This is a genomic window from Roseburia sp. AM16-25, assembly GCF_003473825.1.
Taxonomy (GTDB): domain Bacteria; phylum Bacillota; class Clostridia; order Lachnospirales; family Lachnospiraceae; genus Pararoseburia; species Pararoseburia lenta.
In genome coordinates this window covers 597149-654819 of the sequence record NZ_QUCW01000001.1, presented here as the reverse complement: position 1 = coordinate 654819, position 57671 = coordinate 597149, and the positions used below count along the sequence as shown (strand labels likewise).

The following is a 57671-nucleotide window of genomic DNA, read 5'->3' as shown; positions in this document are numbered from 1 at the left end:
GCCAGCCTGGCAGGAAGTGCACGGGCTGATCTGTAGGTTCTTAGAGCCTATCTGGGAAAAACTGATGGAAGATCAGATCTTTTTTGGCGATTGGATGCCGCAACTGGGCAGATTTTTGGACTAATGGTGGATGCTGCTGATGTCCTGTAACTGGTGGAAAAGGGCATAGTAATAGGAATCGCGGTCGCTCAGACGATAAAATTGGTCTTCAAAAGGCATGGTCGAGCAGAGCGCAACATCCGAAATCGGCACATAGTTGATATAGCACTTGGCTTGGATCTGGCTGTTGGTGCGGTTGTTCAAAAGGATGGACTTGCCAAAGGCAGGAATACACGCCTTGGAATACACGCAGGCGATGGTGTCGACATAGTGATCGCGCAGAGCCAGCGAACAGGCATCGTAGTTTTCGGATGCCGCAAGCAGGTGCTTGCAGAGTGACGGCTGGATAAAAGGGGTATCAATGGTTACAAAAAAAGCACGGTTTTCAACGATCATGGTAAGGCTGCTCAAGATCGCCCCTATGGGACCGGCATTGAGATAGATGTCAGGTATCTCCGTGACATCCAGATCCAGATGTCCGTAGTCACCACGCTGGTTGACAGACAGGTAGATGCGGTCAAAGTGGGGCGCAAACTTGTGCACCATATATTCTAATAAGCATTCATCACCGAATGGCAGCAGTGCCTTATCGGTTCCCATGCGGGAACTGTCACCACCACATAAAATGACCAAAGCCTGACTCATTGTAACCTCCAACAAACACGCGAAAAGCCATCCGCGTTTTTTCATGTAGATACTATTATAAGATGATAGAGGGAAAAAGAAAAGAAAAATGTTAGATCATAAATTAAGAGAACTGGCAGATTCGGACTTTTATCCGTTTCATATGCCGGGACATAAGAGACAGCAGACCGGGCTGGAAGACCCATATGCCATTGATATTACGGAGATCCCAGGATTTGACAATCTGCATGATCCACAGGGGCTTATCTTAGAAGCCATGGAACGTATGGCAGGGCTTTATCATGCAAAAAAGTCCTATCTTCTGGTCGGAGGATCGACTTGTGGCAACCTGACAGCAGTCTTTTCCGCTCTGCCGCAAAAGGGATGCATCCTCATGGGACGGGGCAGCCACAAAAGTATTTATCATGCTGCTTGGCTGCGGCAGTGCCGGATCGTCTATACCTATCCCAAGGTAGGGCAGATCGGCATGATCGAGGGAACGTCGATCGCAGAATATGAGCAGGCTTTGCAAGTCAACCCGGATATCGGAGCCATCGTGGTGACATCGCCGACCTATGAAGGGATGATCGAACCTCTGGATGAGATCGTGGCACTGGCACATGCAAGGGGGATCCCGGTCATTGTGGATGCGGCACACGGCGCGCATCTGGGCTTTGATCCCTATTTCCCAAAGTCTCCGCTGGAAAGCGGGGCAGACCTTGTCATCATGAGCCTGCACAAGACTCTGCCTGCGCTGACCCAGACGGCGGTGCTTCACGTCAATGAAAATTCACTTGTTTCGGAAAGGCAGATCGAGACCTATCTGGATGTATTTGAGACCAGTTCGCCGTCTTACGTCCTGATGGCTTCCATATGTCAGTGCATCCGCTTTCTGGAAGAAGAAAAAGCGGCATTTGGGGTATATGCCTCTCGTTTGCAGGACTTTTATAAAAAGTGTAAAAGTCTGGAAAAGATCCGTGTCTCTTCTTTCCCGGGGCAGGATCCGGGCAAGATCGTGATCGACGTATCAAAGACCTGGCTTTCCGGGCATGCGCTGGAAGAGATCCTCTTGCAAAAATATCATCTGGTTCTGGAAATGTCTTCTTTTTCCTATGGACTTGCCATGACAAGTGTCATGGATAGTGAAGAAGGATTTGTCCGTCTTTTTGAGGCACTAAAAGAGATCGATCGGGAAGCCAGTGCAAGAGATACAGACGATCCCTGCCGGACGGGGCAGGTCTTATACGGGCGCGGGCAAAAGGTCATGGAATATCATGAGGCAATGGAAAAAGCGAAAGAACGCTGTGCTCTTGATCAGGCAGAGGGCAGGATCGCAGCGTCATCGGTCGCCATCTATCCGCCGGGTGTACCATTGATCGTACCGGGTGAGCGGATCGATCAGGAGCGGATCGACCTCTTAAATCTAGCCCAAAAGCAAGGGCTGACCATCACCGGGCTTGTGGATCATGGGCTTTTCGTTGTCATTTGAGGTGGACTATATTATACTAGATGGTAAGCGCATTCTATAGACAGGCAGAGTAAGGAACATGGGAAAGATTTTTTGTATCATAGGAAAAAGTTCAACAGGAAAAGATACCTTATATCAGCGCATTTTGGGACGGCATGATCTTGCCCTGCGCCAGATCGTGTCTTATACGACCAGACCCATCCGCGCAGGTGAAGTGGATGGGATCGAATACCATTTTTGCACACATGAGGAAAAAGACAGGCTGCTGGCATCCGGCAAGGTCGTGGAGATCCGCAGTTATAATACCTGTCACGGCATCTGGGACTATTTTACCGTTGACGATGGCAACATTGATCTGAGCAGATATGACTATCTGGTGATCGGAACGATCGAGTCCTTTGTCAAGTTGCGGGATTACTTTAGTCAGGATGCGGTTCTTCCGATATATATAGAAGTAGAGGACGGCGTGCGCCTGCAAAGAGCACTGGATCGTGAGCGGTGCCAGAAGCATCCAAAGTATGAGGAAATGTGCCGACGATTTTTGGCAGATGCCGCAGATTTTTCCAAGGAGAAATTGCAGGAGGCAGGCATCCACAGGATTTTCTATAACGAGGACTTGGAGTGCACGGAAGAGGACATCGTATGCTTTATGCGCGAAGTCATGATGAGTGAGGAAGGCTAGCCTATGGATTTAAAGGTAAATGATGTGTCGGGCGTGACGCAGACACAGGAAGTGAATCAGACAAAGCCTACGGATGACGGATTTAAGTTCACCCTGGCGAGTGCCATCGATGATGCGGAATTAAAGGAAAAACTGTCGGGGCTGATGGATGAGATCACGGAGCAGGGAAAGAAGATCTCGGAGCACATGGATATCCGGGATATGAAAAAATACCGCGGTCTGGTCAAGGATTTCATGAATGAAGTCGTCAATCGTTCCCACAAGTTTTCCAGAGAGAACTTTTTGGATCGCCGGGGACGTCACCGCGTCTATGGTTTGGTAAAATTAGTGGATAAAAATCTGGATGATCTGGCTGGAGAACTGGTCAAGGAAGAAAAAGACCATCTTGCCATTCTTGGAAAAGTCGATGAGATCCGGGGATTGCTTCTGGATATTTCCACCTAAAACGGAGTAGTTTAAAATGAAGTTTGCAGACATAAAAGGACAAGAGGATATCAAAGAGCATTTGCAGAACGCGATCGCTTTAGGCAAAACGTCCCACGCTTATATTATCAGCGGGGAGAAGGATGCCGGCAAGATGATGTTGGCGGAGGCATTTGCCCAGACTCTTTTGTGTCAGGACCGGGGCAAGGATGCCTGCGGAAATTGTCATTCCTGCAAGCAGTGCCAGAGCCACAACCACCCGGATATCCGCTATGTTTCGCATGAAAAGCCAAATACCATTTCGGTGGAGGACATCCGACAGCAGATCAATAACGACATTGTCATCAAGCCTTATGCGAGCGAATACAAGATCTATATTATGGATGAGGCGGAAAAGATGAACAAGGCGGCGCAGAATGCCCTGTTAAAGACCATCGAGGAACCACCGCATTATGCTATTATCTTTTTGCTGACGACCAATGCAGCAGGATTTTTGCCGACTATTTTATCCCGTTGTGTGACCTTGGAATTAAAGCCGATCTCTGCGGATATCATCCGAAAAGAGTTGATGGAGCATCACAACATGCCGGATTATCAGGCAGATGTCTGTGCCCAGTTTGCCCAGGGGAATCTGGGAAAAGCCATCAAATTGGCATCTTCCGAGGAATTTAACGAAATGAAATCCCATATGACCTCTCTGATGCGTCGTATGGAAAAGATGGATGTCTTTGGTATTTCCCAAGCCGTCAAGGAATTGGAGGAATACAAGCCTAAGATCGGTGATTATTTGGATTTGATGAACATCTGGTTTCGAGATGTGTTATTATATAAGGCGACAGGTGATGAGAGAAAGATTACTTTTCAGGATGAAAAGATGATCATAAAAAGGCAGGCAAGTGAGTGTTCTTATCACGGGCTGAATACCATCATTCAGGCAGAGAATACCGCAAGGCGGCGGATCGCCTGCAATGGCAATTACAATTTGGCAGTGGAACTCATGTTGCTTTCAATAAAGGAGAATATTGCATGATAAAGATTGTTGGTGTGCGTTTTCGCACCGCAGGTAAAGTATATTATTTTGGACCCAAGAACTTAGACTTAAAGATCGGTGACCGCGTGATTGTTGAGACTGCGCGTGGTGTCGAGATGGGAACAGTTGCCGTAGCACCAAAGGAAGTGCCGGATGATGAGGTTGTCCAGCCGCTAAAGACTGTCCAGCGTATCGCGACCGAGGAAGACTTTAAACGGGCAGAGAAGAACAAGGAAAAAGAAAAAGAGGCTTTCAAGATCTGTCAGGAAAAGATCAAAAAGCACAAACTGGAAATGAAACTGGTGGACGCAGAGTACACCTTTGACAACAATAAACTGCTCTTTTACTTCACGGCAGACGGCAGGATCGATTTCCGTGAACTGGTAAAGGATCTGGCATCGGTATTCCGTACTAGGATCGAGTTGCGCCAGATCGGTGTGCGTGACGAGACCAAGATCATGGGCGGGATCGGCATCTGCGGCAGACCACTCTGCTGTAGTTCTTATCTGACAGACTTTGTTCCGGTTTCCATCAAGATGGCAAAAGAGCAAAATCTTTCCCTGAACCCGACTAAGATCTCCGGGGTCTGCGGCAGACTTATGTGCTGTCTGAAAAATGAGCAGGAGACTTACGAGTATCTGAACAGCCAGTTGCCGAATATCGGGGACTATGTGACGACACCGGAAGGGATCCGCGGACAGGTTAAGGCGGTCAGCGTCCTTCGTCAGCGCGTCAAGGTATTGATCGAGCAGAATGATACCAAGGAAGAGCGCGACTATGCAGTAGGAGACCTCAAATTCAAGGCAAAGCGCAAGAATGTCAAGGTCACAAAAGAAGAATTAAAAGAGTTGGCAAAACTCGAGGATAATAAATAATGGCAGGATCATTTTTACATGAGGGTGAGCGGCTGGATGAACTGCAACGCAACGGTTACAAGATCATCCAGGATCCCAAGCGTTTTTGTTTTGGTATGGATGCCGTGCTTTTGTCCGGCTTTGCCAAGGTAAAGCGCGGAGAGGAAGTGCTGGATCTTGGCACGGGAACCGGGATCATACCCATCCTTTTAGAAGCCAAAACAGAGGGGCAGCATTTTACCGGTCTGGAGATCCAGCCGGAGAGTGCTGACATGGCGGCAAGGAGTGTGGCTTACAATCACTTGGAGGACCGCGTTTCCATTGTCACAGGAGATATCAAAGATGCAACAAATATTTTTGGGGCATCTTCTTTTGATGTTGTGACCTGCAATCCGCCCTATATGACTGACCAGCATGGCATCAAGAATGACGGCGATGCCAAGACCATCGCCAGACATGAAGTGCTCTGTAATCTGGAGGATGTGGTATCACAGACGGCAAAACTCCTTCGTCCGGGCGGCAGATGTTACTTTGTGCACAGACCTTTCCGCTTGGTGGAGATCTTATCCACAATGAGCCGTTACAAGGTTGAGCCAAAGCGGATGCAGCTGGTCTATCCCTATGTGGATAAGGAACCCAATATGGTTCTGATCGAGGGGATGCGGGACGGAAAGTCCAGGATCACGGTAGAAAAACCTCTGATCGTATATCAGAGTCCGGGCGTTTATATGCCGGAGATCTACGATATTTACGGTTATTAAATGCTTGCGGGATAAAAGTAGAGCAAAGATAACGGAAAGGAGTGCCGGAGTATGGCAGGTATCTTATATTTGTGTGCGACACCGATCGGAAATCTGGAGGATATGACCTATCGCTGTGTCCGCATTTTGAAAGAAGTGGATCTGATCGCTGCTGAGGATACGCGAAATTCCATAAAACTTTTGAACCACTTTGAGATCGACACGCCCATGACAAGTTATCATGAGTTTAATAAGATCGAAAAGGCGCATACATTACTGGCAGCCTTAAAAGATGGCAAAAATATTGCCGTTATCACAGATGCCGGGACACCGGGCATTTCCGATCCGGGCGAGGAACTGGTGGCAATGTGTTATGAGGAAGACATCGAGGTCAATGCCGTTCCGGGTGCGGCTGCCTGTATCACTGCGGTGACGAGTTCCGGACAGGCGTGTCGGCGTTTTAGTTTTGAGGCATTTTTGCCAAAAGACAAAAAGGAGCGCGCGCGTGTATTGGCAGAGATGCAGCAGGAGACACGCACCATGATCGTTTATGAGGCACCGCATCATCTGCGTGCGACCTTGCAGGAACTTTATCAGGCACTCGGCGACCGCAGCATCACGCTCTGCCGGGAACTGACCAAGCGTTATGAGGAAAAGAAGAAAATGACGCTGGCGCAGGCTGTGGATTATTACAGGGAAAATGACCCGCGCGGTGAATATGTCCTTGTCATTTCCGGTAAGTCCAAAGAAGAGGTCATGCAGGAGGAGCAGAGCCGCTGGGAAGATTTGAGCATTGAGGAGCATATGCAGATCTATCTGGATCAGGACTACAGCAAAAAGGACGCCATGAAAGCCGTAGCCAAAGACCGTGGCGTCAGCAAGCGCGATATTTATCAGGCGCTTTTATGATGTTCCAAGCAGGGCATCCCGCAGGATATCAAAAGGCGCAGGTCCGGTCTGTAATATCTTTTTATGAAATTCCATATAAGAAAAATCATCTTTTTTTGCATCCTTATAGTCTTTCTGTAGGGATGCAAAATTCATATAGCCTACATAATAATGCAGGTAATTTGCAGGATCTTCCACGATCAACTGGTAGATCTGATCGACGACATCTTGATCTTTGATCCCATAATTTTCTAAAAATTCCAAAAGACTGGCACGATCCCAGCCATAATAATGGATGCCAATGTCGGCAGAGGCATAGAGACTTAGGACAATGCTCTCATTGAGGGCTAGGACGGACGCAAGTTGATCCGGCAGTCCGGCGTATTGATAAGACATATATTCCACATAGGTAGCCCAGCCCTCGGTATATGCCGGAAAGGATAAAAGGGCGCGCACCGGTTCCAATCCGTACTGATAGGACATGGCGGTCTGGTAAAGATGACCGGGAAAACCCTCATGTGCCATGGTGGTAAAGAGGGAAGTCGTGTCGGCATTGCTGTCTGGATTGTAAAAAATATTGTGATAGCCACCAGAATCCAAAGGCGCGATCAGATAGTAGGCGGGCGCACTGGTCTGCCGCAATTGTGGCGCAATTTCATGGATGGTGACGGTAACATTTTCACAAGTAGGAAAGTCATTTTGTATAGAATCCTGTAAATGCTCGATCATGTCATCGGCTGTTTTTAGGGGGCAGGTATAAGAGCCCAGCATGGACGCTAAGGCAGGATTGTGGGCAAAGAGGTCAGCCATTTGGAACAGGTCTTCCTGACGTTTGGCAGCGATTTCTTGGAAAACCGTATAGGGACTTTCCTTTGTGCCGGTGTTTTTTCTGACCAGAAGGGCGTAGTATGTACGTCCTTTTTCTTTGACAGAAAGACTTCCATTATCGTCTGTTTTGTCAATAATCGACGATAATTGATTAGAAAGCGACAAATAAGACGGTAAAACGACATCATAAATGATCGACTGATTCCGGGAGATATAGGACGCTTTTTCTGCTTCATCTAAAAAGGCAGCGTTTTTTATGCGGTCGTCAAAAGAAGTCAGAAGCAGGTGGTCCGCCTGCACCTGTGAAAAAGAGGCACAAAAATCAATGGTCTGTTGCAACGAGTCTGTGTTTTCCATAAGCCCCAATTTGGTCTGTTCCGTAGCAAAGGCATAGATCTGTCCGAAGTAGATATCCATTTCTTCTAAGAGGGACAGGTAACATTCAATATCCTCGGTATCGTGAAAGGAAAAAGAGGACAAAAGAACCGGCAGGGAAGAAGGAATACCGGCGGTCGGCGAGAGCAGATTTTGATAGTAGTAGTAGTCGCCCAGTTTTTCCTCCAGACCATAGTAATCCTTCATAAGGTCATAGACCAGCCTTTGCCGGGCAGTCAGATTATTGCGGTCAATGTCCTTTAAACGGTCAAGCAGATTTTTGATCTCATCCATTTCCTTGATATGTTCTTCCATGGTCAGTGTGCAGAGCGTCTGGTCCGAAAAAGTGATATGATAGGCATCCGGGTTTTCTAAAGTAAAGTGGCAGGACATAGGATCGGCTTCCATCTGCCTGCAAAACCAATCGTCTGTCAGATCCTCAAAAGTATCTGCATCGCTGGTCTGACCCGCATCAAAAAGCCTTGCATTTCCCAGATCCTCTTTGCTGCAGCCTACCGCCGAAAAGGCGATCAGGATAGCAAGGATCAGACAAAGAAATCGTTTTCCCATAATGCCTCCCAAAGAAATACCATAGTTACAGTGTATGTACAATGAAAAAAAATATGATTTCCGGCATAGATTTTCCTTAAAATTCATACATATGAAAAAAAGTCTTGGAGTGCCTATGAATTATCTTTGGGCAGGCATGCTTTTACTTGGCATCGTCTATGGAGGCTTTCGGGGAGAGATGGCGGCAATCACGGAAGCGGCACTTTCCTCTGCAAAGGAAGCCGTTTCTCTTTGTATCACATTGCTTGGTGTCATGTGTTTTTGGGTAGGTATGATGAACATTGCGCAAAAGAGCGGACTATTGCGTACTCTGGCAGAAAAACTGGATCCCCTGCTGAACTTTTTATTTCCTACATTAAAAAAGGAGACCAAGGCAAAAGAATATATCGCGACCAATGTCATCGCCAATATCTTTGGACTTGGCTGGGCGGCAACACCGGCAGGACTTTCTGCCATGCAGGAATTAAAGAAGGTCAGCCGGCAGAAAGAGGGCGTGGCAAGCCGGGAAATGTGTACTTTTCTGGTACTCAATATTTCTTCCCTGCAACTGATCCCGGTCAATATGATCGCCTATCGCAGTCAGTACGGATCGGCAAATCCATCCATGATCACGGGTCCTGCCATTCTTGCGACCGCGATCAGCACTTTGGTTGCCGTGATCTTTTGTAAACTGGCATGTATGGGGCGGGAGGATCGGCTATGAAATTGCTTCTATATATATCCGATGCCATCATCCCCATTCTCTTGTTTATCATCCTTTTTCACGCCCTGCTTGGCAAGGGAAGGGTCTATGAGGATTTTCTGGAGGGGGCGAAAGACGGCTTTCACACCGTGATCGGCATTATGCCGACGCTGATCGGGCTTATGTGTGCGGTCGGTGTCCTGCGTGCTTCCGGCTTTCTGACGGATCTGGCAGTCTGGTTGGGAAAGATCATACCCGAGGAAGTCTTTCCCTCCGTGCTTCTTCCAGCGGCTATCGTAAAAATGTTTTCCTCCTCGGCGGCGACCGGGCTGGTCTTAGATATTTTTAAAGAATATGGACCGGACAGCAGCAATGGGCTGATTGTATCTTTGATGGGATCTTGCACGGAGACCATCTTTTATACCATGTCGGTCTATTTTATGAGTGTTGGCATCCGAAAGACCAGATGGACGCTGGCGGGCGCGCTGGTAGCGACTTTGGCGGGGCTGATCGCCAGTGTGATCCTGGGGCGGATGCTATAGGAACTGTACAAATTTTCAAATTCGTAGTAATATAGGGAAACTTGGTGACATATATTATAGAAGATAAGGAAGAAAACAAATGAACATGCTCATGGATCTCATCACAAACCGTATATTTGTGGCAACGGCGGCTGCCTGGCTGGTGGCGCAAGTCTTAAAGGTTATCATTGACGCGGCAAAAAATGGTTTTTCCGCGGAACGTCTCACGGGAAGCGGCGGTATGCCAAGTTCACATTCAGCCACAGTTACGGGTCTGGTCGTTTCGACTGCTATCGTGGAGGGACTGGGAGGATTTCCTTTTGTTATGGCTTTGTTTTTTGCTATTATCGTGATCTACGATGCAGCAGGCGTGCGCATGGAGACAGGGCGCGAGGCGCAGTTGCTCAACCGTCTTTTGGAGCGGGATAAAGCCGAGGGCAGAGAGCCTTTGTACGAAGGAAACTTAAGAGAAAAGATGGGGCATACCATACCGGAGATCATCGTCGGTATGATCTTAGGCGCGGTCGTGGCAGTCATTGTCTGTAGTATCATGCAGGGGCTGATCGCATACTGATGTCAGATCTTGTCGATGACAAAAATTTGACAATCCGGGATAAGAAGCCTATAATAAATAACGTTGACGCGGGATGGAGCAGTCTGGAAGCTCGCCGGGCTCATAACCCGGAGGTCATAGGTTCAAATCCTATTCCCGCAATTTTTTAGGAGATGTCCGATAGGATGTCTCTTTTTTACATCACAAACCAAAGGAAAAGCGTATGGAGAACAAGTGGGATTTTCAGGTAAATGATATTGTAACCATGAAAAAGAAGCACCCTTGTGGGAGCGACCAGTTTCGCATCCTGCGTGTGGGAGCCGATTTTCGTCTGGCATGTCTGGGATGTGGGCATCAGATGATGCTGCCGCGTACAAAAGTGACCAAGGCATGCAAAAATGTTTTGCACGAAAATGTAAAAAAGGCTTGAAAAAGCGGGAAAATCATGGTATCATATCAACTCGTGGTATATTAAAATATCCTTGCTTTGCCGTATATTGGCAAGGCCAAAAGACCAAAAGGAGGTAAAATCGCATGAACAAGTATGAATTAGCACTCGTTGTTAATGCTAAGATCGAAGATGATGCGAGAGCAGCAGTCGTTGAGAAGGCACAGGGTTACATTACCCGTTTCGGCGGCGTTGTCAGTGAAGTAGAAGATTGGGGTAAGAAGAAGTTAGCTTACGACATCCAGAAGATGAGCGAAGGTTATTACTACTTCATCCAGTTCGAAGCAGAAGCTGATGCGCCTGCTCAGATCGAAGAAAACGTTCGTATTATGGATAATGTTCTTCGTTTCTTATGCGTCAGAAAAGACGAGGCATAGATAGTAGATAAGGAGTAGGAATGAATAGACTGATTATGATGGGTCGCTTGGTAGCAGATCCGGAAGTAAGATATGGGGCAGCCAATGGTTCTGCTGTAGCAAATTTTAGAATTGCCGTAGATAGAAGATTCAAGAGAGATGGAGATCCGGATGCAGATTTCTTCCGTATCACTGCTTTTGGACGTCAGGCAGAGTTCGCTGAGAAATATCTTAGAAAAGGTACCAAGATCTTATTGGAAGGTGAAATCAGAAACAACAATTACACCGGAAAAGATGGGAACATGGTATATTCCGATCAGATCATTGCGAATTCCATTGAGTTTGCAGAGAGCAAGAATGCTCAGTCAAACAATGGATTTGGCGGCGACATGGGAACTCCGGCACCGAATACAAACGCTGGAGACGGTTTTATGAACATTCCGGATGGTATTGAAGAAGAATTGCCATTCAATTAGCATTGATTAGGAGGTAGCGTCATGGCTTACAATAAGACAGCAGATGGTTCAAGAAGAAGACCAATGCACAGAAGAAAGAAAGTCTGTGTATTCTGTGGTAAGGACAACGTGATTGATTACAAGGATACAGCAAAGTTAAAGAGATACATCTCAGAGAGAGGTAAGATCCTTCCTCGTCGTATCACCGGTAACTGTGCAAAGCATCAGAGAGCTTTAACTGTAGCAATCAAGAGAGCTCGTCACGTAGCACTTATGCCATATGTTTGCGAATAAGATTCGTAGATAAGATATAGTATTCCAAAAGGAGCATTTCCGTAGAGATATGGGAATGCTCCTTTTTTGTATATAAGAAAATAGGTGGTTTATTCCCGTAAAAAGGACTCCTTGTAGGCGGTGCCCCATTCTGCCATTGCCGTGATGATGGGGCGCATGGATTCGCCCAGATCGCTGAGGGCATATTCTACACGGGGCGGAACCTCTGCATAGACGGTGCGGGTGATGATACCGTCTTCCTCCATGGATCTGAGGGAATCAGTCAGGACTTTCTGGCTGATGCCCTCCAGATCCCTTTTTAATTCATTGAAACGCCAAGGGCGTGACATGAGGTTTCGGATGATCAGTATCTTCCATTTACTTCCGATCAGTTGCAGTGTTGTTGCGACCGGGCAAGCCGGTAATTCTTCTTTGGTCAGCATAAAATCTCCCTTTCTCCTTACAGGATCACAACAGTTCAAATTAGAATGCTACATTAGAAATAAATCTTATATCAAATTATAGTATGCCCTTAGGATCTGCGCAATAGTTACCTTTTGGTAACTAAGTAATAGATTTGTGCGTACTTTTTTTCTGCCTTTTTCCATCATAAAATCATAAGCAGGAACAGGAAATGTTCAAAAAAAGAAAAATGGAGGAAGATTTCATGGAAAAAGTAGTAGAATTTTTACAGGAAAATCCTGTACAGTATTTAGCAACCGTAGGTCGTGATGGAAAGGCAAAGTGCCGTCCTTTTATGTTTGCGGGTCAGATGGATGGCAAACTTTGGTTCTGCACCAACAACACAAAGGATGTCTACAAGGATCTGCAGGAAAATCCGCAGATTGAGATCTCCGTATCCAGCCCAACTTATGTATGGATCCGTCTGCATGGAAAAGCAGTTTTTGAGGACAACATGCAGGCAAAAGAAATGTGCATCGCCAATCCTATTGTCAAGAGCCAGTATAAGACCGCGGATAACCCAATTTTTGAAGTATTTTATTTGGAAGATGCGCATGGTGTGATCGCGGACTTTTCAGGAAATCCACCATATGAATTTTAAAACAGTGATGAGATAAACAGGAGGAGCAGCCATATGAACCAGAGTGAGCGACGTATGTATTTGATCAAAGAATTGTTAAAAGAACAGCCGGGCTATAGAGATATGGAGATCCCGGCAAATGCTGATGCACAAAGACGTTTGCTGCGTTCGCTTATGAATGTGCGTATGGCGGCGCCTGTGGATGATGGATTTTTGCAGATCCAGGATGCATATCTCCAGGAGGAGAACCGGAAAAAGGGTTTTGTGACTCTGGCGGATATGGAAGAATTGCAGGAAGATCTCTATCTTTGGCGGGGAGACATCACAAGACTTGCCGTGGGTGCAATCGTCAATGCGGCAAACAGCGGCATGACAGGCTGTTACCAACCCTGCCATAACTGCATTGATAATTGTATCCACACCTATGCGGGGATGCAGCTACGATCCTTTTGTAGTGAAATGATGGAAGAACAAGGCTATGCTGAACCGACCGGGCAGGCGAAGATCACACCTGCGTATAATCTGCCCTGCCAATACGTGATCCATACAGTTGGACCGATCGTGCAGGGAAAACTGACGCAGAAAGACCAGGATCTCTTGCGCTCCTGCTACCAGTCCTGTCTGGATCTGGCAGAGGAAAAGGGAATTGAAAGTATCGCCTTTTGTTGTATTTCGACCGGTGTTTTTTGTTTTCCGAATGCGCGTGCGGCAGAGATCGCTGTTGAGACTGTGAAAGAGCATAAGGCGCAGACCGGATCGGATATTAAGGTGGTTTTTAACGTCTTTAAAGAGGAAGACGAAGGGATCTATCGGAGATTATTAGGTTAGGATGAGCAAAATCGCGGATAGGGCATGAGAACAGCAAGCAGAAAAAGAAGTATGGAGCACAGAAGATGAGAGAGCAAGCGGACAAAATAGAACTTATCAGACAAAAAATTGAGGATGCAGATGCCATTGTGATCGGTGCCGGTGCGGGACTTTCCACGGCGGCAGGCTTTACTTACAGTGGCGATCGCTTTGAAAAGTATTTTTCAGATTTTGGGAGCGCGTATGGCTTTTCCGACATGTATTCCGGTGGCTTTTATGATTATGCCACGCTTGAGGAGTATTGGGCGTATTGGAGCCGCTATATTTATATCAACCGTTATCAGGATGTGGAGAATGGCACATATCGGAATTTGTATGCGCTGGTAAAGGATAAGGACTACTTCGTGCTGACGACCAATGTGGATCATCAGTTCCAAAAGGCGGGATTTGCAAAGGAAAGACTCTTTTATACCCAGGGCGACTATGGACTTTTTCAGTGCGGCAGACCCTGTCATGCTAAGACATATGATAATGAAAAAACTGTGCGGGATATGGTTCTGGCGCAGGGGTATGCCATTGCGGAGGATGGGGCTTTGTATCTGCCGGAGGGCGTAATGCCTAAGATGAGCGTTCCCGCTGAACTTGTTCCGCGCTGTCCTAAGTGCGGCAGACCTATGAGCATGAACCTGCGCGCAGACAATACCTTTGTGGAAGATGCGGGCTGGAAAGCGGCGTCCGCATCTTATGTGCGCTTTATGGAAGAGCATATGCGAAAAAAGATCGTCTTTTTGGAACTCGGCGTAGGTTATAATACGCCAGGTATCATCAAGTATAATTTCTGGCAATATGCGGCAAACTGGCAGAATGCCTTTTATATCTGTATCAATCAGGGGCAGGCATACCTGCCGGAAGATATCGAGGACAAAGGGCTGGCGGTCAATGCGGATATTATGCAAATACTTGAGGGGCTATTATGATGCTACAATCATAGTCCCATTTTTTTCTGGAAAAGATCGCCGATGATCTGGGCAGTTTCTGCCACACCAAAATCGTCGGATTTGATACAAAGATCGTAATTCTTTACATTGCCCCAATCTGTCTTGGTAAAGTGTCTGCAGTGGATGGTACGCTCATGGTTGACCTTTTTCACCTTTGCAGCGGCAGATTGCGGAGAAATATTGTCACGTGCTGAGACTCTGGCAGCCTCGGCATCCAGATCTGCACTGATGAAAACATGGTAGGCTGTCGGCATATCTTTTAATATGTAGTTTGCTAAACGACCTACGATGATGCAGGAACCCTTCTGGGAAAGTTCGTGGATCAGAGCAGATTCTTTTGCAAAAAGTTGGTCGACCATTGGCAGGTCAGTCTGCTCTAAAGGTCCGGCATACCAGGCAAAGAAATCATGCAGAAGCGGGTTTTTCAAAGTCTGTTCATTCTGCTCTATATATTCCGGTGAGAAACCACTTTTTTCTGCGGCAAGGCGGATCAGTTCGGAATCATAGTAATGAAAACCGAAACGCTCAGCCAGAAGTTTTCCGATCTCACGTCCGCCACTACCAAATTCACGGGAAATGGTGATGACATAACTGGAGGAAGTTTCTTCTGAGACAGCAGTCTCATCCTCTTTTCCAAGTAACTTATCGCGCTGCTTGCCAAATGCCCGGTTGAGGATACCGACCAGCGTGCCGACTAAGACAGCGGCAATAATGGTACCGGCACCAACACTTCCCAGTGTGTGCAATAAACTAAGACAGGTGACGGCTGAGATCAGGACCATGGTACAGTCAAAGCCGATCTTAACCTTGGAAAATTCAACATGGGTTACAGAGGATACCGCCTGCATACAGCCTTCTCCGGCGAGTGGGATCAGGTTTGCCGGCAGGTATAAAAAGATACCCAGTGCGACAAACACCGTGCTGGCAAGTACCATGACGATACGGATGCCCAGATTTTCCGGCGTTGGCAGGAAGGATACCAGATAGTTACAAAACGTCGTGAAGTAACCGAATACGACACCGATCAGAACCTGTAACCACTGAACGGGTTTGAAATTTTTTCGCAATAAGAGGATCTGGATCAGAACCAGTACGATATGGAAAAGGATGGTTGCCTTGCCCATCTCAATGCCCCAGACGCAGGTCATGGTGTAAGGGATGGAACTGACGGGTGATACACCCAGATTTGATTTTACGGAAAGCGCAATGCCGATGGTCATTACGAAAAGTCCGATAAAATACATAGGGATTCTAGTTTTTAAATGTTTCATTTATTTGTGCCTTCTTTCTTATAAGTAGTTACCATGTTGTCATATACGCGACTGAGCAAGTCCTGTAATTGTTGCTTTTCTGCCGGGGTAAAGCCCTCTAAAGCCTGGGATTCGATCCGGGCAAATTCCAGATTGAGACGGTCAGCATACTTTTTTCCGCTTTCCGTGAGATAGACATGGAGAGAGCGGCGATTGCTGTCGGCAGTCTTTCGTTTGATATAACCTTTGTTTTCCATGCCATTTAAGATGGCGGTCAAAGACGCCGGCTCAATGTGGCAGAATATGGCGATTTCTTTTTGGATTGCCCCATCATGGCGGAGCAGATAATCGAGAACTTTTGGTTGTCCTGAGGTCAATCCGGTATCTTTGACACTGGAGATCAGGGCTTTTTGTATCATCAGATGATCAGACATCAAAAGATAATGGAATGTTTCCTGCATGATTGCCTCCTTAGTTAGATTTCTAATTGTTAGAAACCTAACTAAATATATACGAAGGAAGGGAGATTGTCAAATGAAATGGAAAAAACATTGGAAATATAGTAATATGGGGAAAAGAAATTTTCCAAAAGTGTAAGGGGTAAAAATGCTGGAGACAGAAAGATTATTATTGCGAAAATGGACAGAGGCAGACGCGGACAGTTTATATACATATGCAAAAGATCCGGAGGTGGGTCCGGTTGCGGGATGGCCGCCACATAAAAACGTGGAGGAAAGCAAAGAGGTGATCCGAAATGTCTTTAACGGACCGGAGTGCTACGCGATCTGTGAAAAGGAAAACAACATTGCGATCGGGGCTGTCGAACTGAAACTGAAGGGACATACAGACATGACAGACCGGGACGATGAATGTGAACTGGGATACTGGCTGGGACAAAAATTCTGGGGCAGGGGTTATATGCCGGAAGCCGCAAGAGAACTTTTGCGCCATGGATTTGAAGATCTTGGAATGAAAAAGATCTGGTGTGGCTATTATGACGGCAACGATAAGTCCAAACGTGTGCAGGAAAAATTGGGCTTTGTTTATCATCATACCTGCGAGGATGTGCCGGTGCCTCTTTTACATGAGGTTCGCATTGGGCATACAAATCTAATGACAAAAGAGCATTGGGATGCTTTGTGATTTGGGGTTTAGAAATGAAGAAAGTCGTTATTTTTGGAGCAACAGGACATACCGCAAAATATATATGATTACTATGGTGGAAATGACATTTCGCATTACCCGTAAAAAATAGCGAAAAATGTATTTTAGGAAGGGTTGACCTATGATGGCGTACACGGATAAATATTGGAAATTATTGATCCCTCTTATGAAAAAGGAACTCAATAAGCGATATGGGAAGGAATATACGAAAGCGCTGATAGCAAAGGCGGATGGTGTATATCGGGATATGCTGGATCGTGTAGATGATGTGGGCGAGGACAATCCTATGGCATCCAATATCTATGAATGTCTGGTCGTTTTGGCGATCTGGAAGGCTGCCGATGGGAAAATATCCGTCAGTGATCTGCGGGAAATGTGTATGGCTATTCTGTCTATGCCTGTGCTGAAAATAGTAGGTTTATTTGTGAATGGAAATAAGGAAAGCGGTGTCAGAAAGTTCCGTAAGATGATAGAAAAAGATGCGGCATGGCTGGACGAGCACCCGGAATACAAGGATGTTTCCTGGGATTTCCATATTGATGATACAAAGCATCAAGAGGGATTTTACTATCATTTCACGCAATGTCCGCTCAATAATTTTGCTAGGAAAGAAGGCTATCTGGAGGTTTTGCCGGTCATGTGTGATGTGGATTTCCTCACAGCGAAACTCATGCACTTTACATTACATAGAGAGCATACGTTGGCAGGCGGAGGGGAAGTCTGCGATTACTGGTATGTGGGAGACGATTCAAGAAATACAAAGTCTTAAAGCAGAGAATAAAAGAAATGCAATGAGGGTGACTGGGGAAAGCAGTATGCTGTTTGTAAGTTGGTAGGATGTCGGTGTGGAAAGAAAGTACAACAAAAAGCACGGAGGTGGGATATGTATTTTGCATATGGAGAAAATGAAATTTCATATCTCAAAAGTAAGGATGAAAAACTTGCGGAAGTGATTGAGAAGATTGGTATGATCGAAAGAGAAACGGATACAGACCTGTTTTCTTCGGTCATTCATCATATTATCGGGCAGCAGATATCCACAAAAGCACAGGCAACCATCTGGCAGCGGATGCAGCAAGGTCTGGGAGAAGTAAATGCGGAAACGATTCTGGCGACGGATATTTCCAAATTGCAGTCTTATGGCATGACCTTCCGAAAAGCGGAGTATATCACGGATTTTGCAGAAAAAGTTCATAATGGGACTTGCAATCTGGATGCAGTCTGGCAAATGTCGGATGAGGAGGCTATCCGGGAATTGAGCGGTTTAAAAGGTATTGGCGTCTGGACCGCGGAGATGATCTTGCTCTTTTGTATGCAGCGTCCAGATATTTTTAGTTATGATGATCTTGCGATCCAGCGTGGATTGCGGATGGTCTACCATCATCGTAAGATTGACCGCAAATTATTTGAGAAATATCGTCGGCGTTTTAGTCCCTATTGCAGCGTTGCAAGCCTGTATTTGTGGGCGGTGTCAGGTGGGGCGATTCCAGAGATGAAGGATTATAAACCGAAAACAAGCAAAAAGTGAAAGTAATATTTGTAGGATAAGAAGTAAATCAGAGTTTGATGGTAAAATGATAGCACGCTCTGTGCACCAGTTTTCTGTTTGGTGTATTCTATGTCTTGATAACTTACCGACCTGGAACTTCGTATTTTCAATTCGGTACTCCCGACAAATACTATACCTGGCTTTGTGTTGTTCCGAGGGGCAAAGTAAGCGGAACGGTTACTGTTGAGGGCAAAACAAAAAGTATTACCGGAATGGGCTATCATGACCATCAGTGGGGCAGCATTAATTTTCATAAATATTGGAATCATCGGATATGGGCAAGACAAAGCTATGATGACTGCTCGCTTCTTTTGTTTGATTTCTTTACAAACGAGGAATACGGCACAAAAAGATTCCCGATTATTTTCATTCAGGATAATAACGGAAATTTCATTTTTGAAAGTCACAATAATGTTGAGTGTAAAGTTGAAAAACAATATACCGACAAGGCAAGTGGAAAGCAGTATCCGTCAATCCTTGATTACACGTTCAAACAGGATGATACTTTTGTGGATACTCGCTACCTGAAAATGAATATTTTTTAAAAAGTGGGAATAGGAGATGGCGCCATGCAACTTATCGTAAGAAAAAAGTATTTAGAAGAGTTGATCGAATTGTATGGAACACCAGACATAAAAGTTATCACGGGTATCAGACGAAGCGGTAAATCAGTCTTGCTGCAAGAGTTTGTTGCCTACTTGCAGTCATTAGAGGAGCCACTAAATGATGATCATTGCAAGAACACATCATGAAACTTATGACTATCAGGGGGTGCAAGTCGTTGATATTTGCAGATGGTTACGAGAGTAGTACGATTGTGGCGGGAGTTAGGGGTATAAATCGGAATTTGTCAAAGAAACTTGATGACAATTAAGTGATAGTATTGCAGAAATGACAATCTGAAATTGAGGAGATAAATAAGTATGAATACAAAACAGAAACAAATTTTAGCATGGGTTCTCCTTAGTTGTGGAGTTATTATCGCCGGTGTAATACTTGGTGGTATTACCGGAAAACTTGTTTTAGACCACATCATATAAGGAGAAATGTCATGTTCAGTACAAATAAAAATCGTAAAATAGGTATGTTGATATTTCTGTTTGTTGTATCCTTTATTGTGGGTATGCTCATCAACATTCAACGTCTTGGGTCTTTACCGATGAAGCTTATCCAAGTTGAATGGAATGATACAGTAGGATGTGTGTATGAAAATCTTGATTATGAAAATCCGAGCGACCACAAATATGATTTATATGTGCCGAAAAATCTTGATACGCCAGAGTCAAAATGCCTGATTCTTTATATACACGGAGGAAGTTTTAATTCCGGGAGCAAAGAAGATGGCGATGCGTGGTGCAAATATTATACGTCAAAAGGATACGTAACAGCAACGGTTGATTATACATTGCAATCAAAGAAGGGAAAAAGTGAAGAAGAATTACTCAACGCCAGTCTTGAGTTAATGAATGAAGAAATTCTAAGCTGTGTTGCCGCAATCAAGGAGCAGGCATCGCAGCTTGGAATTGATTTAACACAAATGGCTACCTGTGGGGTGTCAGCAGGTGGAACACTTGCGATGAACTATGCATATAAAAATGCTGACATTTCTGCAATCCCAGTAAAGTTTGTCTTTCAACTCGCAGGTCCTGCTTCATTTGAGCCATCCGATTGGAGTTTGCTGAAATCGATAGACCATATAACCACAGATGCGGATTTTGCAACCATGATGACAGGGGTTAGAATTACAGATGAAATGATGGCATCAAAAGAGTATCTTCCGTATATTTACTCTGTTTCGCCTACATATTTGGTGGATGCAAACTCGGTGCCGACCTTGATGGGGTATGGACTAATCGACCATTGTGTGCCGACTCAACTTAAATACCCTTTAATAGATGCATTGAAAGAGAATGGTGTGCCATACGATTATGTTGAATTTCCAAAATCGAACCATGGAATGTATAATGATATTGATAAATTGCAGGAGTTTATCAATCTATCACTTGAATACTGTGATAAGTATTTTGATAAATAAGATAAAGACAAATTCCAGTTTGTATATGAGATTTACAGATAGTGAAAAATAGTGTAAAAATAGTGAAATAATAATGGAAAAAAGTTTTTCTTTTGAATATAATAATATTGAAAAGGAGGACTTTTTTTCATGATTAAGGTAACTTTAACGAACGAAATATTAAAGTATATTACGGAAATCGAGCAAAACCGATATAAAGTATCTTCGATCAAGCTGTCCCAAACCGTTATGAATAAGCTGCGTAAGAACTCAAAGAAAAAAAGTACTTATGCTTCAAATAAGATAGAAGGCAATCCTTTATCAGAAAAACAGGTGGATGAGGTGATTGAGAATGATGAAAGAAAGCATTATTTGAAACCGGAGCAGGAAGTCCGGAATTACTTTCTCGCATTGAATTTTCTGGAACAAAAGATAACTAGAAAAGAGAAATTCTCTAAAAAACTTATTTTAGATGTACAGAAATTGGTAGAAAAAGGGGCATCCAAGGAAAAAATCGGTCTTAGAGGACCTATGCCGCCGGGAGTGTTATTTGCCGTATATGACTCTAAGACAGGACGGCCGGATTATATTCCCCCGGAATATTGTGATATTCCAGATCTGTTGGACGAATTGGTAACGTATGTAAATACGACAGACGATCATCCACTAATCGTAGCTGCAGTGGTACATTACCAATTAGTAACCATACATCCTTTTGAAGACGGCAATGGCAGAACCGCAAGATTGCTTTCCGGTTACATTATGGATTTAAACGGATACGGATTTAACGGAATCGGGTCGTTGGAAGAATATTTTGCCTATGATATCGATGAATATTACGAAGCCATCCAGATGGGACTTCCTGCATTATATTATTCCGGAAGAGATAATCCGCCCCATCCGGAAATCTGGATCAACTATTTTCTGAGGATGGTAAAGTTATACTCTGGAAAGGTTTGTGATCTGCAGATGGCTTCCAATGAGGAAGATGTTGCTGCAAGTTTATCGTTCCTAAAAGGAAAGGAAAAGGAACTTTTGAGGCTTTTGATCATGGATTATAAAGGGGAATTTACACCGATTGAAGTCAGCAGGAAACTGTCAGTCACGAACAAAACAATTATTAACAGATTAACTGTTTTGGTGAAAAATGGTTTTGTAGTTCCCATACTGGTCAACCAGAGGATCCGATCTTATGAATTAAGCAAATTTACCAGAGACAATGAAGAAGAAATCATGAAAGCTATTTTTTGCAACTGAAATAAATCGGAATTTGTGGAGAGATTTCCTGAACTTTCCTTCTGCCATTCATATGTTGTCGTGAACATAGGTGGAAAAATATTAGTTGTAAATGGGGCAAATGGAACGCTACATTGAATGCTGTGCAAAAGTCACCTCGAAAATCGTTCCCCCAGTCTTGCCTGATTTGATACAAATACTGCCATCATGTACTCTAACGATTTCACGGACAAAAGCAAGACCTAGCCCTACGCCACCCAGCTCCCGGCTTCTGGATTTATCCACACGGAAGAATGGTTCGAACACTCTCTCCATAAGCTCCTTTGGTATTCCGCTTCCCGTATCTTCTACAGACAGACAAACATGCTTGTTTCTCTGATATGCGGTTACTGTAACCTGTCCGAGCGGATGATTATATTTGATGGCATTCTCAACCAGATTGTATACAAGCCTGTAAATAAGGATATCACTGCCTATCATAGTGGCATCCTCACATTTTCCAATCAGTTTTATATTCTTTTCCACGGCAAGAGGCTCAAGGTCTGCCAAAACCTCTTCAACAATGGCATCCAATATAATTTTATCATCCCTTCCCACCGTCTGAAGCTCACTCATGTCAAGAAGAGTCTTTACCATCCTGTTTAATTTATCATTTTGTTCCGTAACCATTTTTATGGTCTGCAAAGTGTCTGCATCATTTCCCGGGTGAGAGGCAGAATTATATGAATCAAGCTGTACCTGCATTAACGCTAATGGAGTACGCAACTCATGTGCTGCATTTGCAGTAAACTGTCTCTGTATCTCAAATGCTTCCGATAGACGCTCAAGCATCTTATTATAAGAAATACCCAACTGGTTCAGTTCCTTAACATTGTTTTCCTCTATTCTTGAATCAGACAGATTCTGAGCCTGTACCTCTTCAATTTTATCTGAAAACTCCCTGATTGGTCTGAGTGCATGCCCGCTTATAAAATAAGTGACGACACCTCCCAAAAGCGCCAGCAAAACCGTGATTATCAGACTGTTTCTTTTATAGTCGGCCTTATTATTGTACACCTGAAACGAAAATTCATCCGCAAACTCATCCCACTTATCGTCCGGTATGCTGATAAATATTTCATCTGATTTGTTTCCTTTTTCATCCCCCTGTGACTCTACCACATCCTGCAGAGAATCAATGTAATGCACACCATTTTTATAGACAAACATAGTCAGGCAGCCACATATAATAGCGATACACAATGTAGTAATGCACGTAAGTCTCCACTGTAGCGACATTCTTTTCATCTGTCAGACTCCTCCCGTATTTTATAGCCTTCACCTACCTTGTTCTGAATGGGATCATATCCCAGCTTCGCCTTAAGCTTTTTTCTAAGTGAAGACATATGTACCCTGATTGCTCCGCTAAAGCTGTCTGCCGTGGCATCCCACACATGCTCTATCAGCTCCTCCTGACTCACCGGCCTGCCTATATTGATAAGTAAATATTCCAAAATACCATTCTCTTTTCTTGTCAGTGGAACCGGCTCTTCCTTTGCATATGCCTCGCGTTTAATCGTATCAAACTTTATTTCTCCGCATTTAAGACATATATCATTCTGTACAAATTTCCTTCTTGTCAGGCTTCTGATACGTGCCTCAAGCTCCTGCAGATGGAATGGTTTTTCCATGTAATCATTTGCTCCTGCATCCAGTCCCTCTACCTTATCAGCAATCTGACCTCTTGCAGATAATATCAAAACCTTAGTTTCATCATTGTATTTTCTAAGCTCCTTAAGAAGCTCCATGCCATCCATCCCCGGCAGATTCAAATCCAAAACTATCAGATCATAATTCTCCGACAGTATACATTCAAGAGCCTCTTTCCCATCATAACAGGTATCCACCTCATAACCGGCAGCATACAGACTCTTTGCAACCATATCACATATTTGTTTCTCATCCTCAACAATTAATAATCTCAAAATGTTCTCCTGCTTCTTAACAATAATTTTACAACCTATATTGTATAATACCAAAATCAGCTGGTCAACAATACGACAAAAAGGAGCAACATTATGTTGAAATACCAAAAAACATGTCAAATCATTCTGCTTATCCTTGGTGTATCCATGATAAGCTATGGTGCAGTCAGAGGTGAGGCGGCTACAGTGCTTGGTAAAGCAATAAAACTATGTCTGGAGTGTGTCGGAATTGGATAAGGAAAAGAAATTACTATCAAGAAAACTGGCAAAAATACGTGGCTGGATACAGGCCGTAGCAACGCTGCTGACCAATATTCATATTCCAAATTTATTTCAGGGTAAAATATATCAGGGCAATGCAAAAACCGTATGCGTACCCGGATTAAACTGCTACTCCTGCCCGGCCGCGACAGGAGCCTGTCCAATAGGGGCATTTCAGGCAGTTGTCGGATCATCCAAATTTAAGTTTTCATACTACATAACCGGATTTTTTATTTTACTCGGTGTAACTCTCGGCAGATTTATATGTGGTTTTTTGTGCCCATTTGGATGGTTTCAGGATTTACTTCATAAAATCCCCGGGAAGAAATTATCCACAGCCAAACTAAAGCCTCTTAGGTACCTAAAATATGTCATTCTTATTGTTTTCGTTATACTTCTTCCGATGCTTGTAACGAACTCTATAGGAATGGGAGACCCGTTCTTCTGCAAATATATCTGTCCTCAGGGTGTTTTAGAGGGTGCTATACCGTTATCTATTGGAAATGCTGCTATCCGTTCTGCGCTGGGAAAGCTTTTTTCTTTCAAGTGTATGATTTTAATTGCAGTGATTGTACTAAGTATCTTATTTTACAGGCCCTTCTGTAAATGGATTTGTCCGCTTGGAGCAATCTACTCATTATTTAATAAGGTCAGCCTGCTCAAAATCACCGTTGATAGCAGTAAATGTGTCGGATGCGGTCAATGCTCAAAGGCATGTAAGATGGATGTGGATGTGTGTAAGACACCGGATCACCCCGAGTGCATACGCTGCGGTGCCTGCATAAAGGCCTGTCCGAAGGACGCCATCTGCTACCGGTTTATGGGAAAATCATGTCAAAAAAATGACAACAGATAACTATTAAACATTTTACTATTATTTTAAAGGAGAAATTACTCATGAAAAACAAATTATCATTTATTTCTATTTTTACACTCTGCATAGCATTATCACTTACAGCATGTGGCGTAAAGCAAGCTTCCACAACAGATTCTAAGAACACTCAGACTGAAGCCGGCTCAGAAGCATCCGGCAAATCAGATTCCAAGCTTGATGATTTATATCAGCAGGAAAATCAACTTTTTGCAGATCACGCTGATGTGTGGAACAAGGTATTTGGCATGATGAACAAAAGTGATGCCGACCCAAACGGAAATTATGCTGATTATCTTGCCGGTACCGTAGAATCAAACAAGAATTCATTCACAGACGATGAGCTTAAAACACTTAATGAGGATATTGAAACCATACGAAAAATCGAGGAACAGATAGCAGAGCTTGAAAACAAAAATACATCATCAGACGATAACAAGAAGGACAGCTCTAAAGCCTCATCTGTATTCAGGGATTTTTCCGGTGAGGATTTTGATGGCAATAAGGTTGATGACAGCCTGTTTTCCGGTAATGCAGTAACAGTCGTCAATTTCTGGTTTACCGGCTGCAAACCATGTGTCGCTGAATTATCCAAGCTTAACGAATTAAATGATGCTATCAAATCAATGGGCGGAGAAGTTGTCGGCATCAACACTGAGACCTTCGATGGCAATAAAAAAGCTATCAAAGAGGCTGCCTCTGTTCTTGAAAGCCAGGGTGTCAAATATCGTAATCTGTCAATTGACTCCTCTAGTGCTGCCGGTAAATATGCCTCAGAAATCATGGCCTTTCCAACAACTATACTTGTTGACAGAAATGGCAATATTGTAGGCGAACCAATGCTCGGCGGAATTGATAACAAGGACAACTATGATGCCCTTATGAAGCAGATTCAGTCTGTAATTGATGCAGACAGCACAAATAAATAGAGGTCTACATATAAAAAGCTCCTGTGCATTGCACAGAGAGCTTTTTTGAACATTACTATAATGTCAAGGAATCTTCTGCATCTACCCACATCTGTAAATTCCCATCAAGATACATTCTCGCATATTCTAGTGGTTCATCAATGGCAAGTGTGTTTAATGCACAATCTGATCCAGGTGTGGTTCTCAAATTCTTTTCTGCAAATATTGTTCTCATCGTATCTTATCTCCTTATCGTTCAATCAATTATTTGCTACAAAAATCAGAAGTATTTCAATCAGTTCACCATGTCACTTTTATTTTGTGTTATACTGTTTTATAGATTTTTCTTGGTCTCCGCTGCCGCTTCGGTCGGCACAGAGCAGATGTCCACCGGACATCTTGTGCCCTTGTATTTTCCCTTATCAGAGTTCGTAAACACTGGTGGGACGATATAACACAAGGGAAACAATAAGGGAAAGTTCAATCGGTATTTATGGAGGTAAAATAAAATGATGAAACTTGATAATTTTATTGGTATGATGACGGGACATTTTGATAATAAAGAGCAGTTTAGTATGATGCAGGCAACAGGAAAAATATATCCTTATGCTGAGCATGTAAATACAGTCTGCAATGACAAAATAAATAATATTCCTCAAGATTTCAATGGAAAATTTATTGTTGAAGAAAGTTACTATGAGACAAATGGTAACCGTCATGCATCACCGCACCTTTTCCTTATTACAGAAAATGAAGATGGAATTTTACTTTCCTCCTATAAGATTCCGGAAGGAGAAGACAAAAATACATTTTCATATGATTCTATGAAAAATGTTGATTATAGTGAACTGAAAAAATCTAAAAAGTTTAAGCCGGCACTTTATCATGAAAATGATGGCATCTGGGAGGGAGGTAGCACAAGTCAGTTTTCACCAGTAATGACATTTAAGCTTTGGGAAAAGTTTTCTGATAGTTGTTTGGAAGTATCTGAAATTATGGAAGTTAATGGAAAGCGGACTTTTGGATACGATGATCCCATTATTTACAAACGTGTATAAGTTAAGGCGGAATTTCAGCATTAACGTATGAGTTGATTAAGTATTTGCAGCTAAATATGTGTCTTGTTCTGACTTCTATAGCCGTAATCCTTTAATATCTTTAATACGTGATAAGATCGTATTGCAGCTGCAGCTGGTCTCTTCCTGTGACACGGTAAATCTGCGTGACGGTATCATTGTTATGTAATATATCTGTCACCTGCGACAGATGGTCTGGTTTTGTCTCGATTTCAAAATAGCATGAAACAGCACCGCTGATCTTTTGAGGGTTTATTATAGTTGTATATTCTTCAATTATGCCTTTTTTCTCCAGAGCCTGAATTCGGGCTTTTACTGCCACTCTGGAAATACCGGTTTCTTTACCGATATCAGAGTAAGAAATACGTGCATTTTGAAAACATAGAATAAATTCTGATGAAGGAAAGAATAAGTGAAATTATAAAGGCTGTGGAGGAATATGATAATGTCAAAAGATGAATATCTGATCACAGATATGCCTCTCAAAGCGTTGACGGTTTTTGCAATGCCAATGATTTTGGGCAGTTTTTTTCAGCAAATATACAATATGGCTGACTCTATCATCGTCGGCCAATTTGTTGGCTCCTCTGCACTTGCAGCTGTCGGGGCCTGTGCAGCGCTGACCAATGTTTTCATTTGTGTGGCACTGGGGGCAGGTGTCGGAGCCGGTGTGCTCGTGAGCCGTTATTTCGGTGCCAGGGAGTATGGAAAAATGAAGACCATCGTGTCAACGTCCTTGTTTAGCTTTTTAATTCTAAGCATAGTTCTTGGTGTTTTTGGCTTTTGTTTTTCACACTCGATGATGAGGGCATTACAAACCCCTGGCGATATACTGAATGAGGCAGTGTTATATCTACGGGTTTATTTTGTGGGCTTTCCGTTCCTGTTTATGTATAACATTCTTTCCAACATGTTTACTTCCATTGGTGAATCAAAAATTCCACTGGGACTTCTGGTATTCTCGTCAATCTTAAATATTTTTATGGATCTTTGGATGGTGGCCGGACTTGGTCTCGGTGTGTTTGGTGCAGCCCTTGCAACTCTTATAGCACAGGGGATTTCGGCGGTGTTTTCACTATTCCTTTTCCTTAGCCGGATGCATCGATATAAAAGTCGCTTTGATTGGTTCGACAGGCGGGAGCTACATTCCATGCTTCAAATTGCTGTACCTTCGGTTCTTCAGCAGTCTACCGTGTCCATCGGTATGATGATCGTACAGGCTGTCGTAAATCCTTTCGGTACACAGGCACTTGCGGGGTATGCGGCGACGATGCGGGTAGAGAATGTTTTTTCATTGATTTTTGTATCCATTGGCAATGCGGTTTCCCCATATGTTTCCCAGAATCTTGGCGCAAAGAAAATGGATCGGATCAAAAAAGGATATCACGCTGCACTGGTGTTAGATGTATGTTTTGCAGTTCTTGCTTTTATAGTCATTGAAACATTGCATACGCAGATTTCCTCGCTATTCCTTGGTAAAGATGGAACTGCCCTGGCTTATCAGGTGTCTGAGGGTTATATGAGATGGCTCGGTTACTTCTTCATCTTTATGGGAATCAAAATGGCAACCGATGGGGTTCTTCGTGGTCTTGGAATCATGCGCCCGTTCCTTATTGCAAATATGGTGAACCTGGCAATCCGCTTGTCGGTTGCTTTGATTTGTGCACCTCGTTTTGGTATTGTATTTGTCTGGCTTGCTGTACCAGCAGGTTGGTTTGCAAATTTTTTGATATCCTATGTGGCTCTTCGGAGAGCATGGCCAAATGATAAAGAAGTGCAATCCCGATAGCCTAAAGTAATTTAAAATCGGAACTTGGAGGAGATTCTTATTTATGAAAAAAGGAATAAACAAATCAATCTTATTCATCTAAAGGAAAAATAACTTGAACTGGGTCCGGGATGGTGCTATAATCAGCGCGGAAAAGTTTATGAGTTAAAGGAGGCGAAACATATGGACAGTTGTGATAGTCGAAGTTCAAGTACATATAATGATGGATCTGGACTTACACGCTATTTCAAATGTCTGTAGGTGCGCCATTTTTGAAATACAAGATAAGCCTTGATCCATCGTCAGAACGAAATCACAACTTTAGTTTGTGTAACGTCTGAGTTACGATGGATTTTTTATGCCCTTTTTTAGGGGAAGAAGGAGGCTTATGATGAGAAAAGAAGTATTAAAAGAACCAACTTTTGAAAAAGAGATTGCCGTTATGATCCGGGTATCCAAGTCTATGGATGAAATGCGGGAACAACTCAGGGCTTATCATGATAATGATATAGCGCAGAGTCTGAAATACCTAAACCGCGCAGAGCGCAATCTTTTATACAGCGGGCTGGATGCCAAGTGGCTGGCAGAGATCATGTCCTATGTGGATGATCCGGCACCTTATATCGAGGAGATCGGCATAGACAAACTGGCGGAGATCATCAATGAGATGGAGGCGGATGATGCCGTTGATCTCTGGGAAGACATTGACGAGAGCGTAAAGGTCAAACTCCGTCCTATGCTGGATGATGAGAAGACAATGGATATCCTTCTCATCAATTCCTATGATGAGGATGAGATCGGAAGCCTGATCACGACCAATTATATCCGCATCAAACAAAATCTCAGTATCCGTCAGGCTATGCACGAATTGGTGCAGCAGGCAGGGGAAAATGATAATATCACGACCCTTTATGTGGTAGATGACCGGGGGCGTTTCTGTGGTGCGATCGACCTCAAAGACCTTATCGTTGCGCGGGAAAACGTGGCGCTGGATTCACTGATCAGTTATGCTTATCCCTATCTGCTGGACCATGAAAAGATCTCCGATAGTATCGAAAAGATCAAAGATTATGCGGAGGATTCCCTGCCGGTCTTAAATAAGGATAAGAAGATCATTGGTATCATCACGGCGCAGGATGTAGTCGAGGCTGTGGATGACGAGTTGGGCGAGGACTATGCAAAACTGGCTGGTCTGTCCGCAGAGGAAGACTTAAACGAGAGCACCAAAGAGAGTATTAAAAAACGTCTGCCATGGTTGATCATCCTTTTGTTTCTTGGTATGGGTGTATCCACAGTTGTCGGAGCCTTTGAGGGTGTCGTCGCCGTCCTGCCGGTCGTGATCTGCTTTCAGTCCCTGATCCTTGACATGGCGGGAAATGTCGGCACGCAGTCGCTTGCGGTTACGATTCGTGTCCTGATGGATGAACAGTTGAGCGGCAAAGATAAGATCCGCCTGATCGGCAAGGAAATGAAAGTTGGATTCTGCAATGGGTCTTTGCTGGGGATCATGGCTCTGGTTTGTCTGGGAATTTACATCAGCCTGTTTAAAGGCTATCCGTTTGCGATGGCAATGCTCATTTCCGGCTGTGTTGGTATCGCACTGATCGTAGCGATCGTGATTTCCAGTCTGGTGGGAACGCTGGTGCCGATCCTTTTTCACAAGATCAAAGTGGATCCGGCAGTGGCATCCGGTCCGCTCATCACGACGGTCAATGACCTGGTGGCAGTAGTGACTTACTATGGTTTGGCATGGCTTTTGCTCTTGCAGGTATTTAAAATAGCATAAGATCGGAGAATTTATGATACAGGATATTTACCCACATCAATTAAACAACCATTATGATCCGGGCGTACAGACGAAAAAGGAAGATACGCTGCTTTGCATTGTAAATGGCAGGATCTTAGTGGAGGAGACTTGTTTTGAGGAAAACGAGTTGCGGTTTCCAAGAGTCAAGGATCTGGCAGACGAGTATGTTGCTGACATTCGCTATCTCTTTGCCATAGATGATAGCAGGTATTTTCTGTGCGACCATCTTTTGGAGCAAAAAGACATACCGGAGGGCTATGCCTATGTGGATGAAAAGAGTCTGCGAAAAGAGGGCATAGGACCGGACGAGGCACTTTTTGCAGCAGTGACCGGCAAGCATCTGGCAGACTGGTATCGGGACACGAAATTTTGTGGAAGATGCGGGCATGAGATGCAACATTCCAAAACGGAGAGAGCCATGGTCTGTCCTGCCTGCCACTACACCGCCTATCCGCGCATTATGCCGGCGGTGATCGTTGGGGTGACCAATGGAGACAAATTGCTCATTACCCGCTACCGAACCGGCTTTCGCTACAATGCCCTGATCGCGGGCTTTACGGAGATCGGCGAGACCATGGAGGAAACCGTGCAAAGAGAAGTGATGGAAGAAGCAGGCATCCGGGTCAAAAATATCCGCTACTATAAGTCGCAGCCGTGGGGAACCGCCAATGATATCCTGCTTGGCTTTTACTGTGATGTGGACGGAGACGACAGAATCACCATGGATCCTGAGGAATTAAAGTACGCCGAGTGGGTGCAAAGAGAGGACATTGTCTTGCAGCCGGGCGAGTTCAGCCTGACTAATGAAATGATGAAGAGGTTTAAGGAGAATTAACATGAATGATACACTGGAAATCCGTGAAGCACGGGCGGATGAGATCGCTCTGGTGCAGGAACTGATCCGGGAGATGGCAAAATATGAAAAGCGCCCGGAAGATATGACGGGGACACAGGAATCCTTGTCTTACTGGCTTTTTGAGCGAAAGATCGCGACGATCCTGCTCTTGGAATATGAGAAAAAGGTCATCGGCTATGCCATCTATTATCCGGTCTTTGGATCCTTTGCTGCCTGTGGCGGCATACATTTAGAAGATCTTTATATCAAGGCAGAATACCGTAAGCATGGATTTGGCAGATACTTTTTTGATGCGGTCGCAAAGAGAGCAAAGGCGGAGGGCTATAGCAGGATGGAGTGGTCCTGTCTGGATTGGAATACGCCATCGCTCGCTTTTTATGAGAAACTGGGGGCAGCCTATGATAGCGGAAGAAAGTATTTAGAACTGCCTTTGTGATTTTTCCATCTTTTTGAGTTCCGGTAACACGGTACAGAGCATGGTGATAAAGCCCGCGGTTCCTAGTTATGGTTCCGTTTCAAAGTCAATGCGTTTCATTTTGCGTGCGACTAAGTGAGCGCGGAAGCCTTTTTGTTTTTCCATGGTAAGAACCGTAAAACCGGCGTTTTCAGCCATAGCGGTAAATTCGGTAGCCTTGAGGATTTTCACATCGCCATGTCCGCACAGATTTGCCAAAGGCATTTCGATATGGTTCATGAGCCAGACCACAAAATCAGAGGAAGTATAGTCCCGCAAGATCAGGCGACCGCCCCTGCGCAGGACGCGGTAGGCGCTGCTGAAAAAGTTCTGCGGGTTCGGGTAATGATGGAAGCTATTGGAGCAGATGATCGCATCAAAAGTTCCTTCATCAAAAGGCAGATTTTCACTGTCGCCGACCAGAAACTCCGTGTTGGAGAGATTTTTTGCCTGTGCGACATGGATCATCTCAGGCGTAAGATCCAGTCCGACATAGTGTTTGTCCGGGTATTTGTCATGGAGCAGTTCGAGCATGGGACCGGTGCCGCAACCGCAATCGAGGACATCTGTAAATGCCTCCTTTTCCAGTTCTGCCAGGATCGGAGGATAATCATCCTTGCACATTTCATAAATACCGGCGTGTCCGCTGTCATAGACTTTGGCTGCCTCAGTAAATTCTTTGATGGAAAGTTTCTTATATTCTTCCGGTGTCATCAGACCATCTCCTTATGCATTCTTTTGGTTAGTCATTACTAACTAAAAGTAGCATAGTTTTTCCCAAATGTCAAAAAATGCTTATATTATATAGGAAATATCTGCCGGATGGAGTCCAGTGGGTGTTCCGGGTCGCTGGAAAGGGCAGCGCGCATACATGAACGGACTGACGACAGATTCTGTTGTTAATTTTAAATTGCGGTTCTTATTTTAAAATGATAGGATGTTTGCGAGGAGAAAACAGAAATGAAAGACAAATATCAAAATACAATGTATGCCTGCTTTGTGGGATATATCGTGCAGGCGATCGTAAATAACTTCGTTCCCCTATTATTTTTAACTTTTGAAAGTTCTTATGGAATACCTTTGAGCCAGATTACTATGCTGATCACCTTCAATTTCGGTATCCAACTCTTGGTGGATCTTTTATCGGCAAAGTTTGTCGACAAGATAGGATATCGGGTGTCGATCGTAATGGCTCATATTTTTGCTGCGCTTGGTCTGGCAGGACTGGTGGTATTGCCGGATCTTTTGCCAAATGCCTTTGCCGGGCTTTTGATCGCCGTGGTCATTTATGCGATCGGCGGCGGTCTGATCGAGGTTCTGATCAGCCCGATCATGGAGTCCTGTCCGAGTGAAAATAAGGAAAAGGCAATGAGTCTTTTACATTCCTTTTATTGCTGGGGGCATGTCGGCGTGGTACTGCTATCCACCCTCTTTTTCTGGTTTTTCGGCATTGCAGACTGGAAGATCTTAGCCCTTTTATGGGTCATTATTCCGGTCTGCAATGGCATCCTTTTTTGCAAGGTGCCGATCGCGCCATTGATCGAAGAAGGGGAAATAGGTATGTCCCTGTGGGAACTGTGTAAAAATCGTATCTTCTGGATCTTGATGCTTATGATGATGTGTGCCGGGGCCAGTGAGCAGGCGGTCAGTCAGTGGGCATCCACCTTTGCGGAGCAGGGCTTGGGCGTGAGCAAGGCGATCGGAGATCTGGCAGGTCCGATGTCATTTGCCATCCTGATGGGAAGTGCCAGAGCATTTTACGGCAAGTTTGGTGACCGGATCGATCTGGATAAATTTATGCAGGCGAGCAGTCTGCTTTGCATTGTTTCCTACTTGTGCATTTCGCTCTCACCGTCGCCACTCTTTTCTCTGATCGGCTGTTCCTTGTGTGGACTGTCTGTCGGTATCATGTGGCCGGGGACTTTCAGCAAGGCATCCGCGGCATTGCGAAATGGCGGAACTGCCATGTTTGCCCTACTGGCGTTAGCGGGTGATGTCGGCTGCTCCGGTGGTCCGACACTCGTCGGTTTTGTCACAGGTCTGGCTTCGGATGATCTGAAAAAAGGAATTCTGGCGGGGATCATCTTCCCGATCCTGCTCATTGTGGGGATTGTTTCCTTGAAGAAGGCGAAACGCTATGCTTAAGCATTTAGGATAAAAAGGACATAGACAACATGCCATGGTTGGGATAGAAGCAGACGGAAAGAACTTGCAAGGATCCCGGGTTAATGAAATCGCACCATCCGCCGATATGTATGTTACAGAGAGAGGGAGCGGAAAGGCGGTGCGAAAATATGAGGATAGCAAGCAGCAATGTGGCGATGGCATCCAGCCATCAGGAAACAAAATTTTCCTACAAACAGTCTATGACCATGGAGGCGGCAGCATCCAAAAATCTTGCAGGGGCAATTTTTACAAAATCCGAGGAAATGGACGGGGCAGATTACCGGACCAGTATGCTGGAATATAAAAAGCAGCAGGAGCAGGAAGCCGCGCAAAAGCGCAAAGAAAATGAAGAACGTTCCGCAAAGGAGATGCTGGAGCGGACCAAGAGCACAAATAGGACCAACGGAAGCGGACGCTTGGAAATGTCTGATCAGTACAAGATCAAACTGGAGATGATCAAGCGGATGTTTGAACTTTTGCGTCAGGGCAAGAGCCTTATGGATTCCGGGCTTGCCACTTCGGATTCCAACAATGTATTGGATCTGCGTTCTCCATTTTACCGCAATCAGGATATGGAAAGTTCCTGGAGTTCAAGCGGCAGTGATGGTAGCAGTATGGGATCAGAACTTCCGGTGATCGGGACGACGGGCAGCGGCACCATCTGGCAGAGGGTGACGGCGACTTCCGGTTTCTATACCGAGGCAGAGTCTACGACCTTTGCAACCAGCGGAATCGTGCGTACAGTAGACGGCAGGGACATCAATTTTAATATGGAGGTCTCCATGTCGCGGGCATTTACGGCAAGTATCAACAGTCTGGAAGTGGAGTCTTACATCAAGACAGATCCTCTGATGATCAATCTGGATACGGATATCGGCAGTGTGTCCGATCAGAAATTCTTCTTTGATCTGGATACGGATGGCAAAGAAGAAGAGATTTCTTTTGCGGGCAAGGGCAGCGGATTTCTGGCATTGGACCGCAATGGCGATGGAAAGATCAATGATGGATCCGAATTATTCGGAACCAAGAGCGGAGACGGCTTTAAGGATCTGGCAGCCTATGATGCGGATGGCAATGGCTGGATCGATGAAAATGATGCCATTTTCTCCCAGTTAAAGATCTGGACAAAAGATGAGGACGGCAAGGACAAACTGATCAGTTTAAAGGATGCAGATGTTGGTGCCATATATCTTGGAAATGCGGATACACAGTTTTCTTTAAAGGATGACGACCATAAGTTAAATGGCGAGATCAAAAAGACAGGAATTTACCTCCACGAAAGCAGTGGCGAGATAGGCACCGTTAATCACGTAGATTTGATTGTATAACGTATTCCAAAATGGAATGAGAGGAGGGCAAAGAGAATTGCTCTCCTTTTTTGGCGATCATGATGTTATATTTCGCAAACCGCAAACTATAATGATTATTCCGCAAACTGTAAATTGATATATTGCGGAAAGTGAGGTATAATTTGCGATATAAGGATATAAACTAGTGTTATATAAGATTGAGACGGAGTGAGCATTATGAAAACCTGCAAGGAAATTGCAAAAGAATGGAAGATGTCGGAGCGTAGCATAGCAAATTTATGTAAACAGGGACGTATTGCTGGTGCTGCAAAAGTCGGTAAAAGTTGGCAGATTCCAGATGATGTGGTTCGACCTGTAGACTTGCGTCGAAGGGAAACAACAGTAGAAAATAATGGCAAATCTTACAGGAAGAAACCTCTTCCTATCGGCATTTCTGATTATGTAAGAGCACAGGCAGAATATTATTATGTCGATAAGACCATGCTGATTAAAGAATTTATTGATCGTAAGCCACTTGTTTCGTTGTTTACCAGACCAAGGAGATTCGGAAAGACCTTGAATATGGATATGCTTCGTGTTTTCTTTGAAATATCAGAGGAGGATACAAGCATTTATTTCAGGGACAAGGAAATCTGGCAGGCAGGAGAAGATTATACCAAGTATCAAGGGAAATATCCGGTGATTTTTCTGACCTTTAAAGATGTTAAATTTGATTCATGGGATGCCACGATGGATAAGATCCGCGGACTTTTACAGGATGAGTTTGGAAGACATAGTCAACTTCTGACAAGTGAAAAACTAGAGGAATATGAACGTGATTATTTTCGGGCAGTTTTACAGGGGACAGCAGGAAGCGTGGAATTGACCGCAGCATTGGAGAATCTTTCCAGAATGTTGCATAAGCATTATGGCATTGCCCCAATCATTATTATTGACGAATATGATATCCCGATCCAAGAGGGCTATGCTAAGGATTTTTATGAAGATATTGTTGGCTTTATGCGCAATTTCTTCTCTGGGGCTTTTAAGGACAACAGGAATCTTTCATACGGATTTTTGACAGGAATTTTACGGATTGCGCAGGAGAGTATCTTTAGCGGACTCAATAATCTGACAGTCAATTCTGTGATGGATACAGAATATGATAGGTTCTTCGGCTTTACGGAAAGTGAGGTTGACAAGATGCTGTCATATTATGATGTGGCGGAGAAAAAGACTGAGTTACAGGAATGGTATGACGGCTATCTGTTTGGTGATACAGAAATCTACAATCCATGGTCGGTCATTAATTATATTGCAAAGGGATGCAGACCACAGGCATATTGGGCAAATACAGGTAAGAATGAGATACTTGCGGATGTTTTGCGGGAAGCAACAGATGATATTACGGAAAGATTGTTTGCACTTTTGCAAGGAGAAACGGTATTGGCATGTATCAATCAAAATGTTGTCTATCGTTCACTAACGGAAGAGCCGGCGAATGTCTATAGCCTGTTGATGGTTGCCGGATATTTAAAGGCGGTCAAAAAGGAATTACAACCGGACGGAGCATTTATGTGTCAGATTTCGATTCCCAATAAGGAAATTGCAGCGGTATATAAAGGAGAGGTTCTTTCACATTTGCTACAAGTGGGACTTATTACACAGTCTACAGCAAATAAAATCGCAGAAAGTCTGTATGTAAATGATATGGCGAAACTGCAAACCGCAATTATGGAATACATGAAAAAAACGATCAGTTTCTATGATGCAGGGGCAGAAGGGTTCTATCATGGCTTATTATTAGGCTTGATGGCTTTATTAGACAATCAATACAAGATACGTTCCAACCGGGAAGCGGGTGAAGGTCGTTATGACATCGGGTTGATTCCAAAAGAGAAAAAGTATCCGGGCATTATCATGGAACTCAAATGGGCAAGAGATCTTTCAGAGAGGGAATTACAAAGTCTTTCGGAAAAGGCATTAGTACAGATTGATTCGAAACATTATGCGGATGAAATGAGAAATGAGGGAACGAAGGAACTGATGAAATTAGGAATTGCTTTTTCTGGGAAGAAAGTTATAGTAACTGCAGGGTAAAACGGACGGTAAACTACATTTTTCATGCTTTCTGCCGATATAAAAGGTAATGACACTATAATCGGCAAAAAGGAGAAGGTATGGAATTAGGAATCAACGACATCAGAAATACGCAAAACATTCAAAATTTAAAGAGCGCAAAGCGGCAGGACGACAGTTTCGCAGATACGATCCAGTTGCCGAACCGCGATATGAGCGGCGGACATGCGCCATATGATTATCTGGCAAAAGATGGAGAAATCAATTACAATGGCGTTATCTTCCGTCTGGATACGAAGCAGAACCAGTTGCATCTGGGAGATACGTCGGATAAGTCTAAGTGTTTAAATATCCAATTATCTGGTGGGGGATATTTGGTTGTTAATAAAGATAATTTAGGGCAGTTGTCTGATGTGATCGGCATGTTTAATGCCAAAGACCAGTTCCTGATCTTAAATGCCCTTATGATGGAAAGAAAGATTAAGGAAACCAAGGGTGAGATCGAAGAAGCAGACTCCATCATGATCGGTGGAAAGGCTTATACGCAAAAAGAGTGGGATCAGACCATCGACCGTTTTGATGAAGCCGAGGAGAATTTGCAAGAGCAAGTAGATCAGGCGGAGGAAGAAGCCGCACAAAAGGCAATGTCCGAAAGTGATATCCATATCGCCTATGAGCGCATGAGAAAACCGAGAAGGGATAAGACAGCATAGAAATCTATATAACAGTAAAAAATTATAATCTTCCATAAAAAAGTGCATCCATATCAGGGTGCACTTTTTGTATCCAGTAAAAATGAGTTTCTTAGATAGCCTCCTGCTTATTCTTCCACTCCAAGGGTGTCATGCCACTGTATTTTTTAAAAGTATTACAAAAATAGGTAACGGATGAAAACTGTAGCATATCCGAAATCTCCGTTGCAGAGTATTCTCCGCGTTCCAAGAGATATTTAGCTTCATTTATCTTGCAAGCGGTCAGATGCTTGGTAATGGTGGTGCCGGTGGCTTTTTTGAATTCGCTGCAGACATAAGAATTACTAAAGCCAAGGGCATCTGCAATTCGCGTGGTGGACAGTTTTTCGTAAATATGTGATTGGATATAGGCGTTGACCTGATTGGCGATCATGGAATTGGTGTGCAGGGTCTTTAATTTACGTACTTCTTCCGTGTAGTGAGTGGAAAACTGGTAAAAGAGATAGTTCAACTCATTGACATTCTTTGCGTGAAGCAGTTGATCAATATAGTAGTCGGATATGGTATTGACAGTTGCAAGATCTGATCCCTCAGCGCGGGCAACGCGGGATAACATGGTGTTGGCACCAAAGATGTAACCCCGGCGGAGTTCCAGGTCAAAGTTATCCGGTTCATTGCCGGAGGAGTCCAACAGGATAGCATTAAAAAAACCAACCAGTTCATCTGTCTTGCCATGTCTTACACAATCTACAATATGGTCTTCTACATAGGCAGATTGTGCTGCATTTTTGTCTTGATCTTCGTCGTTTAAAATTACCGGGAGTTGTGCTGGGACGAGATGTTCCCAAGTAAAAGAAATGCTGGAAATTTCCGGCGCAGTACAATGGTTTAGCAGCAAATACAAAAGAGATACATGGTGCCGCAGTTGTGGCACGCCAATATGTTGGATCAAGTTCAATTGCTGACGGAAGTCCATGGCATCTCTTTTTTCTTGTCCTAAGCGCGCCAAGATGGCTTTTGCCTGTTTTAGGGTGCAATCTGTAAGCAGGAAGGGACCAAAAAGTAGAATTTCACCGGTTTCTTGAATTCGCAGTCCTCCAAAATAAAGATTTTCTCTTGTTGTAGTAATCCAGGTATCCGGGAGTTCCTTTGGCAGACTGGACAAAAGATAGAGAGGAAGATTATATAACTGGATCTGTGCGGCAATATTGGAACTGTAGCGGATCTCCTGCTCATAAAAGATATGGATGGGGATGCCGGTGGCAAGCGTATATTCATCTAATTCCTGTCTGGTCAAATTTTCTAACATATGGGTGCCTTCTTTCCATAGCGCTTTTTCTTGGAATATATCATAAAAAATTATCAACAACAAGAAAAAAATGACATAATCAAAAATTTTCATATGCTATCTTTTTTTTACAAGATAACGTTATTGAAAACCATTTCAAAGGAGTGAAGAAAGATGGAAGATAAATTATATGTACCGGCAGAAGATCCGTATTTCAGAGATCCATACATTGATGTTGAGGAATGGCGCGATACGCCAGTTCGTCATTATTATGTGCATGGTGGATTCCATGGTACGGATATCAATGGCGAAAGTGAGGCGCGATTTGCCTTATATTTCCCGGAAAAAGAGAAATATGAGGGTAGATTTTTCCAGTATTTGTCTCCGGCACCGGAAAGTGAAAATGCGACAGAAAGTCAGACGGGCGAGGATAATAAAATTGCCTTTGCACTCACACATGGAGCATATTTTGTGGTTTCCAATCAGGGCGGATTTATGTTAGGAGGAGACTCCAGCCGCCTTTATAAGGTCAGTGCAAATACGGCAGAGTTTTCGCGAAAAGTTGCAAAACGCATTTATGAGGCAGAGGAGAGACCTTATGGTTATGTCTTTGGCGGCAGTGGCGGGTCTTTCAAGGTTATGGGCTGTATTGAGGGAACGGATGGCGTTTGGGATGGAGCGGTTCCTTATGTGATGGCAAATCCAATGGCAGCACCAAATGTCTTTGCACCGCGTATGCGTGCAGTACGTCTGCTCGGCGAAGAAGGTATGCAAAAAGTCGTTACAGCGCAGGAGCCCGGCGGGAGCGGTGACATCTATGAGGGCTTAAACGAAGACCAGAAGCAGGCGTTAAAAGAGGCGACCAGCATGGGATTTCCACCCAAAGCATGGTTTGATTATCCATATATGGGAGACGGTGCACTCATGGTACTGGTTCCGGCAGTTTATCAGATGTTTCCTACTTACTTTAAGGATTTCTGGGAAAAGGAAGGCTATGAAGGGGCAGACCCTGAGAGTAATGAGGCTAGAGCCCATATGAAACTTGTGACGACAGTGGAGCATTTGGACTATGACTATGCGGAACCGGAATTATCAGAAGAAGAAAAAAATACGGTGGATACCAGTTGGCTTAATACAATCCTTGGTGGAGAAAAATTACCGCATATATATTTGAAGGATGCAATACCGGCAGATACCTATACCTATCATTGTCGTTTTAAAGTCTTAGATGGTGCATGTGCAGGAAAGGAAATCAATATTAGCAGTATAGATGGGAATATGCTGGAACTCCATCCGGAGAACGACGGCAAGCATGAAAATCCTTTCAAAGAGTTGAAGCCGGGAGATCAGGTTATGATTGACAATGGCGATGCTATTGCCATGCAGTGTTTCCACAGACATCAGTTGCCGGACGAGACTTATGATGTGTATGATCAGTTTCGCAATGAGGACGGCAGTCCGAAATACACACAACTGCCTATGCTGGTGGCACCAATGACAGCCATCAGTGGTGCAGGACTGATGCCGACGGGAAATATCCATGGCAAGGTAATCGGCATATGTTCCATGATGGACGAAAGTGCCTGCCCATGGCATGGAGACTGGTATCGCAAGGCGATCGGACGCTGTGGTATTGATGAGCAGGACCATTTCCGCCTCTACTATCATGACAATAGTATCCATGACGATCGTGCGGGTTATCTGGACGATCCGCAAAATCAGGTAGATTATTTAGGAACTCTGCATCAGGCACTCTTGGATGTGGCTGCATGGTGTGAAAAGGGGATCGAGCCGTTTGATACCATGAATTATACCTATGCAGACGGACAGATTACTTTGCCAAAGGGGGCAAAAGAGCGTGGCGGCATGCAGCCGGTTGTATCAGCAGTAGTAGAAAATGCAGCAGGACAAAGCGACTATGACGGCAAGGTGACCAGAGCAAAAGTCGGTGAAAACATATGCTTCAAGGCAGTGATCGAAGTTCCGCCCAAGGCTGGAAAAGTAACACATGCAGCATGGGATTATGAAAAGACAAATGACTGGTCCAATGATGAGGTCATCGAGGCAGTGGATGATACTACATACAAGATTGAAGCAGACCATGTATTCACCAAGCCGGGTATCTATTATCCGGTTATCAAGGTGGCAAGCAACCGTCATGGCGATGCCGGCGACATCTTCACCCAGTGCAAGAACTTAGATCGTGTGAAGGTCATTGTAGAGTAGATTTACCATAAGAGAAGGAAGGGTTAAGAATGGGAACAGAAATGAAAGAAGAGAAAAAGGGAAAAGTTGGAATATTAAAATTCTGGACATGGAACTTTAGAACTATGTCCGCCGGTATTCAGGCAGTGCTGATCGGTTATATCGTATTTTATTGCACGGATGTTTTAGAATTAAATGCAGCCTTAGTTGCAACACTGCTCATGGCATCCAAGATCTTTGACGGTGTGACCGATATTTTGGCAGGTTATCTTGTTGATAAGACACATACCAGGTTGGGCAAGGCAAGACCTTACGAATTTGCTATTATTGGTCTTTGGGTCGCAACATGGGCGGTATTTTCTGTGCCAACATCTTTGTCAACGGTGGCAAAGTGTGTTTGGGTCGTTGTGGCATATACTATGGCACAGTCAGTATTTAATACTTTACTAAATGCAAATAACACAGCCTATATGGTAAGAGCATTTAATAGTCAGCAGACCTATGTCAAATTGAGTTCCATCGGAGGTTTGGTAACGGTCGCTGGTGTTGCAGTCTTTAATGTGGTATTCCCGACTATGATGGCAAATGCAGGTACAGATGCCGGAAAATGGAGCCATATGATTCTTATGCTTGCAGCACCACTTGCTATTATTGGAATCCTCCGCTTCTTCTTTGTACCGGAGAAATATGATGTGGATGCCGGAAGTGCAAGTGTTAATTTCAAAGAAGTTATTACTCTTTTAAAAACGAATAAGTACATCTATTTTGTAGCGCTGGTTACTTTGGTGGCACAGATTATATCTGGTTTTGGTGTATCGGTTTACTATTTTACCTATATTGTAAAGAACTTAAGCCTGATGGGAATTATGTCACTCTTTACGGTTGTTGCCATGCTTACCATGATTGCATATCCGGCTATGTTGAAGAAAATGAGTGTAAAAAACCTGATTCAGTTAGGATGTGTTTTCTATATCGTAGCGGGTCTTGTTTTATTCCTTGCAAAGGATAATATGGCGTTGTTGGCAACCGGTAATATTTTGATGGGAATGGGAACTTTACCGATTTCTATGATGGGACCGCTTCTGATCATTGAGTGTGCAGATTACAATGAATGGTGTGGCAGACCTCGTATGGAAGGAACACTGGGAAGTATAAATGGTTTTGCCAATAAGATCGGTTCTGCTATCGGAACCTTCCTTTGTGGGGTACTTATGGCTGCATCCGGTTACGTCGGAAGTGCTGGAGATACAGCAGTTTTACCGGATTCTGCCCTTATGATGATCCGTTTGCTTTACAGTTTGATTCCTGCGGCTTTCTTTGCCGTGGTTCTTTTCTGCTTGAAGTTCTATACTCTGGATAAAAAGATTGATGGTATGCGAAAAGAAAATGAGGAACGCAGACAAAATGCAGAAGTAATGGAAGAAGCATAAAAACATATAAATACACAGAATGAGGAGGCTATAGAGTGAAATCAAGCAAGACCATACATATGACCGAGGGCAATGAGGTGATGCAGATTCTGCGATTTATGCTTCCCATGCTGGTCGGTGCGGCCTTTCAACAATTATATACTTTTGTCGATTCCATCGTGGTCGGACGCTATGTTGGCCCTGTAGCCCTCGGTTCTGTGGGAGCCGCGGCAGGTATTGTCAATCTCTTTATGGCACTTTGCGTCGGATTGTCCGGCGGTGTCAATATCTGCGCTGCCCAGTCCTTCGGTGCCGGGGACGAAAAGAAATTAAAGCAGGTGGTTGCAAATTCGGTTTATGTGACATTGGCATCCGGGCTTGTTATGGGACTGATTGGCTTGATCCTAGCCCGTCCTATCCTGCTTCTTATGGGAACACCGGCAGAAAATCTGACCTACGCATTGGTTTATATGCGACTGGTCTGTGGGGCTATGGTGATTACAGCCGCCTATAACACGATTTCCCAGATTCTGCGTGCTCTGGGAGATTCGGTCACACCCCTGATCTATATTGTCATATCCAGCCTGATCAATGTAGGGATGGATATTGTGCTGGTCTATATTTTTCTATGGGCGTCGCAGGTGTGGCGATCGCGACTGTTGTGGCACAAGGTGTATCTGTGATTGGTCTTTGGCTGCACGGCAGGAAACATCTTGCCTGTATGCAGTTACAGGGGCAGGATATGCAACCGGACTGGCATCTGATCCAGAAAATTTGTGAATTAGGGATCCCCTTGGCATTGCAAAACGCCATGGCATCCATTTCGGGAGTGGTATGTCAGGGAATTGTCAATTCCTTTGGCAGTCAGGTCATGTCAGCCTATACGATTGTATGTCGTTTGAATGAATTTTTTATGCTGCCATTTGGCTATTACGGCATGGCGATGGCTAATTTTGCCGGGCAGAATACCGGCGCAGGAAAATACGATCGTATTTACCGGGGCTGTCGGCGTAGTTTATACATCACAAGTATATATTCCCTTGTCTGCATGGCTATCATTCTTGCCGGCAGACAGATTTTGGTAGCGATGTTTGTGGGTGATGCGATGATTGCTGGATTGGCAATCCCGGGATTGCTGATCAATGGCGCATGTATGTTGATCCGTCAGATTATCTATATTTTTAAGGCGACGCTCAATGGAGCAGGCGATGCCTTTTTTACCTTGTGGAATGGAGTGGTTGAGGTTGTTGCCAATATCCTCTTTATGTTTGCCTGTACAAGTTGGCTTTCTTTGGGGCATATGGGTATCTGGTATAGCATGATTCCGGCAGCGGTTTTGTCAGCCATGTTGTCGGCGGGGCGTTTTTACAGTGGAAAGTGGAAGCAGAAGCGGATTTTTTAAGTTAGATTCTGCCTATCGGATTTCGGATAAAAAGTATCGGAATGCTGGATAGAGTGATTTAAAGTAAGCAGATAAGATAAAGATATCATGATGAAATGAGTGAGGTTATGTATATGAGTGAAAAATATTTAGATTCATCCCTGACACCGGAAGAAAGGGCAGAGGATCTGCTTGGGCGTTTGTCAGTAGAGGAAAAAGTGTATCAGGTTTCCGGTATTTGGGCACAACAGGTGGATGAACCGGGACAGATTGACTATGGTATCGGACAGGTATCAACACTTGAGATGCGCCAGAAAAAGACCATGCGTGAGTGTGTGGACTGGCAGATAGAAATACAAAAGAACGTCATGGAAAAAAGTCCACATCATATCCCTGCAACTTTTCATATGGAGGGGCTTTGCGGAGCCTTTATTCAGGATGCCATGAGTTTTCCATCAGGCATTGGCAGAGGTTCCTCTTTTGATGTGGAATTGGAAGAAAAAATCGGGAAAATCGTCAGTCGTCAGGAACAGGCAGTTGGAATCACACAGGTTTTGGCACCGGTTCTGGATGTCACACAGGATCCGAGAATGGGACGCGAGGGCGAGACTTATGGTGAAGACCCGACGCTAAATGGCATTATGGGGGCATCCTATACCAGGGGCATACAGGATCATGTAGACGCGGACAATGGCAGACGTTGTGATGCCTGTGCCAAGCATTTTATGGGATTTCACAAGTCGACTGGCGGTATCCATGGTGCAGATGTATCTGTGAGTGACCGGGAAATGATCGAAAAGTTTGGAAAGCCATTTCAGATTGCCATCAAAGACGGTAATCTGCGTGGTGTCATGCCTTGCTATTGCACTTCGGGTGGCAGTGCATCTTCTTCCAATAAAAAGATGCTGACACAGGTCTTGCGTGAGGAGATGGGTTTTGACGGGGAAGTTCTGGCAGATTACGGTGCAATCGGAAATCAGCATCGTTTTCAGGGACTTTATGAGACCATGGATCAGGCAGGTTATGCATCTATCCGTGCCGGCATGGATGTAGAATTGCCGATGCGAGAGGCATACAATGATGACTTTATCGCCAAGTTCAAGTCTGGGGAATACGATATGCAGTATCTGGATCGGGCGGTAAAACAGGCTTTGACCGCCAAATTCCGTCAGGGGCTTTTTGAACATCCTTTTGCCTACACCGGTCAGGAATTAGAGAAAAAATTTTATGGCAATACAGAAGAAGATAAAAAGATTTCCCTACAGTCTGCCAGAGAGTCTATGGTACTTTTGAAAAATGATGGCACATTGCCGGTCAAGAATCATACAAAGAAGATCGTGCTAGTTGGTCCGCAGGCAAAAAATGCCCGCTTTTTCTTTGGAGGATATACCCATCTTTCCATGGCTGAGGCACCATTTGCGGCATACAATGCCATGGCGGGCGTGGATATTGAAACAGCAATTACAAATGCCGGATATCAGTTGATCCCGGGAACCAATATCCAGAGTGATGATATTGAGGAAATGGACAATCTGCTTCGTTTGCAGAAACCGGATTGTAGGAGTCTGTTAGAAGAAATGCAGGAAATGATGCCGGAGACAGAAGTCGTATGGACCTATGGCTATCCGATAGCCGGGGATGACTGCTCCCATCATGCGGAGGCGTTAAAGGCTATGGAAGGAGCAGATCTGGTCATCTTTATGCTGGGCGGCAAGCATGGCTCCTGCTCGGTATCTTCTATGGGCGAGGGCGTGGATGGAACAAATATCAATCTGCCGATCTGTCAGGATGTTCTGATCCAAAAAGCGGCAGAATTAAAGATTCCTATGGTCGGCGTGCATATGAATGGACGACCGATCTCCAGCGATATTGCAGACAAATACTTAAATGCCATCATTGAGGCTTGGAATCCATCGGAGATGGGGGCACAGGCGATTGCGGAGACTTTGCTTGGTATCAACAATCCAAGTGGAAAGATGCCGGTAACAACAGCAATTCACGCCGGACAGTTGCCGCTACAGTATAATCTGTACAATGGCTCTGCCTGGAGTCAGGGGGATAGTATCGGATTTAAGAATTATGTAGACTGTTCCCACAGACCACGTTATGCGTTTGGCAGAGGGCTATCCTATACGACCTTTGAATATTCCAATCTTTCCTGCAATAAGGAAGAAGTCGCACCGGATGAGACAGTGCAACTATCTTTTACCCTTACCAATACAGGAAATCTTGCAGGAACCGAGATTGTACAGATCTATGGCAAGGATGTCTATGCATCACTGGCAAGACCAATGCAGGAATTGATCGGTTTTGCCCGTGTGACATTGCAGCCACAGGAAACTAAGAAGATTCAGGTGGAGGTTTCTCCGTCCCAGATGGCATTCTTAGACGAGGATATGCAGTGGAAGATAGAAAAGGGCGAGATCAGACTACGGATCGGATCATCTTCTGAGGATATCCGCCTGGAAAGTAGTTTTTCTGTGACAGAAGATGCATTTATAAAGAGCAGAGATAGAGTTTTTGTGGCTCGCGTTGAGTAGGAGGGAATATGTACGATTCTTTTAGACCGGGACAAGTATGGCTGGATACCGAGGGAAAACGCATTCAGGCTCACGGCGGTTCTGTCATTTATGTTGATGGCATTTATTATTGGTACGGAGAAAACAAGGAATTTACGGATGGAACAAATGATGTCTGGACCTATGGTATCCGTTTTTACAGGTCAAATGACTTATATAACTGGGAGGATCTTGGCTTAGTGATTCCTCCGGATACGGAAGATGAGAACTCGCCTTTAAATCCCACGAATTGTATGTTGGATCGACCGCATATTATCTATAACGAAAGAACAGAAAAATACGTTTGTTGGGTAAAGATCATGCACAAAGAGGGACATCAGGATGAAGCCGTATTAACGGCAGACAAGATTACTGGTCCCTATACGCTCGTGAATCAGGGGATTCGTCCACTTGGTATGAGTGCGGGGGATTTTGATCTGGCTGTTGCAGAAGACGGAAAGGCCTATTATTATTTTGAACGTGTACATTCTGAGACGATCTGTGCGGATCTTAATGAGGAATATACAGATGTAACAGGTTTTTACAGTGCACATTTTCCACATCCACATCCTCCATATGTCAGAGAAGCAACAGCCCATCTGTTCCATAAACACAAACATTATCTGCTGACATCCGGAACAAGTGGATATCTGCCAAATCCGTCAGAGGTGGCTGTGGCAGATAGTTGGCACGGTCCATATATGGTGCTGGGAGATCCGCATCCTGAGGATGTTTCACATACATCCTTTCACTCTCAGATCTCTTGTATCTTCAAGGTGGAGGGAACAAAAGATTTATATATTGCGGCGGCAGACCGTTGGTGTCCGGATTGCATGGATTTAGACTACGAATTCTATGCAAAAGTTTACGATAAATTATTTTCCGGGACCGAGGAAGAAAAAAGCCGCATACGTCAGATGCCGGAATTTTCGCGAATAGATGATATGGGAAGAAATACTTCCATTGCTGATTATGTCTGGCTGCCAATTCGATTTGTAGAGGCGTGTGAGGAATACCCACAGGGGATGGTTTTTATCGACTGGAAGGATGAATGGCGTTGGCAGGATTATGTGGGAAAATAAGAGGTTTTATATCACCATATTTTTCCGACTGTATTAAAGATAGTATGGGTAGTGTCTTCTGTGCTATATTAAAAGAAAAGTAGGACAATTGAGGAGGTAAGCCATGGAAATTTATGCATTACAGGTCAATCACCTGAGTAATCCATTGGGGTATGCATTGGGAAAAGGGAAACTGTCCTTTTCGTGGAAAGTAAAAGAGGCCAAAGGAAAGGCACAAAAGTATGCCAGGCTGCGCATTGCGGCAGATGAGGTCATGCAGGAGATTTTGTTTGATTCGGGGGAAGACAGGGAGGCAAATAGTCTGGGTTACAAGATCGATTTTAAGACAGAGCCGCGGACGCGCTACTACTGGACTCTTGAGTTGGCATCTGATGCGGATGAAGTGACTGTTAGTGCGCCGCAATTTTTTGAGACAGCAAAAATGGACGAGGCATGGATCGGAAGATGGATCACTTGTGCCGCTGAACAGGCCAGACATCCTTATTTTGTACAAGACATTGCTGCCAAAGAAGAGGTCGCAAAAGCGAGACTCTATGTGTGTGGTCTGGGACTTTATGAGGCGTATTGGAATGACGAAAAGATTGGCAACGAATATTTAACACCATATCAGAATAACTATAACCGCTGGGTTCAGTATCAGACTTATGATGTGACTGAGCAGGTAAAAGATGGAGGAAAACTGCGTATTCTTTTGGGAAACGGCTGGTATGGCGGACGTTTTGGCTTTAGCGCACATGAGGAAAAAGGTTATTTTGGAAACGCTAAAAAGTTAATAGCGGAAGTGGTAGTTACCTATGCGGATGGTACAGAGGAGATCATTGGAACGGATGAGACCTGGCAGATCGAAAGAAGCCGGATCACATATGCATCTATCTATGATGGTGAACAGGTGGATCAGACACTGGAAGATCTTGCAGTAGAGCCGGTTATCCTTTGTCGTACTTTTGAAGAACTTGCCGCAGCAGGAAAGACGGACGGACAGATGGTAGATGATATCAGTCAGCCGGAGAAAGATGAGCAGATTCCAAGAGGGCATCTGACTGCCCGGTATAGTCTTCCGGTTGTGGTTCATGAGCAGATGCAGCCGCAAGAATTGATTCACACACCAAAGGGCGAAGAGGTCTTTGACATGGGACAGAACTTTGCAGGTATCTTTACCTTGCGTGTTCATGAAGCCCGGGGAACCAAGATTCATATCCAGACAGGTGAGGTTCTGCAGGATGGATGCTTTTATAATGAGAATCTTAGAACCGCAAAGTCGGAATATATTTATATCTGCGGTGGCGGCGAGAAAGTCATACAGCCGCATTTTACTTTTTATGGCTATCGCTATGTCAAGGTCACAGGAGTCAGCAATCTGAAAACAGAGGATTTTACAGGGCTGGCACTCTATAGTGATGTGGCTTATACGGGTGACATCACAACCGGGCACAAACTTGTCAACCAATTGATTTCAAATGTTCGCTGGGGAATGAAAGGAAATTTTGTGGATGTGCCTACGGATTGTCCGCAGAGAGATGAGCGTATGGGTTGGACCGGAGACACACAGGTCTTTTCGCCGACAGCGACATTTTATGGAGATACCTATGCATTTTACCGCAAGTATCTGCATGATATGTATACGGAGCAAATAGATCTGGAGGGCATGGTGCCAGATGTGGTGCCATCGGTCGGTGTGCATACCTGTGCCTGCGTCTGGGGAGATGCAGCATGTATCATTCCATGGAATATGTATAAGTTTTATGGGGATGAGCAGATCCTTGCAGATCAGTATGAAAGCATGAAGGCCTGGGTCGAATATATCCGACGCCTTGACGGTGATGATCACGGATGGCGCCATGTATTCCACTATGGCGACTGGCTGGCACTGGATAATCCGTCAGGCAAGGCAGATGAGGTCATGGGCGGTACGGAAGAAGGCTATATCGCAAATATCTACTATGCTGCGAGTGCTGAAATTGTAGCAAAAGCCGCAGAAGTTCTTGGAAAAGAAGATGATGCAAAAGAATACAATGAACTTGCAAAACGTGAGTTTGCTGAAGTGAAAAAAGAGTACTTCTCACAGACGGGCAGATGCTGTATCAAGACGCAGACAGGTCTTCTGCTGGCATTGAAATATGGGCTTTCCGATAATGTCGCGTTGACGCGTGATATGTTGAAAAAATTATTTACTGCAAACGATAATAAATTACAGACCGGATTTACAGGTATGCCGATCATGTGTCCGACACTATCAGATAATGGCATGAATGATCTGGCTTACACTCTCCTATTAAATGAGGAATATCCGGGCTGGTTACATGAGATCTTACTGGGAGCAACAACCGTATGGGAACGTTGGAACAGTCTGGATGAAGAAGGGCATATCTCAAGTACGGGAATGAATAGTTTGAACCATTATTCCTATGGATCTGTAGTGGAGTGGGTCTACCGCTATGTGTTGGGATTTCGTGTGGATGAAGCAGATCCTGGTGCAAAACATTTGAACATCGCTCCATCCTATAACTGGAATCTGAAGGAAGCGGCAGGAAATTTTGACAGTGCAGCAGGTAATTATAAAGTGGCATGGAAGATTGTTGATCCGACGCAGGTAAGCCTTTCTGTGCAAGTGCCATTTGATGCAAGTGCTGACATTGTACTTGCGGATGCGGTAGAAGACACTTATGCGGATAAGGAAAATCCTTTATTTGCAGATGTATGTGATGGTGTATGCCATGTGGGCTCTGGTACGTATGAGATAACGTATCAGGTAAAGACAGCGCTTAAGAAGTCTTATAGCACCTATTCCACAGTGCGTGAATTGAGATCGAATGCAGCGATTGTTAAAGATTTGGGTGAGAAAATGGGATTGGATCGTATGCCAACGCAGATGATGGATATGAGCCTGCGCGATATAATGGAAAAATATGCGGGCGCTGCCGGAATGGGAACAGAAATGCTGGATCAGTTAGATCAGGTGTTGGCACGGTTCTAGAAAGACAGATATTGCTATTGGCGGTTTTAAAGTTTTGTAGGCCTCACTTGCGTGAAGCCTACATTTGCCAGTATGAATTTAACGAACCTTTAAGATGTCGCCTCTTGTGATGCCGCTTTCGTTAAAGGCATCCACGCGCAGGAAGAGTGACTGGTCTTTGATAAGTCCTCCGATTTCTACGGAGTCATCAAAGGTCATATAAGAGTGGTAGAGTTTATCTGGCGCATAGCCCCAGTTGATGACATGACCGCTGGCATCATCCGATGCAGCCCAATTTACCCAAAGATCAAGAGCCGTCGTAAGTTCAAAAGTAACTTCGGCGGTTTTTTGCGGTTTTGGGCTATCTCCCAGGCCGAAGATGCGGAGACCGCTGATGGCAGGAGTCTGATCGTATGGCAGTTCTGTGACGGTCAGACGGATAAAACGCGCCTCTATGCCATCCTCGGAAACGATCAGATCATGCGGTAGGTCTGTATTTGCATTTCGTTTGTCTGTGATGGTGAAAAAGTGCGTGCCGTCCACAGAGCCTTCCAACAACCAGCGGGTCTTTTGCGGATCGGTATCAATCCAACGCTGCTGCATGAGGGCCTCATTTAAATGGAAGTCGTCCGGCAAAGGATCCGGGGTAAAGGCATCATCTGCAAAGTTGATCTGGATGGCATGGATATCATAGACCTTTCCCAGATCGATCTGCAGCCAAGGTTTTTCATCCTCTGATGCGGCTTTCCACCAAGTCTGGACATTTTCATCCGTGGCATTTGCCGGAGCATAATCTGTGACGATCTCAACCGTCTTTCCCATTCTCTGTGCCGTAGGATCCGGTTCGATCTTTTTCTCTGAAACAGAAGAAGCAGAAGCCCCGGCTCCATAGGATAAGAGCATCCACTCTGGATCCGCCCAAGGATCTGCTTTCAAGGCATCCATATCCTGTGGCCAGTCGCCGTATCTCTGGTTGCAGAAAAGATCGCCGTTGGCATCGTATCCGGCAGACCATAGACCGATACGGCGTTCAAAGTTATGGTTTTTGCAGATACGCATGGTAGAGGTGTGCCAGATGCGGCCTTCTTCATCCTCCATGGTAGAGCCGTGTCCGGCACCCGGTAAAAATCCGCCCGGCTTGTAGGAATAAGGATTGTTCTGTGCCAGAGCATAAGGACCGAGTGGCGCATCACTGATATAAACAGCGTCGTTATAAATATTATGACCGGAAGAAGGCGTAGCATATTGTAAATAATACTTTCCGGCATGCTTATTGACCCAGACGCCTTCCATATAAGGCAGTTCCAGCAAGTAGTTCTTTGCGGCTTCCTTCATGCTTTCCGGCATAGGCTGGCTTTCGATCATGGCAAGGATGCCTGCCTGCTCCTCCGGTGTATGGCTTGGCTTGTGGTTTTCTCCGTTTCTCTCAAAGCCTTTGATCTCGGTATCAATCTCACAGAGTGCCTGTTTTTTCCCGATCGGCTGCATGCTGGCAGGATCCAGTTCTACCCCATACAAAGGCTCCGAGGTTGAAGATCCCCAGAAAAAGTAGAATCTGCCGTCATCATCTACAAAGAGATTGGGATCCCAGAAAGGAAAGGCTCCGTCAAATGTCTCATAAGTATCAGAAAAAGGATCGGTGGTGCGATAGTAGATACCCTTGTCGTGGCTGGATGCGCAGAAATAAAGATAATCGCCACAAACGCGGACATCCGGTGCATAGTCGTAGATCGGCAGATGGGTCGTTGTAAATAATTCCCAGTTTACCATATCTTTGCTATGCAAAAAGCCGGCGGTCATGGAAGGGAAGATATAGTAGGTTCCCTTAAAGTAGATCATGGATGGATCCGCAGCCTCACGCGAAGCAGTCACGCCATTCTTCTGTGTGCCGTTGAACTGATAGCGGTATCCGAAATTGATAGGATTACAATAAATGTTCATGTGTAAACACCCCACTTTCTTATCATTCTTACCCTTATCATAGATGCAAAATACATAGTCGTACATTCGTATTTTTGCGTTTGCTATCATATTTTGGTAAAATATATCATATTCTGTGAAAGGAAAGAGAGGAGCCGGCATGGCAATGACAACAAAAGATTTTCAGGAACTTCTTTGTGCGGTGGAGCATTTATATTATTGGCAATGTGACGTGAACGGAAATATACTTGAGACCAACGCGCCCCGGAATATCCGGCAAGGGATCCATTCTCTTTTTATACAAAGTGATTTTCCGCAAAAGGTAGAGATTTATAGCAAGGATGCAGATACACCCTATGCCCTCGGTATGTATATGGGCTTGGAATGGTTTGTTGTTATCGAAAAGAAAAATGGTAACTTAGAGCAGATGCACCTGCTCGGACCGGTCTTTTTTTCGCCGGTCGATGAGGAACAACTGGAGGACTTTTTGCGGGAGTATGAAGGGCAGGGGATGGCTTTCCACAGCAGGCATCTTTTGATCCGCAGCCTAAAAGAACTTCCGGTCATCTTTCAGAAATATTTCACCCAGTACGCCCTCATGCTGGATTTTGTGGTAAATCATCGTCATCTGTCCTATGAAGATGTCAATTTTCATGTCAAAGATCCGGTGGATGAAAATAAGGAGACAAGACCTAGACTTTATCGGGAGAGTCGTATCTTTCTTGCAGAGATGCTGGGACGGCTTGCGATGGGAGATTTGTCTGTCTTGCAGGATAAAAAGATGAAACAAGGTATGAACTATGCCATGCTTCCGACAAATGCGGCGGCGATCACGAAACCCGGTCGCACCTTAAAAGATGCGGCTTTGATTTTTACAGCAAAATGTGCTGATGCTGCTGTCTCAGGCGGCATGAGCCCGGAGATTGCCGATGCCCTGGCAGACTCTTATATGGGACAGATCGAAAAAGACCTATCCGGGGTGGAACTCATGCGTCTGATGGGAAGGATCTACGAGGACTATCTGCGGCGCGTGCATGCGATCAAGGAGGAGGCAGGAAAATATTCGGAAAAGACGCAGGCGTGTATGGATTATATTGATCTGCATATCAAAGAAAAGATCAATGTGACGACCATAGCCCAGACCAGTGGCTATTCTGTCTATTATCTGTCACGTCAGTTTTACCGGGAGACAGGGGAACACCTGCCGGCATACATACGGCGGAAAAAGATAGAATATGCCGCAATGTTATTGCGTACGACAGACTTAGAAGTTGCCCGGATCGCGGAGGATCTGTCCTTTTGTTCGGCAAGTCATTTTTCGGACTGCTTTCATAAGACTATGGGATGTTCGCCCAGCGCATATCGGGCGCGCATAGAGTAGCCAGTTTGCGGAAAACCTGTTATACTTTGAAACAGAAAACGTTTTGACAAGGGGGAGCGTATGGCATATAGCAGAGAAGAAGCGGCAGAACTTATCATAAAAGCCGGCTATGCCTTAGTGGAAAAGGGGCTGATTGCCCGTACCTGGGGCAATATCAGTGCCCGGCTTTCGGATACAGAATTTCTGGTCACGCCAAGCGGCATGGGCTATGACCGCCTGACACCGGACAAACTTGTGGTCTGCAAGATCAGTGACTGTTCGTATGAGGGGGAGATTAAGCCGTCCAGTGAAAAGGGTGTCCACGGTGAGGCATACAAATACCGACCGGATGTGAATTTTGTCATCCATACCCACCAGTTATATGCGACTGCGGTCGGTACGACGGGAAAGAGCCTGTCGGCAAGGACTGCGGAGGAAGAAAAGATCCTGGGGGCGGATGTCATCAGTGCAAAATATGCGATCTCATCCACCAGGCATTTGATGCGCAATGTTTCGGATGCCATTCAGAAAAATACCGCAAGCAATGCCTTTTTTATGCGTTATCATGGGGTGCTTTGTCTGGGAAGGGACTATGACCATGCTTTCGCTGTCAGCGAGACCTTGGAAGATATCTGCAAGGACATTATTTGCAGGAAAGACCAGTTGATCGTGGACGAAATACGCATGACAGATCCAGGGACCATCGCACAAAGTCTGGGGATAAGTCTTGACGACTTACAGGCTTTGGTGGATAAGACCGGAAAGAAAAGCCTGCTCTTAGATACTTCAAAAGTGGTAGAGGACATAGCGGGAACCGAGACAAAGATCTATCCTATGATCGATGACATGGCGCAGATCGCAGGCGTGCGTTTCTTATGTCTGGCTCCTGCGGATGGGACATTCCTTACAAAGGCAGAAAGCCAGTTGCAAAAGAAGACCTGTGTCTTTATCCGGGGGATCGGCGCGCTCTGTCTGGCATCGGATCCGGAAGAAGCAGAAGCGGTCGCTATGGTCTTGGAGAAAAATTGTCTGGCATATGCCTATGGGCGCAGACAGGGAGAGTACGCGCATCTGGGACTTTTGGATGCAGCCTTACAGCGCAACACCTATGTGAAGAAATATTCCAAATTGAAATAGAGGGACGGACATGGCAAAGAAGAAAAAGCGGATGGAGTACCGCTACTATGAGATCCCGGCAGACACCTATGTACTTCCCCTGCTCGGAAAAGGCTGGGAGCAGGAGTACGGCGTAGGCATTCGGGATATGCTTCATTTTCATAATTATATGGAGATCGGCTATTGCTATCATGGGGACGGGGAACTGATCATTGAGGACAGGACCTATCATTATTCGGGCAAGCAGTTTACTATCATTCCTGCCAATATCCCCCATACGACCAACAGTTCACCGGGGCATATCTGTAAGTGGGAGTATCTTTTTGTGGATATTGACCGCTTTGTAAGGACGGAAATGCATCTGGATGCCTTGTTAGAAGACCGTGTGCTTAGTGTCATTAACCGGCGGGGTACGATGAAAAGCGAGCAAAATCACGGCATCATGGCACGCCTGATCCTAAATATCATCCGGGAATACCGGGATAAGACCATCTATTATGAGGAGAGCGTGCGCGGTTATCTCTATGCCCTCGTGGTCGAAATGATGCGGCTTGCAGAGGAGCGCGACCGTTCCATGCATACGCATCGTGTCAACGAATACATCCGCGATGCCTTAGAATATGTAAATACGCATTACATGGAGCAGGTGCGTGTGGAGGATATTGCCGAGGCGAGTGGACTGAGCGAGAGCCATTTCCGCCGTGTCTTTGAGGATGCCATGCATATGAAGCCGTTGGATTATGTGAATCTGGTGCGCGTAGATAAGGCGTGCGGGCTGATGGCAAGGCAGGACATTTCCATGGAGGAAGTTAGTTTTCGCGTGGGCTACCAGACCCAGTCGACCTTCAACCGCAACTTTAAGCGTTTGACGGGCTATAGTCCAAACCAATGGAAGCATAAAGAAAATTATCAAGAGGGTATTCTGAAAAATTATCAGATCAGTGCATTAAAGGGCTGGGAAGCATGACTTCCCGGCTTTTTCTTATTTTGTGCAATATGTTCAAAATTTGGGAGTAAAGTTCCTGCAAATTGTTCAAAGAGGGAAACGAGAAATGTGAAAATCGTTTCTGAATGGTTGATTTTGCAAAAAAGAGGCGCGTTTTTAATCACAAATAATCAAATGGCTAGGTATAATAGATTTATATTCAAGCAAAGGAAATCTCAAAGACATTCACTCACACGGATTTCCAAATAAGCGATGTTTAAAGGAGGATTTTTAATGAAGAAGAAAGTCGTTTCTTTATTGCTGGTTGGGGTACTGGCAATGTCTACATTCGTAGGATGTGGAAGTAAGGGAAGCAGTGATGCAACGTCAGATGACTCAAGTTCAGATGACAGCAGTGCAGCAGCAATGTACACCTCAGATGATGAGAACACATTGACCGTTGCAGCATGGGATGCAAGTTTCAACATCCCGGCAATCGAGGCAGCAGCAGAGGCATACAAGGAAAAGAATCCGGATGCCAAGATCGAGATCATCGAGCAGTCTCAGTCAAAGGATATTGAGAATGCAGTCACAACAGCAGCAGAGGCTGGAGACTACAGCAACTTACCGGATATCGTATTATTCCAGGATCATTACATTCAGCAGTATCAGGCAAACTACCCGGATGCATGGCAGGATGTAGATGACGCAGACATCGATTGGAGCGATTTCGGATCAGAGAAATTATCATTCTCTACCATCGATGGCAAGCACTATGGTGTTCCTGTAGATAACGGTACAGTCGTATTTGCATACAGAGTTGATCTTTTACAGGAATGTGGCTACACATTAGATGATGTTACCGGAATCACATGGGACAAATTCATCGAGATCGGTGAGCAGGTTTACAACAAGACAGGCAAGTATCTTCTTTCAATGGACGGTAGTGGAAATGACCTTCCTTACATGATGCTTCAGGCAGAAGGCGTTTCACAGTTCAAGGATGGCAAGGCTAACTTAGTTGGCAATGAGACATTAGAGAAGATCTTAGACGTGATCGAGAGAATGCAGGAAAAGAACGTATTACTTCTTGAGAACGACTGGGATGGTTACACCAACGATATCCAGAAGGATAAGGTTGCAGGTGTTATGAATGGTAACTGGATCATTCCTACCATTGAGAAGGTTGATGAGAACTCTGGTAAGTGGGAGATCACTTCTATGCCTACACTGAGCGGCGAAGAAGGATATGCTTCTAACGGTGGTTCTTCACTTTACATCACAGCAAACTGCAAGGGTGACAAGGTTGATCTTGCAAAAGACTTCTTAGCATACACCTTTGGTGGTGGTGAAG

The 57671-nt window shown here is 44.7% G+C and carries 57 protein-coding genes, 1 tRNA gene and 3 pseudogenes (2 of these 61 running past the window's edge); 49 read left to right on the top strand and 12 right to left on the bottom strand.

All coding sequences use genetic code 11. The annotated features are described in order from the left end of the window. Positions 1-124 carry the end of a nucleotidyl transferase AbiEii/AbiGii toxin family protein gene (locus DW183_RS03235; RefSeq protein WP_118280610.1) on the top strand. The gene continues 740 nt to the left of window position 1, outside the view, so only the last 124 of its 864 coding nucleotides appear in the window; its start codon lies off the left edge, out of view; it ends in the stop codon at positions 122-124. Here DW183_RS03235 and mobA read toward each other — a convergent pair. Continuing rightward, positions 121-744, bottom strand: coding sequence for a molybdenum cofactor guanylyltransferase (gene mobA, locus DW183_RS03230; protein ID WP_118280609.1), 624 nt, complete (start codon positions 742-744; stop codon positions 121-123). The two genes, DW183_RS03235 and mobA, sit on opposite strands and share 4 nt — an antisense overlap. An 88-nt stretch (positions 745-832) precedes the next feature. Between mobA and DW183_RS03225 the strand changes: the two genes are divergently transcribed. The 7 genes from DW183_RS03225 to rsmI are packed head-to-tail and all read left to right on the top strand — an operon-like array spanning position 833 to position 6829. Then, entirely contained in the window at positions 833-2212 is a 1380-nt protein-coding gene (locus DW183_RS03225; protein WP_118280608.1) for an aminotransferase class I/II-fold pyridoxal phosphate-dependent enzyme, read from the top strand. Positions 2213-2270: 58 nt separating this feature from the next. Continuing rightward, entirely contained in the window at positions 2271-2873 is a 603-nt protein-coding gene (locus tag DW183_RS03220; RefSeq protein WP_118280607.1) for a guanylate kinase, read from the top strand. 3 nt (positions 2874-2876) lie between these two features. Next, a complete protein-coding gene (locus tag DW183_RS03215; protein WP_118280606.1) occupies positions 2877-3317 on the top strand; it encodes a YaaR family protein in 441 nt (146 codons plus the stop codon). 16 nt (positions 3318-3333) lie between these two features. After that, complete coding sequence (holB, locus tag DW183_RS03210) at positions 3334-4326, top strand: DNA polymerase III subunit delta' (protein ID WP_118280605.1); 993 nt, start codon at positions 3334-3336, stop codon at positions 4324-4326. Then, positions 4323-5201, top strand: a complete 879-nt coding sequence (locus tag DW183_RS03205; protein ID WP_118280604.1) for a PSP1 domain-containing protein — start codon at positions 4323-4325, stop codon at positions 5199-5201. The genes holB and DW183_RS03205 overlap by 4 nt, the downstream gene beginning before the upstream one ends. Beyond that, positions 5201-5941, top strand: a complete 741-nt coding sequence (locus tag DW183_RS03200; RefSeq protein WP_118280603.1) for a tRNA1(Val) (adenine(37)-N6)-methyltransferase — start codon at positions 5201-5203, stop codon at positions 5939-5941. The genes DW183_RS03205 and DW183_RS03200 overlap by 1 nt, the downstream gene beginning before the upstream one ends. Before the next feature lie 51 nt (positions 5942-5992). Beyond that, positions 5993-6829, top strand: a complete 837-nt coding sequence (rsmI, locus tag DW183_RS03195; protein ID WP_118280602.1) for a 16S rRNA (cytidine(1402)-2'-O)-methyltransferase — start codon at positions 5993-5995, stop codon at positions 6827-6829. On the opposite strand, the gene DW183_RS03190 is transcribed toward rsmI, so the two are convergent. Beyond that, complete coding sequence (locus DW183_RS03190; protein WP_158573008.1) at positions 6824-8581, bottom strand: DUF885 domain-containing protein; 1758 nt, start codon at positions 8579-8581, stop codon at positions 6824-6826. The two genes, rsmI and DW183_RS03190, sit on opposite strands and share 6 nt — an antisense overlap. 115 nt (positions 8582-8696) lie before the next feature. Between DW183_RS03190 and DW183_RS03185 the strand changes: the two genes are divergently transcribed. From DW183_RS03185 to rpsR, 8 genes are all read left to right on the top strand, one after another. Next, positions 8697-9284, top strand: a complete 588-nt coding sequence (locus tag DW183_RS03185) for a nucleoside recognition protein (protein WP_118280600.1) — start codon at positions 8697-8699, stop codon at positions 9282-9284. Then, on the top strand, positions 9281-9805 hold the full coding sequence (locus DW183_RS03180; protein WP_118280599.1) for a spore maturation protein: 525 nt from the start codon (positions 9281-9283) through the stop codon (positions 9803-9805). Before DW183_RS03185 ends, DW183_RS03180 begins: the two co-directional genes overlap by 4 nt. Positions 9806-9884: 79 nt before the next feature. Beyond that, on the top strand, positions 9885-10358 hold the full coding sequence (locus DW183_RS03175) for a divergent PAP2 family protein (protein ID WP_118280598.1): 474 nt from the start codon (positions 9885-9887) through the stop codon (positions 10356-10358). A gap of 67 nt (positions 10359-10425) precedes the next feature. After that, a tRNA-Met gene (locus DW183_RS03170) sits at positions 10426-10499 on the top strand. Between the two features lie 61 nt (positions 10500-10560). After that, positions 10561-10767 (top strand): DUF951 domain-containing protein, encoded by a 207-nt coding sequence (locus DW183_RS03165; protein WP_118280597.1) that lies wholly within the window; start codon positions 10561-10563, stop codon positions 10765-10767. Positions 10768-10871: 104 nt separating this feature from the next. Beyond that, on the top strand, positions 10872-11162 hold the full coding sequence (rpsF, locus tag DW183_RS03160; RefSeq protein ID WP_118280596.1) for a 30S ribosomal protein S6: 291 nt from the start codon (positions 10872-10874) through the stop codon (positions 11160-11162). A 20-nt stretch (positions 11163-11182) separates the two neighbouring features. Then, positions 11183-11617, top strand: a complete 435-nt coding sequence (locus DW183_RS03155; RefSeq protein WP_118280595.1) for a single-stranded DNA-binding protein — start codon at positions 11183-11185, stop codon at positions 11615-11617. A gap of 21 nt (positions 11618-11638) precedes the next feature. Continuing rightward, complete coding sequence (gene rpsR, locus DW183_RS03150; RefSeq protein ID WP_118280594.1) at positions 11639-11890, top strand: 30S ribosomal protein S18; 252 nt, start codon at positions 11639-11641, stop codon at positions 11888-11890. An 89-nt stretch (positions 11891-11979) separates the two neighbouring features. On the opposite strand, the gene DW183_RS03145 is transcribed toward rpsR, so the two are convergent. Next, the gene (locus tag DW183_RS03145; protein ID WP_118280593.1) at positions 11980-12312 is read right to left on the bottom strand and encodes a winged helix-turn-helix transcriptional regulator; all 333 of its coding nucleotides are present in this window, start codon (positions 12310-12312) and stop codon (positions 11980-11982) included. Positions 12313-12536: 224 nt separating this feature from the next. On the opposite strand from DW183_RS03145, the gene DW183_RS03140 reads away from it, so the two are divergent. From DW183_RS03140 to DW183_RS03130, 3 genes are all read left to right on the top strand, one after another. Continuing rightward, positions 12537-12932, top strand: a complete 396-nt coding sequence (locus tag DW183_RS03140; protein WP_118280707.1) for a pyridoxamine 5'-phosphate oxidase family protein — start codon at positions 12537-12539, stop codon at positions 12930-12932. Between the two features lie 33 nt (positions 12933-12965). After that, positions 12966-13739 carry a protein-ADP-ribose hydrolase gene (locus DW183_RS03135; protein ID WP_118280592.1) on the top strand — a complete coding sequence of 258 codons (774 nt, stop codon included), beginning with the start codon at positions 12966-12968 and terminating at the stop codon, positions 13737-13739. 65 nt (positions 13740-13804) lie between these two features. Next, complete coding sequence (locus DW183_RS03130; RefSeq protein ID WP_118280591.1) at positions 13805-14695, top strand: SIR2 family NAD-dependent protein deacylase; 891 nt, start codon at positions 13805-13807, stop codon at positions 14693-14695. 8 nt (positions 14696-14703) lie between these two features. Here the strand turns inward: DW183_RS03130 and DW183_RS12405 are convergent, their stop codons facing one another. Together DW183_RS12405 and DW183_RS03120 are read right to left on the bottom strand one after the other, a co-directional pair. Beyond that, positions 14704-15987, bottom strand: coding sequence for a cytidylate kinase family protein (locus tag DW183_RS12405; protein WP_158573007.1), 1284 nt, complete (start codon positions 15985-15987; stop codon positions 14704-14706). Next, the gene (locus tag DW183_RS03120) at positions 15984-16427 is read right to left on the bottom strand and encodes a MarR family winged helix-turn-helix transcriptional regulator (RefSeq protein ID WP_118280590.1); all 444 of its coding nucleotides are present in this window, start codon (positions 16425-16427) and stop codon (positions 15984-15986) included. Before DW183_RS03120 ends, DW183_RS12405 begins: the two co-directional genes overlap by 4 nt. Positions 16428-16572: 145 nt before the next feature. Between DW183_RS03120 and DW183_RS03115 the strand changes: the two genes are divergently transcribed. The 7 genes and pseudogenes from DW183_RS03115 to DW183_RS03085 all read left to right on the top strand — a co-directional run bounded on the left by DW183_RS03115 (position 16573) and on the right by DW183_RS03085 (position 21950). After that, positions 16573-17109, top strand: a complete 537-nt coding sequence (locus DW183_RS03115; protein ID WP_118280589.1) for a GNAT family N-acetyltransferase — start codon at positions 16573-16575, stop codon at positions 17107-17109. 142 nt (positions 17110-17251) lie between these two features. Further along, positions 17252-17899 carry an L-2-amino-thiazoline-4-carboxylic acid hydrolase gene (locus DW183_RS03110; protein ID WP_118280588.1) on the top strand — a complete coding sequence of 216 codons (648 nt, stop codon included), beginning with the start codon at positions 17252-17254 and terminating at the stop codon, positions 17897-17899. Between the two features lie 114 nt (positions 17900-18013). After that, positions 18014-18658, top strand: a complete 645-nt coding sequence (locus tag DW183_RS03105) for a DNA-3-methyladenine glycosylase family protein (protein WP_118280587.1) — start codon at positions 18014-18016, stop codon at positions 18656-18658. Between the two features lie 95 nt (positions 18659-18753). Then, positions 18754-19224 (top strand): carotenoid 1,2-hydratase, encoded by a 471-nt coding sequence (locus DW183_RS03100; protein ID WP_147403362.1) that lies wholly within the window; start codon positions 18754-18756, stop codon positions 19222-19224. Positions 19225-19248: 24 nt separating this feature from the next. Beyond that, a pseudogene (locus DW183_RS03095) lies at positions 19249-19404 on the top strand (ATPase); the annotation flags it as partial. A gap of 326 nt (positions 19405-19730) precedes the next feature. Then, positions 19731-20714, top strand: a complete 984-nt coding sequence (locus DW183_RS03090) for an alpha/beta hydrolase (RefSeq protein WP_117801562.1) — start codon at positions 19731-19733, stop codon at positions 20712-20714. Positions 20715-20843: 129 nt separating this feature from the next. Next, positions 20844-21950: a Fic family protein gene (locus tag DW183_RS03085; RefSeq protein ID WP_118280585.1), complete on the top strand. Its 1107-nt coding sequence runs from the start codon at positions 20844-20846 to the stop codon at positions 21948-21950. Between the two features lie 108 nt (positions 21951-22058). Here the strand turns inward: DW183_RS03085 and DW183_RS03080 are convergent, their stop codons facing one another. Both DW183_RS03080 and DW183_RS03075 read right to left on the bottom strand, forming a co-directional pair. Further along, complete coding sequence (locus DW183_RS03080) at positions 22059-23216, bottom strand: sensor histidine kinase (protein WP_118280584.1); 1158 nt, start codon at positions 23214-23216, stop codon at positions 22059-22061. After that, positions 23213-23893 carry a response regulator transcription factor gene (locus DW183_RS03075; protein WP_022024520.1) on the bottom strand — a complete coding sequence of 227 codons (681 nt, stop codon included), beginning with the start codon at positions 23891-23893 and terminating at the stop codon, positions 23213-23215. Before DW183_RS03075 ends, DW183_RS03080 begins: the two co-directional genes overlap by 4 nt. Positions 23894-23986: 93 nt before the next feature. Here DW183_RS03075 and DW183_RS12620 point away from each other — a divergent pair, with 93 nt between their 5' ends. From DW183_RS12620 to DW183_RS03060, 3 genes are read left to right on the top strand one after another with little or no spacing between them, the layout of a single operon-like run. Further along, the gene (locus DW183_RS12620) at positions 23987-24130 is read left to right on the top strand and encodes a CD1871A family CXXC motif-containing protein (protein ID WP_009263530.1); all 144 of its coding nucleotides are present in this window, start codon (positions 23987-23989) and stop codon (positions 24128-24130) included. After that, on the top strand, positions 24123-25010 hold the full coding sequence (locus tag DW183_RS03065) for a 4Fe-4S binding protein (RefSeq protein WP_118280583.1): 888 nt from the start codon (positions 24123-24125) through the stop codon (positions 25008-25010). The genes DW183_RS12620 and DW183_RS03065 overlap by 8 nt, the downstream gene beginning before the upstream one ends. A 41-nt stretch (positions 25011-25051) precedes the next feature. After that, a complete protein-coding gene (locus DW183_RS03060) occupies positions 25052-25954 on the top strand; it encodes a TlpA disulfide reductase family protein (protein WP_118280582.1) in 903 nt (300 codons plus the stop codon). A 55-nt stretch (positions 25955-26009) separates the two neighbouring features. On the opposite strand, the pseudogene DW183_RS03055 reads toward DW183_RS03060, so the two are convergent. Further along, positions 26010-26153: pseudogene (locus DW183_RS03055) on the bottom strand (DUF6061 family protein); the annotation flags it as partial. Between the two features lie 289 nt (positions 26154-26442). Between DW183_RS03055 and DW183_RS03045 the strand changes: the two are divergent. After that, the gene (locus tag DW183_RS03045; protein WP_118280581.1) at positions 26443-26991 is read left to right on the top strand and encodes a hypothetical protein; all 549 of its coding nucleotides are present in this window, start codon (positions 26443-26445) and stop codon (positions 26989-26991) included. 75 nt (positions 26992-27066) lie between these two features. On the opposite strand, the pseudogene DW183_RS12845 reads toward DW183_RS03045, so the two are convergent. Beyond that, positions 27067-27397 (bottom strand): annotated as a pseudogene (locus tag DW183_RS12845) (Lrp/AsnC family transcriptional regulator). Positions 27398-27454: 57 nt separating this feature from the next. Here DW183_RS12845 and DW183_RS03035 point away from each other — a divergent pair. The 4 genes from DW183_RS03035 (at position 27455) to DW183_RS03020 (ending at position 31876) form a co-directional block, all read left to right on the top strand. Then, positions 27455-28798 carry an MATE family efflux transporter gene (locus DW183_RS03035; protein WP_118280580.1) on the top strand — a complete coding sequence of 448 codons (1344 nt, stop codon included), beginning with the start codon at positions 27455-27457 and terminating at the stop codon, positions 28796-28798. A gap of 370 nt (positions 28799-29168) precedes the next feature. Then, positions 29169-30563 carry a magnesium transporter gene (gene mgtE, locus DW183_RS03030; protein WP_186854214.1) on the top strand — a complete coding sequence of 465 codons (1395 nt, stop codon included), beginning with the start codon at positions 29169-29171 and terminating at the stop codon, positions 30561-30563. Between the two features lie 13 nt (positions 30564-30576). Next, a complete protein-coding gene (nudC, locus tag DW183_RS03025; RefSeq protein WP_118280578.1) occupies positions 30577-31419 on the top strand; it encodes an NAD(+) diphosphatase in 843 nt (280 codons plus the stop codon). A 1-nt stretch (position 31420) separates the two neighbouring features. Then, positions 31421-31876, top strand: a complete 456-nt coding sequence (locus tag DW183_RS03020; protein ID WP_118280577.1) for a GNAT family N-acetyltransferase — start codon at positions 31421-31423, stop codon at positions 31874-31876. A 66-nt stretch (positions 31877-31942) separates the two neighbouring features. Here the strand turns inward: DW183_RS03020 and DW183_RS03015 are convergent, their stop codons facing one another. Beyond that, positions 31943-32608 carry a class I SAM-dependent methyltransferase gene (locus tag DW183_RS03015; protein WP_118280576.1) on the bottom strand — a complete coding sequence of 222 codons (666 nt, stop codon included), beginning with the start codon at positions 32606-32608 and terminating at the stop codon, positions 31943-31945. Positions 32609-32854: 246 nt separating this feature from the next. Here DW183_RS03015 and DW183_RS03010 point away from each other — a divergent pair, with 246 nt between their 5' ends. From DW183_RS03010 to DW183_RS02995, 4 genes are all read left to right on the top strand, one after another. After that, entirely contained in the window at positions 32855-34039 is a 1185-nt protein-coding gene (locus tag DW183_RS03010; protein ID WP_118280575.1) for an MFS transporter, read from the top strand. A gap of 149 nt (positions 34040-34188) precedes the next feature. Further along, positions 34189-35388 carry a hypothetical protein gene (locus DW183_RS03005; RefSeq protein WP_118280574.1) on the top strand — a complete coding sequence of 400 codons (1200 nt, stop codon included), beginning with the start codon at positions 34189-34191 and terminating at the stop codon, positions 35386-35388. A gap of 198 nt (positions 35389-35586) precedes the next feature. Beyond that, positions 35587-37449, top strand: a complete 1863-nt coding sequence (locus DW183_RS03000; protein WP_118280573.1) for an AAA family ATPase — start codon at positions 35587-35589, stop codon at positions 37447-37449. Positions 37450-37529: 80 nt separating this feature from the next. Next, positions 37530-38141 carry a hypothetical protein gene (locus tag DW183_RS02995; protein ID WP_118280572.1) on the top strand — a complete coding sequence of 204 codons (612 nt, stop codon included), beginning with the start codon at positions 37530-37532 and terminating at the stop codon, positions 38139-38141. 91 nt (positions 38142-38232) lie between these two features. On the opposite strand, the gene DW183_RS02990 is transcribed toward DW183_RS02995, so the two are convergent. Further along, entirely contained in the window at positions 38233-39429 is a 1197-nt protein-coding gene (locus tag DW183_RS02990) for a helix-turn-helix domain-containing protein (RefSeq protein ID WP_158573006.1), read from the bottom strand. Positions 39430-39582: 153 nt separating this feature from the next. Between DW183_RS02990 and DW183_RS02985 the strand changes: the two genes are divergently transcribed. The 7 genes from DW183_RS02985 (at position 39583) to DW183_RS02955 (ending at position 51017) form a co-directional block, all read left to right on the top strand. Continuing rightward, positions 39583-41634, top strand: coding sequence for a hypothetical protein (locus DW183_RS02985; protein WP_118280570.1), 2052 nt, complete (start codon positions 39583-39585; stop codon positions 41632-41634). A gap of 29 nt (positions 41635-41663) precedes the next feature. Further along, complete coding sequence (locus DW183_RS02980) at positions 41664-43043, top strand: MFS transporter (protein WP_118280569.1); 1380 nt, start codon at positions 41664-41666, stop codon at positions 43041-43043. Positions 43044-43078: 35 nt separating this feature from the next. Then, on the top strand, positions 43079-43705 hold the full coding sequence (locus DW183_RS02975; RefSeq protein ID WP_118280568.1) for an MATE family efflux transporter: 627 nt from the start codon (positions 43079-43081) through the stop codon (positions 43703-43705). After that, positions 43651-44424, top strand: a complete 774-nt coding sequence (locus DW183_RS02970) for an MATE family efflux transporter (protein WP_118280567.1) — start codon at positions 43651-43653, stop codon at positions 44422-44424. Before DW183_RS02975 ends, DW183_RS02970 begins: the two co-directional genes overlap by 55 nt. A 113-nt stretch (positions 44425-44537) precedes the next feature. Beyond that, on the top strand, positions 44538-46943 hold the full coding sequence (locus DW183_RS02965) for a glycoside hydrolase family 3 N-terminal domain-containing protein (RefSeq protein ID WP_118280705.1): 2406 nt from the start codon (positions 44538-44540) through the stop codon (positions 46941-46943). A gap of 8 nt (positions 46944-46951) precedes the next feature. Beyond that, entirely contained in the window at positions 46952-48043 is a 1092-nt protein-coding gene (locus DW183_RS02960; protein ID WP_118280566.1) for a family 43 glycosylhydrolase, read from the top strand. A gap of 103 nt (positions 48044-48146) precedes the next feature. Then, entirely contained in the window at positions 48147-51017 is a 2871-nt protein-coding gene (locus tag DW183_RS02955) for an alpha-L-rhamnosidase (RefSeq protein ID WP_118280565.1), read from the top strand. A gap of 78 nt (positions 51018-51095) precedes the next feature. On the opposite strand, the gene DW183_RS02950 is transcribed toward DW183_RS02955, so the two are convergent. After that, a complete protein-coding gene (locus tag DW183_RS02950; protein WP_118280704.1) occupies positions 51096-52937 on the bottom strand; it encodes a family 43 glycosylhydrolase in 1842 nt (613 codons plus the stop codon). Positions 52938-53076: 139 nt separating this feature from the next. Here DW183_RS02950 and DW183_RS02945 point away from each other — a divergent pair, with 139 nt between their 5' ends. The 4 genes from DW183_RS02945 to DW183_RS02930 form a co-directional block, all read left to right on the top strand. After that, positions 53077-54297 (top strand): helix-turn-helix transcriptional regulator, encoded by a 1221-nt coding sequence (locus DW183_RS02945; RefSeq protein WP_118280564.1) that lies wholly within the window; start codon positions 53077-53079, stop codon positions 54295-54297. Between the two features lie 60 nt (positions 54298-54357). After that, a complete protein-coding gene (locus DW183_RS02940; RefSeq protein ID WP_118280563.1) occupies positions 54358-55413 on the top strand; it encodes a class II aldolase/adducin family protein in 1056 nt (351 codons plus the stop codon). 10 nt (positions 55414-55423) lie between these two features. Next, entirely contained in the window at positions 55424-56359 is a 936-nt protein-coding gene (locus DW183_RS02935) for an AraC family transcriptional regulator (protein WP_118280562.1), read from the top strand. 252 nt (positions 56360-56611) lie between these two features. After that, a protein-coding gene (locus DW183_RS02930; protein ID WP_118280561.1) for an ABC transporter substrate-binding protein crosses the window boundary here: on the top strand, positions 56612-57671 show its 5' portion. Its footprint extends 293 nt past the window's final position; 1060 of the gene's 1353 nt are visible here — the first part of the coding sequence; the start codon lies at positions 56612-56614; its stop codon lies off the right edge, out of view.

Bases quoted from the DNA above. Each gene is read 5' to 3' on its own strand.
- DW183_RS03175 (WP_118280598.1), top strand. From the start codon at position 9,885: ATGAACATGCTCATGGATCTCATCACAAACCGTATATTTGTGGCAACG.
- DW183_RS03130 (WP_118280591.1), top strand. From the start codon at position 13,805: ATGAGAGAGCAAGCGGACAAAATAGAACTTATCAGACAAAAAATTGAG.
- DW183_RS12405 (WP_158573007.1), bottom strand. From the start codon at position 15,987: ATGAAACATTTAAAAACTAGAATCCCTATGTATTTTATCGGACTTTTC.
- DW183_RS03200 (WP_118280603.1), top strand. From the start codon at position 5,201: ATGGCAGGATCATTTTTACATGAGGGTGAGCGGCTGGATGAACTGCAA.
- DW183_RS03205 (WP_118280604.1), top strand. From the start codon at position 4,323: ATGATAAAGATTGTTGGTGTGCGTTTTCGCACCGCAGGTAAAGTATAT.
- DW183_RS03035 (WP_118280580.1), top strand. From the start codon at position 27,455: ATGTCAAAAGATGAATATCTGATCACAGATATGCCTCTCAAAGCGTTG.
- DW183_RS03105 (WP_118280587.1), top strand. From the start codon at position 18,014: ATGTATTTTGCATATGGAGAAAATGAAATTTCATATCTCAAAAGTAAG.
- DW183_RS03000 (WP_118280573.1), top strand. From the start codon at position 35,587: ATGAAAACCTGCAAGGAAATTGCAAAAGAATGGAAGATGTCGGAGCGT.
- DW183_RS03185 (WP_118280600.1), top strand. From the start codon at position 8,697: ATGAATTATCTTTGGGCAGGCATGCTTTTACTTGGCATCGTCTATGGA.
- DW183_RS03115 (WP_118280589.1), top strand. From the start codon at position 16,573: ATGCTGGAGACAGAAAGATTATTATTGCGAAAATGGACAGAGGCAGAC.
- mobA (WP_118280609.1), bottom strand. From the start codon at position 744: ATGAGTCAGGCTTTGGTCATTTTATGTGGTGGTGACAGTTCCCGCATG.
- DW183_RS03010 (WP_118280575.1), top strand. From the start codon at position 32,855: ATGAAAGACAAATATCAAAATACAATGTATGCCTGCTTTGTGGGATAT.
- DW183_RS03135 (WP_118280592.1), top strand. From the start codon at position 12,966: ATGAACCAGAGTGAGCGACGTATGTATTTGATCAAAGAATTGTTAAAA.
- DW183_RS03060 (WP_118280582.1), top strand. From the start codon at position 25,052: ATGAAAAACAAATTATCATTTATTTCTATTTTTACACTCTGCATAGCA.
- rpsF (WP_118280596.1), top strand. From the start codon at position 10,872: ATGAACAAGTATGAATTAGCACTCGTTGTTAATGCTAAGATCGAAGAT.
- DW183_RS03085 (WP_118280585.1), top strand. From the start codon at position 20,844: ATGATTAAGGTAACTTTAACGAACGAAATATTAAAGTATATTACGGAA.
- DW183_RS03140 (WP_118280707.1), top strand. From the start codon at position 12,537: ATGGAAAAAGTAGTAGAATTTTTACAGGAAAATCCTGTACAGTATTTA.
- DW183_RS12620 (WP_009263530.1), top strand. From the start codon at position 23,987: ATGTTGAAATACCAAAAAACATGTCAAATCATTCTGCTTATCCTTGGT.
- DW183_RS03190 (WP_158573008.1), bottom strand. From the start codon at position 8,581: ATGGGAAAACGATTTCTTTGTCTGATCCTTGCTATCCTGATCGCCTTT.
- DW183_RS02965 (WP_118280705.1), top strand. From the start codon at position 44,538: ATGAGTGAAAAATATTTAGATTCATCCCTGACACCGGAAGAAAGGGCA.
- DW183_RS02945 (WP_118280564.1), top strand. From the start codon at position 53,077: ATGGCAATGACAACAAAAGATTTTCAGGAACTTCTTTGTGCGGTGGAG.
- DW183_RS03145 (WP_118280593.1), bottom strand. From the start codon at position 12,312: ATGCTGACCAAAGAAGAATTACCGGCTTGCCCGGTCGCAACAACACTG.
- holB (WP_118280605.1), top strand. From the start codon at position 3,334: ATGAAGTTTGCAGACATAAAAGGACAAGAGGATATCAAAGAGCATTTG.
- DW183_RS02940 (WP_118280563.1), top strand. From the start codon at position 54,358: ATGGCATATAGCAGAGAAGAAGCGGCAGAACTTATCATAAAAGCCGGC.
- rpsR (WP_118280594.1), top strand. From the start codon at position 11,639: ATGGCTTACAATAAGACAGCAGATGGTTCAAGAAGAAGACCAATGCAC.
- DW183_RS02935 (WP_118280562.1), top strand. From the start codon at position 55,424: ATGGCAAAGAAGAAAAAGCGGATGGAGTACCGCTACTATGAGATCCCG.
- DW183_RS02995 (WP_118280572.1), top strand. From the start codon at position 37,530: ATGGAATTAGGAATCAACGACATCAGAAATACGCAAAACATTCAAAAT.
- DW183_RS02990 (WP_158573006.1), bottom strand. From the start codon at position 39,429: ATGTTAGAAAATTTGACCAGACAGGAATTAGATGAATATACGCTTGCC.
- DW183_RS03155 (WP_118280595.1), top strand. From the start codon at position 11,183: ATGAATAGACTGATTATGATGGGTCGCTTGGTAGCAGATCCGGAAGTA.
- mgtE (WP_186854214.1), top strand. From the start codon at position 29,169: ATGAGAAAAGAAGTATTAAAAGAACCAACTTTTGAAAAAGAGATTGCC.
- DW183_RS03225 (WP_118280608.1), top strand. From the start codon at position 833: ATGTTAGATCATAAATTAAGAGAACTGGCAGATTCGGACTTTTATCCG.
- DW183_RS03110 (WP_118280588.1), top strand. From the start codon at position 17,252: ATGATGGCGTACACGGATAAATATTGGAAATTATTGATCCCTCTTATG.
- DW183_RS03165 (WP_118280597.1), top strand. From the start codon at position 10,561: ATGGAGAACAAGTGGGATTTTCAGGTAAATGATATTGTAACCATGAAA.
- DW183_RS03215 (WP_118280606.1), top strand. From the start codon at position 2,877: ATGGATTTAAAGGTAAATGATGTGTCGGGCGTGACGCAGACACAGGAA.
- DW183_RS03015 (WP_118280576.1), bottom strand. From the start codon at position 32,608: ATGACACCGGAAGAATATAAGAAACTTTCCATCAAAGAATTTACTGAG.
- DW183_RS03020 (WP_118280577.1), top strand. From the start codon at position 31,421: ATGAATGATACACTGGAAATCCGTGAAGCACGGGCGGATGAGATCGCT.
- DW183_RS02985 (WP_118280570.1), top strand. From the start codon at position 39,583: ATGGAAGATAAATTATATGTACCGGCAGAAGATCCGTATTTCAGAGAT.
- DW183_RS02980 (WP_118280569.1), top strand. From the start codon at position 41,664: ATGGGAACAGAAATGAAAGAAGAGAAAAAGGGAAAAGTTGGAATATTA.
- DW183_RS03080 (WP_118280584.1), bottom strand. From the start codon at position 23,216: ATGAAAAGAATGTCGCTACAGTGGAGACTTACGTGCATTACTACATTG.
- rsmI (WP_118280602.1), top strand. From the start codon at position 5,993: ATGGCAGGTATCTTATATTTGTGTGCGACACCGATCGGAAATCTGGAG.
- DW183_RS03120 (WP_118280590.1), bottom strand. From the start codon at position 16,427: ATGCAGGAAACATTCCATTATCTTTTGATGTCTGATCATCTGATGATA.
- DW183_RS03220 (WP_118280607.1), top strand. From the start codon at position 2,271: ATGGGAAAGATTTTTTGTATCATAGGAAAAAGTTCAACAGGAAAAGAT.
- DW183_RS03045 (WP_118280581.1), top strand. From the start codon at position 26,443: ATGATGAAACTTGATAATTTTATTGGTATGATGACGGGACATTTTGAT.
- DW183_RS02955 (WP_118280565.1), top strand. From the start codon at position 48,147: ATGGAAATTTATGCATTACAGGTCAATCACCTGAGTAATCCATTGGGG.
- DW183_RS03090 (WP_117801562.1), top strand. From the start codon at position 19,731: ATGTTCAGTACAAATAAAAATCGTAAAATAGGTATGTTGATATTTCTG.
- DW183_RS03180 (WP_118280599.1), top strand. From the start codon at position 9,281: ATGAAATTGCTTCTATATATATCCGATGCCATCATCCCCATTCTCTTG.
- nudC (WP_118280578.1), top strand. From the start codon at position 30,577: ATGATACAGGATATTTACCCACATCAATTAAACAACCATTATGATCCG.
- DW183_RS02970 (WP_118280567.1), top strand. From the start codon at position 43,651: ATGGGCGTCGCAGGTGTGGCGATCGCGACTGTTGTGGCACAAGGTGTA.
- DW183_RS03005 (WP_118280574.1), top strand. From the start codon at position 34,189: ATGAGGATAGCAAGCAGCAATGTGGCGATGGCATCCAGCCATCAGGAA.
- DW183_RS02950 (WP_118280704.1), bottom strand. From the start codon at position 52,937: ATGAACATTTATTGTAATCCTATCAATTTCGGATACCGCTATCAGTTC.
- DW183_RS02960 (WP_118280566.1), top strand. From the start codon at position 46,952: ATGTACGATTCTTTTAGACCGGGACAAGTATGGCTGGATACCGAGGGA.